Genomic DNA, 57,671 nt, shown 5'->3' on the forward strand with positions numbered 1-57,671 from the left:
CTGGGCAAGAGAATTTTTTCACTTTATTATCTCTATCAATATATTTATACGTAAACCCTCCCGTATTCAAAATGATACGCTCTTCAGGTAATATCTCTTTAACTTTTCGAGCAAACTTCTCCATATGTTCCTTCCATATTTCAAAATATAATTGATTATTGCTATGACCAATACGCTCATATGCGCCTAATTCTTTAAAATATGGGCTTTCCCTAAGAACCAAGCTCGCACTAATATAACTCTCATCATTTAATCTAATTAAATCCCTAGCTGCATCTGCATACAAATCAACAATTAAGTAATCTGGTTTAGCTTCTTTTAGTTTATCAAAAAAATCTTTCTCAAAATCACAACGAATAAATTCTTTGTTTTTATCCGTGACACCTTCTAATCTTTCCATATCAATATGAATAGGTTTTGACATGATACTTACAATAGAGGAGTGAAATTGTGTTAAGTTACAGTTGTAATTTTTTTTATACCCAGGATTAAAATATTCTCCTGAATTAAATGCGTTACGGCTAAAACAAGAACCAAGAACAGCGATTTTCAATGACTCTTCTACCACTTTCCCCGAATCTAAAAAATAAATAGAAAATGACCTTTTAGCATTTATATAGGGTTTGAATTTCCATTCGTTATTTCCTGCCATCACTTCGTACATATAAAGATTTTTTTCTAATCGTTTTTCCGGCTTTAATTCTACATCTATTATCCTACCATCCAAAGTCATTAGGCGAATAAAAATATCCCAAACATCTTTCTGACGGATTTTTTGTTTTTTTAAAAGCTCTGAAACATTTACGTCCATTTTAAATTTACCATTAAGAATATTTAAACCCTTTGCGATTTCATCAAAATAGAGTGGCTCTCCATTAGCTGTATAACGCTTTTTAAATACGACATATGTACCATTTTCATCAAAATCTAGTACATTATACTCTTTTGAAGAAATTTCTCCTTCAACATAAAGCGTATTATTTTCAAATTTAAAATCTGATGATTCAATAATAAATTCTTTTTCTCTAATAAAAAGCGCTAAATTATCTAACCCAGTAATATATGGCTTAACTCTAAACAAATCATTATGTTTGAACGTACGATATCCAAATTTCGACTTATTACTTATGGTATCAAGTAAGGGCATCTCAATTTCTACACCATTAGAGTCTTGAATTTTTACGAATGCATCCCATATCATATTTGAACTTAGTTTATAATCTTTAAACATTTGATCAATATTCATTGAAAATTTAAAAATACCTTGATTTACGTTTGTTTCTAGCACCTTAGTTTCATAGTATTCGAATAAGGATTCTTGTTCTCTCTTTTTTAATATTAAACTAACGATTTTCTCTTCTAAATTTACTTCCTGTAACTGCTCTAAATAGAAACTTACGTTTAAAGTCCCTTGATTAAATTCGGCATCTTGCATAAGTGCCTTAATATCATTCCGTATCACATAGATTGAAACACCCTTATATCCCGTAATATACGGTTTAGCTTTAAAAAGGTTATTATCTAATAAATAATATGATTTAGCTTTAAAATCTGATGAACTATCTGTTTTTAGTTTTATATATGTCCCATTGCAAATTAAAAATAGGTCCCAAATTAAATTATTTTCTACGGAAGCTTCCTTAAAAAGTAGGTCGATATTTTTTTTAAAGCTAAAAGTCTTCCCGCTAGCTTTTATTGAAAAAAAATGATTTTCCGTATACTCTATACCATGCTCACTTTCACGTCTTCTAATGGAGAAAAAGCAACTTTCCTCCTCCAAAATAAAATCCGCTTTCCCTTCAATGTATATACAACCATTATTAAAATTTATATTCGTTACAACTACATTCACACTAACATCTCCTATACTAATAACAAAACAAATCTTTTATTAATGATTAATTTGATGAGTAGCTTCATCAATAGTTCTCATCCATATTTTCCCTATCTCATCTATTTCAAACCTTTTCACATTCTTTATAGCCCTTCTAGCAAATTCGCCCCTCTTCACAGGATCATTCATTAACTCCATTAATGCCTTAGCAAGAAGCTCCACATTTCCGTCTTCTACCAAAAAGCCATCCTTATCATGATCAATAATTTCACTTGGTCCTTTTGGACAATCAAAACTAACTACTGGTACTCCACATTGCATTGCTTCTATAATTACCATTCCAAATCCCTCAAACCTTGAACTCAAAGCATATAATGATGCTTTAGAAAGTTCTACATCTATATGCTGGGTAGCCCCCATTAGAATGACATGATTGTACAATTTATTTTTTTCGATTAATTCTTCTAAATTTGCTCGCTCTCTACCAGTTCCATAGATTTTAAGTTTCCAATCAGGATATTGCTTATTTACAATTTTGAAGGCCTCAATTAATAAATCAAAACCTTTTTGTGGAACTAATCGCCCAGCAGCAGCAATTGTTTTAGATGTTAGAGAAGATACCCCCCCTCTAAGCTTTGGAATTGAATTTGTAATTTTCTTTACCTCTACTTTTCCATTTAGAAGAAGTTTTTGATAATCAACCGTATCTTCATCTGTTAAAGTAGCTAAACAATCTAAATTAGTATAGTGCTTTAATATAGATTTCTTTAACCTTTTAGGATAGATTGAGAAATTCAAATGTTCTTGTCCGATAAGATATATGCCTTTATTTGCATGCTTACTTGCAAATATATTAAAACTTGGTCTTGTTGTCACTAAAATCCCCGAATCAATACTTTTTAAATAATTATACATTTTAATATCCGTCAACAATGAAAAGAAATGATATCCTTCATCATCTGGATGAATTAACTTACTTTTCATCTTTAACATTCTATTCGCTATTCTCGTTTGAAATTGTTTATCACTTTTATTTCGATTTGCAACATCATGTAAAACGATAACTTTAATTCTTGGGTCTATTTCAAAAAATGCTATTTTGCGATGACGAAAAACACTAATAATTTCAACATCATAACCATTTTGTGCCAAATAATTTGTTACATTTAATACAGTACGTACTGTGCCACCCATTCCATAAATATCAAATACTAAAAAACGTATCTTCACAACCTTATCTCCTGTCTAAATTATTTTCCGATCATAGCTTCTATAGTTCTTTTAGAAGCGCGCCCATCTTCAAGATGACAGAATTTATCTTGGAACTTTTTATATCGTTCCGCATATTTTGCTTCTACCTTACTGATATCTTCTATTGTCTTAAATAGACGCTCCTGATTTAAAATAATCGGTCCTGGAGCTTCTTCTTGAAAATTAAAATAAAAGCCTCGAATTTGAGAACCATATCTAAATAAATCATAAGTAAAGAAAATAATTGGTCTATTTAAATTTGCATAATCAAACATTACTGAAGAATAGTCAGTAATTAATATATCTGAAATCAGATATAATTCTTGGATATCGTTATAACTGGATACATTATAAACGAACTCTTCCAAACCGTTAATTTGAATGCGAGTAGCATCTCTATAGTGTAATCTTAATAACAATACGTATTCTTCCCCAAATTTTTCCTTAAATTTATTAAGATCAAATTTAAATTCGTAAGGCTTGTGCTGATTACCATTATGAAAATCATAATCTCGCCATGTTGGTGCGTATAAAATAATTTTCTTTTTAGGGTCAATATTTAATCTCTTTTTAATTTCATCGGATTTTTTATCAATGTCTTTATTGTAAAAAATATCATTTCTTGGATAACCAACATCTAACATAATCTTTTCGAAATTAAAAGCTCTCTTTAAAATTTTTGATGTATAATTATTAGGCCCTATTAAATAATCCCATCTCTCATTGCGCCTTAACAAAGCTGGAGAAGTATTCTCGGCATATGAAGGTGAATTTGGATCAATATCAAAACCAAGCTTCTTTAAAGGTGTTCCATGCCAGGTTTGCAAATGGACAGTCTCTTTTCTTTTCTCATAAAAGTCTGGGAAATTACCATTATTAACAAAATACTTAGATTTTGCCATATAATAGTAATATTTAACCGAACCTGGTTTAACCACAATTGGTTTACCTGGTATTTCCTGCATAATATTATTAACTATCCATATAGCCTTCATATCACGCTTTTCTATTAACATTTGTTCATAAATTGCTCGCGGATTACATGAGTAACTTTTCCCATGAAAACTTTGAAAAATAATATATTTTTGATTAATAGGTAAGATCCTATTAAAAATTCGATATAAAGATTTGTCCCATTTATTAATAAATTTGCGGATTCTTATGATTTGTTTTAATCTATCTTCTAACGTTAAAATAATTTTCGAAGGATCTATGTTCATAGTAAATAAAGCTATGCCTCCATTAAGCTTAAATTCACATTCAATTAAATCAAAATTTATATCTGTTAATAACTTATCTCTTTCTTCTCCCTGTTGAATAGTAGACAAATCTAAAATGGCCCTAAATTTAAACTCTTGCTTTGTCTTTTCATTTTTCTCCAAATTCCATATAACCGGAATCTTATTTCTTTTTCCATAACTCCCTTTAATGGTCATACTTCCATTTGTTTGAACTGGGATTATTTTATTTGGAGTCTGAATATTTAATTTTCCTGATACAATCCATGCGTCTTTCTCTATTTTCACTTCCTGAATTGATTTCACATTAAGATATTCACGAACTAAAATGGAAACTTCATCGTGTAAAGTATAGTAGGGCTTTATGACAATAGCTCGCCCCTCTAAATCTGATAAAAGCTGCTGTGGTATGTTAATGACCTTTTGCTTATTTGCAACTCCATCTAGACGTGTCACTAAGCGATAAGAATGCTTATTAACTTTTAAATATATATCCCATATTCCCTTACCAAATAATCCTTTAGATACAAGATCCTCTAAATTAAACGTGTGTGCATAATTAAATCCATCTAATTCAATCTCAAATTCATATTTTTCTTCCGTGTTACGTTTTTTTATAATTAAACTCGTTGGTTCTTCAGAAAATTTCTCAACCATTTGTTGCTGTATAACTTCTCCTACAATTGTAATTTGATTATCTTCGGAGTAAATACACTTAACTTCAGCTTGTAAATCTTCTCTAGTTAATAATATATAACCTTGATTACTTTCTCGATCTGTACTAAATAATACTTTTTTAATACCTTCTAATGTATTTATAATGGCACAGTTATTAAACACCATATTAGGTGAAATAATTACTGGCAGTAAAACAACCTCTTCTTTATACTCCATTTCGATAAAAATTTGAGTAGATTTATTGTTTTCTAACCCGTATGTATTTTTTCTGAAGTCTAATTGCACACTAAATCCCGTCCAATCATAGCTTCCACCTGATTGACCGTAAAAAGCTGTTACGTCTGTTCTTTTAACATTATTAACGGGTATCTTCCAAGTATTATTTTCTGAACGCATAACTAATTTTTTTGTTATTTCAGTTTCTTCCCTAGTGTTCCATGGTAACATCAAGAAATACCCACTTAGTTCCAGAACCCCATTTTCTTTCAAATTAATTACCTCAACATCGAGATATGCACTACTCTCTTGAGATTTAAATGATAAATTCCCCTTCACTGTGGAATAACCTATAAAAATTTTATTTAATTCTTTAATATAAAAAGGAGAAAATTCAATAGCATCAGTTACGTCGTTCTTAACACGGAATTTGTTTATTTTTCCACCCACTTCAATTTGAAGATAGGCATCCCATATTCCTTTTGCAAGACTTTCAATATAATCATTCAGTTCAACTTGAGCATCCAATAAATCTGTATTATTTTGTATATTGGCACATACTTTAATTTCTTCTTTCGATTTTCGATTAACTAAAATGAAATAATATTTATCCAACCCTAGATTTCTAGTAATTCCCTCCATTCTCAATACAATGTTCAATTTTTGTTGAGAATACTTAATCTCTTGCAAAACACAATGGCCTTGTTCTTTAGGTAGCCATAAAAACCTTAAAAAATTCATTCCGCACCTCTTATATCTAAATTAGATTTATATTATATTTTGAATATTTCTCTTATAAAACTCTCACTAGAATTCCCTTTTGAATATTGGTTCCATTTCAAAGAGAAGTCTTCTACTTTTGATAAATCAAACTCATTATTATTTATTATTGAAACTAACTCCTTTGTAGAATATACAACTGGTCCCGGGACCAAAGAATCATATTCACCTATAATTCCTCTTTGTTTTTTATATTCCTCTAAATCATAAGGATAGAAAACCATGGGCTTCTTTAACAAACAAAACTCATATGGGATTGAAGAATAATCAGTAATTAAAATATCAGTTACCAAGAACAAATCATTAATATTTGGATACATTGAATAATCATATATAAATTGTGAATGCTCAATTTTATAGTATAATTCTTCCTTTATTGCTGGATGTAATCTAATAAACAATACGTATTCTTCATGAAATTCTCTATACATTTCTTCTATTTCCAATTGTAATTTAAAAGAATTTATTTCGTTATCCCTAAAAGTTGGAGCGTATAATATTACTTTTTTATTTATCAAATTTGGATTTTCCAAAAACAACTTTTTTTTAATTTCTTCTTGCCGAATTCGATTAAAAAACAAATCCGTTCTCGGTATACCTGTCCGTACCATTTGATGATGGTCTACTGAGAACGCACTCATATATATATCCGCTAATAATTCAGATCCCACAACAATTTTATGAAAGTTATTATAAACCCTTTTAAATCGTTTTTGAGCACGCTTACTTCTTTTGTTAAAATTTGGATCTAACAAACCGAATTTCTTTATAGATCCTGCTGCATGCCAAAGTTGAATGCATTCCGTTCCTTCTTTAAACTTAATAGCAGATAAAAAACCAAAATAATTGTCAATAATAACATATTTAGATGTTGTCAAATGATAAACGGCTTCAATCATATTCACTATACTTAGTGTTTCAAATTGATAAGACTTCACTTCAGGATAATCTTTTAACTTATATTTACAAGTAGGTTTATATAAGAATACGACATCTAAATCAATTTTTTTCGCTCTCATTTCTTCGTATATAGAGAGTGCATTCTCCCCATATGACATAATAAATGTCGCTTTTTTTTGAATTGGAAACACTCTGAAAAGATTAAATAGTAGTCTAAATATTGTAAGGTATATAGCAATTTGTATCTCTCTAATCATAAAAATTATCTAGCCACTAATAATAATTCCTGTTTAATCTTTGTCGTTGAAATACCTGCTGTACGTGGTAAATACTTAACTTCGCAATGAGATTTTAGGAAATCAAATTCACCTTCCCAATCATCGCCCATAACAAATAAATCAACGTCATGCTCTTGAACATCTTTTTCTTTTTGTTCCCATTCATGTTCAGGTATTACTTCATCTACGTAACGAACCGCTTCTAAAATCATTTTGCGATTTTCATAACTATGATAAGCTTTTTTCCCCTTTAGTTTATTAAATTCATCTGAAGATATAGCCACGATAAGGTAATCCCCCAAGTCTTTTGCTCTCTTTAGCAGATTGATATGTCCCCAGTGTAATAAGTCAAATGTTCCATATGTAATTACTTTTTTCATAATTTAATTGTCCTCCTGCGAATTTTTCTAAGAATAAAAAAACCAATAGGACCTTCCCCGCATCATTATTCAAATAACAAAAGCCCTATGTAAACCAATAAGATTTACAAATTATTTACATTAAGTTCACACGAAATTCACACTAGCGATTATAACATACTTTTTATTGACCAACTATTACAATTAATATGCATTTTATGTAATATATACATAAAGAAAGCGCTAACAACGCTTATTTGTAAGTGTTTTTCCAGTATATCTTATTATATAAAAAAACCAGAAAAGAATTGCTTCTTTCTGGTTTTTTATTTACAATTGAATTTATTTTTTATCGCAATGCACGACGTGGTAATTTATCAATATTTTCTAACATAATACCTGTACCAACCGCAACGCAGTGCATTGGGTTTTCAGCAATTAATACTGGTACTTTTAGTTCTTCTGCTAGAAGCATGTCGATACCGTGTAGTAAAGCTCCACCGCCTGTTAGAATAACACCGCGGTCGATGATGTCCGCCGATAATTCTGGTGGTGTGCGCTCTAGTACGCCTTTTGCAGCTTGTACAATGACAGCTGCGTCTTCTTTTAGTGCTTCTGTAATTTCTTCAGAGCATACTGTAATTGTACGTGGTAAACCAGTTACCATGTCACGTCCGCGAATTTCAAGCTCTTCGCTACGTGCACCTGGGAATACTGTACCAACTTTAATTTTAATATTTTCTGAAGTACGTTCTCCAATTAATAGCTTATACTTACGTTTAACGTAGTTTAAGATCTCCATATCAAACTTATCGCCAGCCATTTTGATAGAGGAAGAGGTAACAATATCACCCATAGATAATACAGCGATATCTGTTGTACCTCCACCAATATCAACAACCATGTTACCGCTTGGTTGGAAGATTTCCATACCAGCACCAACTGCGGCTACTTTTGGTTCTTCTTCTAAAAATACTGTTTTACCACCTGAACGTTCAGCAGCCTCACGAATTGCTTTTTGTTCTACTGATGTGATATTTGTTGGACAACAAATTAAAATGCGAGGTTTTGAAAAGAAGCTCTTTACGTCCAATTTGTTAATGAAATACTTTAACATTGCCTCTGTAATTTCGAAATCTGCGATTACACCATCTTTAAGTGGACGAATTGCTACAATATTACCAGGCGTACGTCCCACCATACTTCTTGCTTCTTCACCTACTGCTAATACTTTACCTGTGTTACGATCAATAGCAACAACAGATGGCTCATTTAATACAATACCCTTACCTTTAACATGGATTAATACGTTAGCCGTACCTAGGTCAATTCCGATATCTCGCGCAAACATTCCCGTTTTTTCCTCCTCGATATTCAAAATCAGGTTACACCCGAATTCTTTTACACCTAATTTCTGATTTTATCATAAATTTAACAGAAACGTAATATTCACAAAAAGAATTCTTCTGAAAAATATTACCGAATTGAAACGGAATGTTTGCGATCGCATGTTTATTGACGTACCGGCTTTTCTACATCTTCTTTTCTATACTTTTGTTTTGTTGCTTCTCCGCCTCTTAAATGACGAATAGACTTATGATAATCAAGAATTTCTTTCACTTCATTTGCGAGCTCTGGATTAATTTCTGGTAGACGTTCCGTTAAATCTTTATGGACTGTACTCTTTGATACCCCAAATTCCTTTGCAATGACACGCACTGTCTTTCTTGTCTCCACGATATACTTACCAATCTTGATAGTTCTCTCTTTGATGTAATCGTGCACACCACTCGCCTCCCTAAATTGGATGTGAGAAGTGTGAAATGAGCCTCGCTGCATACGACTAAGAAGTAAGTGTGAGTGCTGTTTGTAAGCGTTAAACATTCTTGGATTTATAATGAAATGATTCACGATTTCTCACCTCAAACACTCTCTTTGCTTTGGTTTATACCATTGTATTGCCCACACTACTGATATATGCTACATGTTCAATATTTTTAAGGACTAAGTACAAAAAATTTTATTTCAAGAAAAAATCCATTCTTTAAACAAAAAAGCCTATTAGAATTTAAATATAATTCTAATAGGCTTGAACTTTACTTATTTGGAACCTCATATTCACCTGAGACTATTTTCTCAAAGTTATCCATTTTAGTATCCGCTGAAATAAACCAACGTTTTATTTCTAAGGGATTATTTTCTGGTGTCGCATATCCTTGTAGACTAGTGAATGCCAACTCCATTTTTAAATCTTTTAATATTTGGAGCGTATCTTTATTGTATTTTCCAAATGGATATGACATATAATTTGATTTTAAAACATCTTTACTTTTTAATATATCATTTTTAACTACTTGATTTCCCTCAACAAGTATAGCCGCTGATCCATTCTTAAATTTATGTAAAGTATGTGTATGACTTCCAAATTCAAATACATCTTTCATTTTATCCATTTCATTCATACTTAACATTTGAAAGGCTTTAGGATTAAACTTTTCTTCCTTATTACTTATTCTAGATGTAACTGCAAATGAAGCAGCATGCATTTTATATTTTTTTAAAATTGGATATGCATATACATAATTTGATTTAGAACTGTTATCAAATGTGATTAAGACACTTTTCTTAGGAAGTTTCTTTTTATTTTTTATGAATTGATTAAATTCTTCCAAAGTAAGAGTATGATACTGATTATCTGCTAAATACTTCATTTGTTTTTCAAACATTCCTACTGATACCGCAGTTGCCTTATCTTTTAATAACGGATTTTGGTTTTTATCATTATCTTTTGTTAAATAATAATATTGCAGAACTGGCACTTTCTCCTGCTTACCTGCAGCGCTCATTTTATTAAAAATAAAAAATCCAATCCCAGCAATTAGCGCTACTACAACTGCTATTACAATAAATAATTTTTTCGAACTTTTACTTTCTCTTGCTTCCAATTTAAAACTTCCCCCTCAACCACAACAAAAAAACACAGTATTTTAGATTCCTACTGTATTCAAATATCGTTTTCTTATGTGAAAAAATCACAATTAGTATTATACGGCTTAGCCTTAAAAATTCCAATAGGTGTACAAAAGAAAAAGACACTCTTTCTTAGAGTGTCATTCTTCTCGTTCCAACTCTTCTTCTAACAATTGATGGTGGGGAACCTCTTTCTTACCGGCAATATAATAATATAAGGTGAATAAAACAAACAATAAAATAATAGCAGTCGACAGAACAAATAAAAATGACACAGTATCCCCTCCTTTTTGTAATATATATTCGAGAATCTCGTCATTTTTCCTTGTTATTGCAACTTTTTTCTCGAAATCGAGTATTTTTATATGAAAATGAAAAAAATCAGCTCTCCTAGGAGAGCTGATTTTTTTCATTTTTTTATTCTTGTGAAGAAGAACTGTTAGATGATTCTGTAGAACCATTTGTTGATTTTTCTTCTTTCTTCGGTTCTTCTTTTTTGTCATTAGTCGAACCGCTAGTTGATTTCTCTTCTTTTTGAGACTTGTCTTCTGTTTTACTTTCTGGTTTTGTGCTTGTTGACTTTTCTTCTTTTTGAGATTTGTCATCAGCTTTTTTACCAGAAGCATTCGTTGCCTTTGCAGCACCTGCATCGGCTTTAATTTCTGCTACTGATTTATTTAAGTAGCGCTCAGGGTTCACAGCCACATTGTCTTTACGTACTTCAAAGTGAACGTGAGAACCTGCTTCTTTATTCATTGCACTTAGACCGGATGTTCCTAATACTTCACCTTGTACAACTCGTGCACCTTTTTCTACTTTCACACTACCTAAGCTTTGATAAGAAGCTGCTACACCATTTCCACTATCAACTGTTACAACATAACCAAGAAGTGAATCTTTTTCAGCCTTCGTTACTGTACCGCTTAAAGCAGCAGCTACATTGAATTCTTTTCCATTCTTCGCAGCAATGTCGATTCCTTTGTTTGGGGAATATGTGTTGTTATAAAAGACAAGTGCTTTTTCTTGTTCCGCCTCAGTTGCTGCATCTTCATAGAACTTCTTCTGTACGACTACTTCCGCATTAGCGGCAGCTGGCATTTTCACTACTTCTGAAGATTTCGTTACTGGTACTGCTGGATCTTCCGATTGTGTATACGGTGTTGCTTGATCTTGGTTCGGAGTCTTCTTCGGATTAGCTCCCTGGAACCATAGCGCAACCATTAAAATTACTGCTGCACAAGCAATGTATAGTGCCGGAAACACCCATCTTTTTTGAAATAAATGTACTACCTTTTGCGACTTTTTATTATTTCTTCCTCGCATTCCATCATCACCTCAGCAATCATTTTGAACAATATTCACGTATCCTATACAACGTATAACTAATTACTTTTCGACAAAATCTGTAAAAATATGTATAAGAATTGTAAAATTTCCGAGGAAATGATAGAAAAAAGAAAAAACCGAGCATTTCAGCTCAGTTTTTAATCTAATTGTTTCTTTTTATATACGATTAAACATGCAATAAGTGAAATAATAAGCCAAGCTCCAACATTTATCATATGCCCACTAATACTACTAAACCCAGCACCCTCTACTAAGCTTTTAATTGCTTTTTCAAGATGAGATGTTGGAAGATAACTAATCATTGTCTTAATTACTTTATTTTCAACCATTGGTTCAAATTGCACAGCTAAATACATCGTCATTAATATCGGCATTCCAATTAGTGATGTTTGTGGGACAGACTCAGCTAGTAATCCAATCATTGTTCCAATTAAAGTAAATAGAATTGTTCCACATAAGAAAACAAATGCTAGCAATAAGAAATTTCCACTTAATTGATCTAAAATGAATAAGTTTACAATGGAAATACCTAACGTTAAACATGCTGTTAATATACTTTTCCCAAGAAGAACTTCAACAGAAGAAGCTGGTGATAGCATTAACACTCGTAACGTATGTTTTTCTTTCTCTTCTGCAATTACCATTGATTGAACAAATCCTGCAACAAATAGAAAGGCCATTAAAGTAATAATGCCAACCCCTGCCTGTCCTTCTCCAAATCGGCTAAATATAAATGCAAATATAATTGGTAAAGATGCCATTAACAACACTTGTGAATTTGTCTTAAAATCTTGTACTTCTTTTCTAAAAATAGCTGATACACGTCTCATTGAAAATGTCATTATAATCCCCTCCCAGTAACTTCAATAAAGATATCGCCTAACGTGGGTTCATAAGAATGAATGGATAATAGTTCTCCCTTTTTCATCCATTCTGAAATGCGTTTTGCACCTAATTCATCTTTTTGTACCGTTTCTTTCTTCTTATCCTTTAACACGACTTGTATTTGATCTTTCGCGTATTGTAAGCGAAGGTTCTCCGGTGTATCAAGCGCTACAATTTCTCCACCACATAGAAAGGCAATGCGGTTACAAAGCGTTTCTGCTTCGTCCATGTTGTGCGTCGTTAAGAAAATTGTCGTTCCTTCTTTGTTCAAGTCTTTTAAGATTTTATGAATGTTTTGCACGTTTACTGGATCGAGTGCAGATGTTGGCTCGTCTAAGAAGAGGATATCTGGTTTATGAAGGATTGCTCTTGCTAGTGTAACGCGCTGCTTCATTCCCTTTGATAATTTTTTTACTGGTGTTTTTTTATCATCTAATAGATTCACTTGTGCTAGCACTTCATCGATTCGTTCTTTTTTGCAATCGTATAAGTCACAAAATAATAGTAAGTTATCATAAATGCTAAGTCGTTCATATAAGCCACTGTTGTCTGTTAAAATACCAATTCGTTTGTAATCGATGTTGCTTGGTCCTGTAATATCTTTACCTAATACTCTTACCGTTCCAACGCTATGCAGTAATTGAGAAGTTAAAATCTTTACTGTTGTCGTTTTCCCAGATCCACTTGGTCCGAGGAATCCAAAAATTTCGCCTTGCTTCACCTCAATATTCACATTTCGAAGTGCCGTTTTTTCGTTGAAACTTTTCATTACATCTTTCATTTCAATTGCCAATGTCATCTCGTCATCCCCTTTGTTTTTCTCTTTTATAAATGAAAGTCGCTTTAGCGCTTTTCGTTTTTTGTTTTGCTTTTCTTGACTCAATCATATGAAAAACAAAGGGGTTACGCAGTAAAATACCGGTAAAAGGAGTATTTTTACCGGTGAATGAATCGTATTTCGAACTTATTGGAGCACCTTTTATAGCCCAATGACACCTTTTAATTCATCCATTCGTCCTTTTGAAAGCGGAATTGAACTTTTTCTTTCGTCATCCAAAATTAAACTAAAACTATTACGAGTCCAAGTAATCACTTCTCGAACCCTTTGTAAATTCACAAGGTAAGAACGATGACATCTAAAGAAACCAAAACCTGTTAACCTTGCTTCTAGTTCGCTTAATGTTAATGCGCATACGAAATCCCCTTCACGAACGTGAATATGTGTCACTCCATTTTGCGTTTCAATGAAATGAATTTCCATTGGATCAAGTAAAATGATTTTATCGTTCACTTTCGCTGGTATTCTTTCTAACTTCATTTGCGGAATCATTTGAACGACCTTCTCTTCATCGACTTCTTTTGCTTCCTCTTGTTCAATTTCTACTTTTTTCACACTATTATTGTTTAATATGTATACATCTTCTGTTAATGAAAGGGCGTCCGATAGAAATGATGACGTGATAAAGATTGCCTTTCCTTGCTCTTTCATTTTCATGATTGCTTTTCGAATAATAATCGTACTCTCTGTATCTACATTTTGCTCTGGCTCTTCCAAAATAACTAAATCCGGATTATGAATCATAACTCGCCCGATATGAAGACGGCGTTTCTCTGAAAATGATAGTTTTTCTATTTTAACGTTTAACTTATCTAAGAGACCGACATATTGCACTACTTCTTCTGTGCTCATATTTGATTCATACAGTCCTATTAAGAACTTGAAGTATTCCTTTACCTTCAAACGATCATATGCCTCATCTTTCAAGAAACAAAAGCCGATGCGGGAATAATGTTTCTTTCCAATCGCTTCACCTTCAAATAGCACATTGCCAGTTGAAGCTTCTTCCTCACCAATAATAATGCGGTGCAACACTTTAGCTGTATGGTTATTACACTGCAAAACAACACATTGTCCTTTCTCAACCTTTAGCTCAATTGCCGGTAACTGGTTCGTCTTCCGATACGATAAACTTAACTAAATCTATACAATTCAATCAAATTTACACAAATTAGTGCTTCATCGTGTTCTCGCAGCCCCAAAGGGACGAGGGGTATAACACTCCACACGAGGCAGTATCGTTACCTCACATTATCAAGCATTTATTTTACCCATCTTGATAAATTTATCGACGCATTTAAATCCCTATCGTGATGGCTCTTGCACCCAACACAACGCCACTCACGTATTTTTAAACTCCACTGTCCTTCTGGTTGAACTGAATGGTCGTATTTTATTCCGCAACATGAACAAATCTTGCTTGAGGCGAACCATTTATCAGCTTTTACATACTCAATGCCATACTTCTCGCACTTGTATGATAAACATTGAAAGAAGAAGTTTAATTTTTGAAATAAAAATGCTTTCGATAGTTTTTTGTTTTTTAACAGGTTTGAGATAGGTAAGTCTTCCACAACAATCCTCATTGGTTTGGTTTTCACCAATTTAGCTGTTGCTTGGTGGATATGGTTATTTCGGATATTCGTAATTTTCCTAGATAACCGCAGGTGCTCAGTTTTAGCTTTTTCATATCCGGCAGACTGAATTTTTACACCTTTTTTAAATCTCCTAGACATATCCCTTTGCGCTGACTTTTTCCTTTTCAAAAGTTTTTTAACCTTAGCATCTTTGTTTATATTTCGTTCTTTCATACCATTAGAAGCTACAAAAAGCTCTTTTAAACCAACATCCACACCAATCGACTCATCGGTTAGTTCTTGTGATTCAAAGTCTTCTTGGAACCCTACACTAATCCACCAGTGACGACCATCAAAGGTAACTCTTGGATTGGATGGTCGTTTATTTCTTGGTAGTTGTTGGCTTGTTTTCACTTCTCCAATAGACTGAATATGAACTACTTTCTTTCCTATAACCAGTCTTTCATAATTGGCATAAAATCCTTGGATTAAATCTTTTTTGGATTTATAAGAAGTGTGATAACCATTTTTGTACTTTTTGAACGAATTTTTTCTCGCCGTATCAAAATCTTTTGAAGCCTGTTTGGGAACTTGTGCATTGATGTCTTTTAACCACTCATATCTCTTTCGCTTCTTGATCTTTGTAAATCGTTTCTGTAAAGCTAACTGTGAAACAGATTTTCCAAATAGCTTATAATATCTATCACTCATTCTTTTACAATAGTTATAAGCAAATCTTGCAGCACCAGTATGGTTTCTAAGCACTTTTTCTTGTTCAGGCGTTGGAATCAGTCTGACTTTCTTCGCCAATATCATCAGAATGTAACTCCTTTACTGTGCGATTATTCGGGCACTCACCTTTCAGATAATGAAAGATTTGTTCTTCTGAATAGTAGCGTGTTCCACCAGCATTCTCCTAAGACTACTAGGATACAAACCTGTTAATTCCGATACTTGACTAACTCGTGAAAATTTCATTAATATTCTCACTTCATTGAACCTACCATAACACATACGTTCGATAGATTCATTAAAGTTTGATAGATTTAATTAAATTTATCTCGTTCAACTAAGGGCGCAATTCCTTAGCCAGTTCTCTTATGAACTTCTCATATTTTCATATGAGCGCAGACTATATGTTTATCTCTTTAGAGATAGAGGATTTTTCCACCACCATAGGCTTGTGATGTACTCTCGTCAGTTATACGAGATAGTCGTTGAACGTTCATCTTATCAATTTTGACTTAGATGATTCGAGGCGGAAGACCCATTGTTCTAGTGTTTAGGATTTAACCTTGCACGATCTGATTGATTTTTTCTGCTTTCGCGACATTCACGCTCGCTATTTCTAGCCACGTTGTAGTTCAATCAGCTTTAGGGATTGCCCGCAGTTAACCCTCACTACTAGCCAATCATTTGACTAGCAGGGCTTACTGATATATTTAATTAACTTTAGTTATAATTGGTTAAATAAATCGTAACAGTTAGTTACCCTAATCGTTTCAACTCCAGTAGTGCCATTCCGTCTCCCCCAAATACTTTTTATCCTATTATACCAAACAATTAATGGAAAATTTAGATATTTTATGAAGTACTATAAAAAGAAGGCTATCTAAATGAAAGGATAGCCTTCTTCTCTATTTTTGCTCTACCATATACGTCTTAAGCTGATCACGCAGCGCTCGTTTTAAAAACTTTCCTACAGATGTTTTCGGAATTTCATTTACAAATAAAATATCATCTGGCATCCACCATTTCGGAAATTCCGCTTCTAGTAAAGCATACAACTCTTTTCTTTCTACTGCTTGTCCCTCTTTTAGTACAACACAAGCAAACCGGACGTTCTTGCCATTTTTCATGCGGCACCGCTACAACAGATGCTTCTAACACTTTATCATGCGAAATTAAGGCATTTTCTAAATCTACGGAAGAAATCCATTTGCCTCCGCTTTTAATTAAATCTTTCGTCCGATCAGCAATTTTAATAAATCCTTCCGAATCAACCGTGACAATATCTCCTGTATGGAGCCAACCGTCTTTCATTGATTCTTCTGTACGCTCATCTTTATAATAGCTACCTGCGATCCATGGACCCCTTAAACAGAGTTCTCCCCTCTCTTCTCCATCCCACTTAATTTCACCGTCTTGTCCGATCATTTTCATTTGTTTTCTACAAATAATGACAAAAGGAGCTAATTAAAACTAGCTCCTTTTGCACACTACTTCTTCACCATCAACTTGCCTTCATAATCGTTCATCGTCTTTATTTCAACGCCTTTGTAGTAATGAGCGACAATATCTGTATATTTCTTACCTTCCGCTGCCATACCATTCGCACCGTATTGGCTCATGCCAACGCCGTGGCCGAATCCTTTAGTCGTAACAATGATTTTATCTCCCTCTTGTTTCCACGTGAAGTCAGAAGAGCGTAAATCTAACTTTTCACGAACTTGCTTTCCTGTTAATGTTTTCCCTTGAAATGCTACATCTTTTACTCGCTTTCCTTCCGTAAGATCTTTAATATTTCCAACCTTCCCATCTGCTAGCACTTTCACGCCGAGACGTTTTTGAAAGTCGGCTACGGTAAAGGTTTGCTCACTCGTAAATTTCGGAGAAGCTTGATCCCACGGACTATCTACGCTCTTTAAGTATGGATAATCATTTCCCCAGTAATCAGCCGCATTTTCTGTCCGTCCATTACTCGTTGAAAAGAAGGATGCTGAGATTGGTTTGCCAGCATACGTTAAAACTTGTCCTGCGGTTTTCGAAACGGCTTCTTCGATTTTCTTCAAATTATTTTCATAGTTATTACCCCATTGTTTCTTCAATTCTTCTTTACTTTTGTACACTTGATCTTTCACCGTATCTGTCACGTCCGCATTGTTTTTCTTTCCTCCGCTTAGCATACGCTGCACCACAAATGTTCTCGCTGCTAATGCCTGCGCCTTTAGCGCCTCTATTTCAAAACTGGCATTCATCTCAGAAGCTACTACACCGGTCACATACTCCTCCATAGGTAATGTATCTACCTTTTTCTGTTTCTCACGATATACAGCAACTTGAACCGCTGTATCCACTTTCCCTGGAGCTGGTATACTTTCTATCGCTGGAGGAGTTTTAGAAGCTGCTTCTTCCCCTACTTTTGCTTTCGCAAACGGAATAACAAGAGCAGCAGGTACAATGATAACAAGCGCTATTAGAAGCGCTACTGTGATAAAAAGTGGCTTTGAAAATTTCATCTTATTTCCCCCAATATCCAAAAGCTTTACTCCATTCATTCTTATGGAACAACTCTTTCTTTTAGAACATACTTAAGGGGAACCAGCTAAAACGAAAATTTTCTAAATATTTTTACTGGTACGTGCATAAGTATAGAATTTATTGACTATAACAGTAATAACCCAAAAAAATAGCCCCTATGTCAAAAGACATAGAGACTATCTCAATTAAGCGTGAAGATCAGAAACTTCTTGTTCTTTCACTTCTTCTACTTTTTCGTTTACACGTTCAATAGTTGCACCTAATGCAGCTAATTTCTTATGGAAGTCTACATAACCACGGTCAAGATGTTTTAACTCAGTTACACGAGTGTAACCTTCTGATACTAAACCAGCTAAGATTAATGCAGCTGCAGCACGCAAGTCAGTTGCGCCTACTTCAGCACCTTGTAAGCTGTTTGGACCGTTCATAATAACAGAACGACCTTCGATTTTAATATCAGCATTCATACGACGGAATTCTTCAACGTGCATAAAGCGGTTTTCGAATACCGTTTCTGTAATCATACTTGTTCCATCAGCTTGTAGTAATAATGCCATCATTTGTGATTGCATGTCTGTTGGGAAACCTGGGTGAGGCATAGTTTTAATATCAACCGCTTTTAACTTATCTGGGCCGATAACACGTACACCTTCATTTTCCTCAATAACTTTAACACCCATTTCTTCCATTTTCGCTGTAATTGAGCGTAAATGTTCAGGTACAGCATTTTCAATTAAGATGTCTCCACCAGTAATTGCCGCTGCAACCATGAATGTTCCCGCTTCAATACGGTCAGGAATAATAGAGTGGTTTGCACCATATAATTTATCAACGCCTTCGATACGAATCGTTCCAGTTCCAGCTCCGCGTACTTTTGCTCCCATCGCATTTAAGAAGTTAGCTAAGTCAACGATTTCTGGTTCTTTCGCTGCGTTTTCAAGGATTGTTGTCCCTTTTGCTAATGTAGCTGCAGACATAATGTTTTCTGTCGCGCCCACGCTTGGGAAGTCTAAATAAATTTTAGCTCCTTTTAGTTCTCCCTCAACGTATGCCTCAACAAAACCGTTACCAACCTGTACTTTTGCTCCCATTGCTTCGAAGCCTTTTAAATGTTGGTCAATTGGACGTGAACCAATTGCACATCCACCAGGAAGTGCAATACGAGCACGACCGTTACGTGCTAATAATGGTCCCATTACTTGAACAGATGCACGCATTTTACGTACATATTCAAATGGTGCTTCAATGTTTAGTTCTTTAGAAGCATCGATTGTTACTTGGTTATTTTCAAATACGACTTCAGCATTTAAATGACGTAATACCTCATTAATTGTGTATACATCAGACAAAACTGGTACTTCAGATAGTACATTCTTTCCATCACTCGCTAATAGGGCTGCAGCGATTATAGGTAATACAGCATTTTTTGCGCCCTCAACACGCACTGTGCCGTTTAACCGCTTTCCGCCACGGACGATGATCTTTTCCAAATTATTCCCCTCCGTGTCCTTTTTTCAGTATCTATTCACTCAATACTCAGAAGTTATGATCGGTGTGCCAACCACAATTGTATCTTTGTTGTCTGTAGAACGTATTGCTATTTGCACATTTATTTTCTCTCTATTTGTTGAAAGAGCGTCATCCCACTTTTTATTGTATGCGGAGACTGACACAAATGCTCTTTCTTCTATCTGTTCGATCGCTCTTGCTGAAAGATCTTTCAAAACCTGATTGGTTTTATTTTGCAAAACACCTTCAATCTTATCATTCAGTACACCTTGAACACAAGTGTAAATTATAGGTTTTTCATTAAAAATTTTATTCATGTTCTTAACATACTTCGGGTCCCATTTCGCCCCACTTACTTCAAAAATAATGAAAGTGTTTTCTTTAGTATTTTCCTTACTCCAAGTTACTACTACTCGTTCTTCATAAGACGAAAACTTTTTATAGGATGTAGCTTTATATCCATCTGGAGATTGTTCTAATTCCCACTTTTGAATATTCGCCTTGTCCTTCACATCGTTTAACAATTTTTGAAACGTATGTATATTAGAAATTGTTTTTGTTTCTCGCGCTAACCATGACCATTTCTCTACTTTAGCATCATTTTTCGCTAAAGCTGCGATCATGCTCTCCATTTTCTTTTCATCGCTGATCGGTTTCATCTCTCTATATCCAACCAAAAATAAAACAACACTAAGTGCAACAATAAGAATGGCTTTAAGCTTCAATTTCATCCCCTCCTATCCCCATTGTTAACGGAGATATGAGGTTCTATACACTTACTTTACTAAATACGTTAAACTCTTTGAATAGCCTAAATAATCAAGGAAAAAGTTACTTACGGATGTCCCAATTGCAATTGTAATTAGGATGAGTAATACTCGCGTCTGCATCACCTTTCCAGGCTTCATTAGACGCTCAATGTGAATACCTTGTAAGGCCCACCACGTAATGGTAATAAACAATAAATGCGAAACAATGGCAATCAGTGCTTGTTGCCCTAAAAGATGTGCCAAAAAATCGACCCCTTTTTACCTAGCTACTACTTACGAAATACTATAAAAACGATACCATAATAAGTAGGCGCCACACTTTTTCAAATACAAATAAGCATCTTACATTTTCAATTGTAAATTTCTCTTTAAAAACGTATACCTATATGCATTTTCAATTGTAGTTCACACAAAATAAAAAGCGCAGAGTAACGACTCCACACCTTTTATTTTCACTATTGTACCACGTTCCCTAGGAAGAAGAAATCCTTCATTAATGGAAAATATTCATAAAAGAAATTGTATCCAATCATCGGCATAATCCCTAGTATTACAATCGAAATTGCACAAAGGCTCATAACAACCTTTATATTTAGTGGCAAACGAATTTTCTCTTCTACTTCTCCCGTACGGAAAAACATTTGCTGTAAAATACGGAAATAATATACGAATGAAACGACTGTCGTCCCCATCATGATAGAAGCTAGTACGTAATGAGCTGGCTCTACATGAAGTGCACCTAAAAAGATGTTAATTTTCCCGATGAAACCAGCTGTTCCTGGTATCCCTGCCAACGATAAAATAAAAATCGTCATCACGATCGCTGTAAATGGCGACCTTTTATATAATCCGGTGAAAATGGTGATATTTTCTTTGTCGCTTTGTAAGATTAAGCCGTGGATAATTGCAAACGCGCCTATATTCATAAGCATATATGCAAGCATGTAGAACCACATGCTATCCATCGTAAATGGTGATAACGCTACGAGCGGAACGAGTAAATACCCCGCATGCGCGATTCCTGAATAGGCGAATAGACGTTTTACGTTATATTGCTTTAACGCGACTACGTTTCCGATAATCATCGTAATACTAGCTATCACCGCGATGTATATGCTCATACGTCCGTATAAAGATTGCATGTCTCCTTGCACCAATACACTTGCAAAAACCATGAGAAACAGACGAATAATGAGTAAGAACCCCGCAATTTTAGAAATCGTTCCAAGAAAAGCAGTAACAGGTGTAGCAGCCCCTTCATATACATCAGGTGCCCACATATGAAACGGCACCGTTGCAATTTTGAATGAGAGCCCAACGAGCAATAGTAGAAATGCGAGAGCTAACAATAACTGGATACCACCAGCCAGTTCCCCGGCAAATACTTTTTGCATATCCACGATATTGGTCGACCCCGTAATGCCGTATAAATAACTCATTCCAAAGAGTGTGATTGCCGTTCCAATTCCTCCATTAATGACATATTTCATCGCCGCCTCATTTGATGCACGGTTCTTTTTTCGTATTCCTACTAAAATATACGAAGAAAGTGAAAGCAACTCTAAACCGACGAAAAGTGTAATAAAGTCGACACTAGAAGCCATAAACATAGCCCCAAGAAGCGCCATTAAAAATAAGTAATAATATTCTCCCTTATCCTCAATTGGATTCTTCTTATCATCGCTCATTGCGATACATAAAATGAGGGCTACTCCGCCTAATAACAACGTTTTAAATCCTTTTGAAAACCCATCTAACACAAACGATCCGTTCAAAATATCTCCCGCTGGTTCACCGTATAGCGTAATTAATGAAAAGATTGCTAATATGACGGCTGCGATTGCACTAAGCGCTACATATCTATGGTTCAGCTTAAAAAACAAATCACATACGGAAAGAAGGATGGCAGCTCCGAGAATAATGAATTCTGGCACCATGAGATGCCACGATAAGCTAAGCAGCGTATTCATATCCATCCTACTTCACCCCCAATGTTTTCAATGTATTTTGCAGCGGATCCCCTAGTATTTCTGGCATTAGTCCAATTACAATAATGCAGAAGATAAGTAACAAGATAGGGACATACTCCCATCCGTGTATATCAGCTTTCGCTTCCCACTCTTTCTTACCGAACGTTACTTGAAGTGTTGCTCTTAATACGTATACAGCGGTTAAAATGATGCCAAGTACACCAACTACAGCAATGACTGGCTCTCCTTGGAATAAACCGAGAAAGGCAAGAAACTCGCTAACAAATCCAGACATCCCCGGCAATCCAAGCGATGCCATTCCTCCTGCTAAGAAGAATCCGCTAAGTACCGGAACACTTTTTGCGAGTCCGCCAAGCGCTGTAATATCCGACGTTCCAAAACGCTCTTCAATAATGCCAAGCAAGAAGAAAAGTAAGGCTGCAATTAAACCATGCGACACAACTTGGAATAGTGCCCCTTGTGTACCTGGTGCATTTAACGCCGCAAGGCCCATTAATACAATACCCATATGCGAAATACTAGAGTAAGCAAGCACCTTCCGAAAGTCCGTTTGGATGAGCGCTAAGAAGGCCCCGTACAATAAATTAATGACACCTAAAATCGCAATTAGCGTTGCAAACTCACGAAAGTATTCCGGGAACAACCCCTTTCCAAAGCGAATCATACCGTATGCTCCAATCTTCAGTAAAACGCCCGCATGAAGCATAACTACAGCCGGATGCGCTTCAATATGCACATTAACCATCCAGCGATGTAATGGAAAAACAGGGAGTTTAATTGCAAAAGCAATCATTATAGCAATGAATATACCAAGCTGTAAGCTACTCGGGATGATTTGTCCTCCCCCCGCATTTACTCCTGCTAATATCTCTTTCAGTTCTGCAATATTTGTCGTGCCTGTTTTCGCAAATAAAACCGAGAAAACGATGAGCAAAATAGCGGAGCCAATGCCGTTATATATTAAATAACTATAAGCAGCCTTTTCACTCGACAATTTCCCCCACTTCCCAATTAATAAAAACATTGGCGGCAATGTAATTTCAAAGAAGATAAAGAACAACATTAAATTTTGAGCTGCAAAGACGCCGAGCATCCCTATTTCTAACATAAGTAACAGCATATAAAAGGCTTTCAAATTCCTTTTAATAGTAAATGCTGCAATTGCTGCAAGCATCGCTAGAAGGGCCGTTAGCACCATCATAACGAGCGATAAACCATCAATACCAAGCTCGTAATAAATGGAAAACCATCTTTTATCTACCGCGGCAAAATCCCCAAATTTAATCCATTTCACTTTTTCATCAAATAGCGACAAACTCTTTCCAGAAGCATATGTACAAGCGAGGACGATAGCGATTCCAAATGGAAGCGCCGTTCCAAATAAACCAAGCGCTCGCACTGTACGCGACTCTTTTTTCGGTGTTAATACAAGTAAGAGAATTCCTAAAAGCGGGGAAAAAATGAAGAACGTTAATAACAAATCATTCATCGTAAATCCCCTCCTGTATAGAGCAAAATAATAACGAGCACTGCAAGCGAAACAGCTGTTACAGTCCCGTACACTTGTACATTTCCGTTTTGAAGTCTAGACCCCATTCCGCTCATCCCTTTAACTAGACTCCCTATTAAAACGGCAATTCCTTCGACTACATAAACTTCAAATAAGCGAAGCACATGAGAGATTCCTTTCGTAATAGGGATCACCGTTATATTGTATAGTTCATCCACATAATATTTTTCTTTCAAAAGGTTATAAAGGGGTGTTCCCTCATCCCTAGCCCAATCTCTAGAAATAGATTTCTTGCCATATATGAAATATGCAAGAGCAATCCCAGCCAAGGAAACAAGCGTCGCAACAATCATAATCCAAACTGGTCCGTGTGCCTCTTCCACTTTAAATGCTACATCTTTCGTAAGCCAATCCCCGAGAAACGTTCCAAACCACGGTGTATTTATATAACCGGCTACGACTGCAAGGACGCCAAGGACAATCATCGGATATGTCATAATGCGGGGCGATTCCTGCACATCTTCCTTCGTCTTCGCTTCCCCAGTAAAGACGAGGAAATATAGCCGGAACATGTAGAACGCTGTTAAAAATGCTGCAATTACTGCTAATATGAATAAAATGTAATTTCCGTTCATCCAAGCCGCCGCTAAAATTTCATCTTTACTAAAGAAACCGGAAAGGAGTGGTACACCACTAATTGCAAGGGTACCGATTAAAAATAGTGCACTCGTTACTTTCATTTTCTTCTGTAAACCGCCCATTTTATTAATGTTTTGCGTATGCACGGCGTGAATGACACTTCCTGCCGCCAAAAATAGTAGCGCTTTAAAGAAGGCGTGTGTCGTTAAGTGGAAAACACCGGCTACATAACCGGCAGACCCTAGCGCAAGCATCATATACCCGAGCTGACTAACTGTAGAATAAGCAAGCACTCTCTTTATATCCGTTTGTACAAGACCGATAGAAGCCGCAAAGATTGCGGTAAAGGCTCCAACGATTGCCACCGTCTGCATCGCCACCGTACTTGCTGAAAATAACGGAAACATCGTCGCCACTAAATATACGCCAGCTGCGACCATCGTCGCCGCATGGATAAGTGCCGAAACAGGCGTCGGCCCTTCCATTGCATCCGGTAACCATGTATGCAATGGGAACTGACCTGATTTCCCCATCGCCCCGATAAAAATTAATATCGCCGTTATTGTAATCATCGTAGGGGTAAGATCCCCCGTTTGAATCGCTCTAAAAATTGCGTCATATTCAAAACTACCTGCATGCCAGAAAATTAAGATCATCCCAATAAATAAACCAACATCTCCAATACGGGTCATAATAAAAGCCTTTTTCGCAGCAGCCTTCGCTTCTTCTTTAAAGAAATAAAAACCGATGAGTAAAAATGAACCGAGGCCCACTAACTCCCAAAATATATAAAGCTGTAATAAATTCGGGGATATAACAAGCCCGAGCATCGCAAATGTAAAGAGACCTAAATAGGCATAAAAGGTTGGTAGTCTTTCCTCACCTTTCATATAACCTTTCGAATACACATGTACAAGTAAACTCACAAGTGTGACGATAAACAACATTAAAGCCCCTAATGCAGTCACTTCAAAACCGAATGATATATCAATATCTCCAGCTCTAAGCCATCCCCACTTATGCTTCACTCCTACTTTAGAAAACCGTTCTATTAATACGAGTACCGCAAATATAAAGGAGAGAAAGACGAAAAAAATACTAAGTACACTGCTTCCTTCTCTAATTTTCTTCCCGAATATAATTAATAACAAAAACGAAACAAGCGGGAAAAGCGGTATGAGCCATGCATAATCGATCATTGTTTCCTTCCCCCTTTTCGGTCACAATGCTATCCTTTGAGCGTATCCATTTCATCTACATGAACCGTCGTGCGATTACGATACAAAGCAATCAAAATGGCGAGCCCTACCGCCGCCTCCGCTGCTGCTACAGCCATCGTAAACAGAGAGAAAATTTGCCCTGTTAAATTTGGGAACAAACCTAATTTACTAAACGCGACTAAATTTAAATTGGCCGCGTTAAGCATTAATTCAATACAAACTAATACAATCACTGTGTTTCGCTTCGTTAAAGCGCCAAACAAACCAATGCAAAACAAAATAATCGCAAGCGTTAAATACGCAGAAGCTGGGACGCTACTCATTGGAATCCTCCTCTTTCTCATCCTTCTTCGCAAGTATAATCGCGCCAACAAGTGCCACAAGTAAAATAACTGAGGTTAATTCAAATGGAATAATATATTTTGAATAGAGAAGTGTACCGATTTGAAGTGTGTTTTTTTCATGGAGAGGTAAACTTCCTTGTGTGCTTTCATTTGCAAAATCAATATTGTTAACAGCAAAATACATAACTGCCCCAAATGCTACAACCGCAAAGAAGATAATCCATTTTCGAAGAGTAAGACGCGATTCATTTTCTGCGTTATGTTTCGTTAACATAATGCCAAAAATCATAATAATTGTGATCGCACCCGAGTAAAGTAAAATTTGTGCAACCCCGATAAATTCAGCTGATAAAAGAAAGTACAAACCTGCAATGCTAAGGAATGTCAGAACGAGAGCTAGCATCATATGCATGACTTTCGTTAAGTTCAACATAAGAACGCCGCCGATAATTGCAGACAAGGATAGGATAAAGAATGCTACAAACTCGCCATTCATGCTTTATTCTCCTTCCTGACGTTTTCATCGTTTTCGTCAAGCCACTGCAAATTTTTAAATAAATCATCACGTGAATATTCCGCGAGTTCAAAGTTATTTGTCATGACAATTGCCTCTGTCGGACAAACTTCTGTACATAAATCACAAAGAATACAAATTTCAAAATTAATATCGTACGTGTCGATAATTTTTCCTTTTTTCGTAGGATCCGGATGTTTCTTTCCCGTTAATTGAATACAGTCTGTCGGACAAATATTGGAGCACTGATTACAAACAATACACTTTTCTGGATAAAACTTTTGAATCCCTCGAAAACGGTCTGGCAGCGGCAACGGTTGATTCGGATAATCATAAGTCACCTTCTTCTTGCTCAAATTGCTTAGTGTATATTTTAATCCTTTAAATAGACCTTTCATCTCTTACTGGCACCCCCCTCATAGATTAGAAGAATAACTCCTTAATCAATGCCGTTAAGAAAATATTTGCAAGTGCAATTGGCAATAATACTTTCCAACCAAACTCCATTAACTGGTCACCTCTTATACGCGGAAACGTAACGCGGAACCAAATTAATAGAAAGACTACACTGCTAAACTTTAAAGCAAACCATACGGCTCCTGGGATAAATCCAAGGAACATAACTGGATTCCATCCACCTAAAAAGAGAACTGTAATTAAAGATGCCATCCCGAAGAAATATACGTACTCTGAAAGCATGAAAAACGCCCAGCGAAACCCTGAGTATTCCGTATGATATCCGGAAACAAGCTCCGACTCAGCTTCTGGTAAATCAAACGGCGTCCTATTTAACTCTGCTACCGCCGCGATTAAGAACACGACGAAACCGATTGGTTGCACGAAAATGTACCAAACATTCTCCTGCGCCGCTACGATTTCATTTAAATTTAAGCTACCAGCTAATAAAACGATGCCAATTACACTCATTACGAGCGGAATTTCATAAGAAATCATTTGCGCCGCCGCACGCATCCCTCCTAAAAGGGAATATTTATTATTGGATGCCCATCCTCCGGTTACGACGCCAATCGTCGTAATGCCAGAAACAGCAATGTAATACAGTAAGCCTACGCCAATATCTGCGAACTGAAATTTATCAGTAAACGGGATGACTGCAAGCACCATAAATGCTGGCGCGAATGCAATGACAGGCGCTAATATAAACAACGGTTTATCTGCCGCCTTCGGAATACTATCTTCTTTTAGTAGTAGTTTCAAAACATCAGCTACCGTTTGCAGCAGACCGAACCGGCCTCCAACTTGGTTTGGCCCAATCCGCCCTTGCATAAAACCCATCACTTTCCGTTCTGCCAAAATACCATATGTAACGAAACCAAGGACTGCAAATAATAGGAGCACCGCTAATCCGAAAAAAATGAAGAAATTCGTCCAGCTTGAAGGTGATTGTAAGAGTGTTTCAATCATCAGCCATCAACCTCCCCAAGTACAATATCAACTCCACCTAAAATCGTAATTAAATTGGCGATGTTTTCACCCTTTAATAACTTCGGTAAAATTTGCAAATTGTAAAAAGACGGCCTGCGAAACTTCAAACGGTACGGCTCTTTCTTTCCGTCACTAGCAATATAGCAACCAATCTCTCCGCGCGGCGATTCTATACGGACGAACGCTTCTCCTTTAGGCGCCTTAATAATTTTCGGCACTTTCGCCAGCACAGCTCCTTCTTTTGGGAACTGCTGGACTGCTTGCTCAACAATCTTTAAAGACTCCTCAATTTCCTGCATGCGGCAAACGTAGCGATCCCAAGCATCCCCCACGCTCCCAACAGGAATATCAAAATCGAAGCGATCATAAATGGAGTATGGTTCATCCTTGCGAAGATCCCAGTTCACTCCGGTACATCGCAAATTCGCTCCGCTTAAAGAATACGAAATCGCTTCTTCCGCGCTATATGTACCAACGCCTTTCACACGATTTAAGAAAATCTCATTACCGCTAACAAGATCATGATAACCTGCCAATTGCTCTCTCATATACGGAACAAACTCTTCCACTTTTTCAATCCAACCGTCCGGCGCATCCCATTTCACACCGCCGACTCTCATATAGTTAAAAGTAAGCCGTGCACCGCATAATTCGTTTAATAAATTAATAATCATCTCTCGCTCACGAAACGCGTACAAAAACGGGCTGACCGCTCCTATATCAAGAAGATTTGTCCCCCACCAAACGAGGTGGCTCGCAATCCTTCCAAGCTCCATCGCAAGCACTCGCAAGTATTCAGCCCGCTCCGGGATTTCAAGCCCCATCATCGTCTCTACAGCATGGCAAATGACGTAATTATTCGTCATGGCCGATAAATAGTCCATTCGATCTGTATAAGGGATAATTTGCGTATACTGTAAGCTCTCTGCAATCTTTTCGGTCCCGCGATGCAAATATCCAATAACCGGTGTAGCTTCTTTAATAATTTCCCCATCAATCTTAATAACAAGCCTGAACACACCATGCGTACTCGGATGCTGAGGACCTACATTCAAAAGCATTTCTTCCGTACGGATCATTTAGCTACACCTCCACATCATACGGTTCATAATCTTTCCTAAGCGGGTGCCCTATCCAATCATCAGGCATTAAAATACGTGATAAATTCGGATGCCCCTTAAATACAATACCAAGCAAATCATACGTTTCCCGCTCTGGCCAATCCGCTCCTTTCCAAAGCGCCGTCACCGATTCTACTTGTGGTGCTTCCCTATCCAGCTTTACTTTCACCGCTACTGACTGTTTCTTTCCATATGAAAATAAATGAACATATACTTCCATATGTGTCACAAAATCCGTCGCATGTAGCTCTGACATGTAATCAAAAGCAAGTCCCTCATGGAATCGCAATGACTCCATCACTTCATAATACTTCGCGGAATCCACCACAAGAGTTGGCACATCCTTTGAAAGTTTATTAATGTAGGAATCTACTAATGCATCCTCTCCTATTTTCCCTTTAATAACTTCAACATACTGATTTAAATACGGTTGATTCACAGATGGCTCTTCCGACTTCGGCTCCTCTTCCTTCTTACCTTCAGCACCCTTTGTCTTTGCCCTTGCAGTCGCGGCCGCTTTTGCCTTCGCTGCTGCAATTGCCTTCGCCTTTTCATCTCCCGAATCCCCATCACCTTGCGAGGCTTTCTGCTTTGCTAACGCCGCTTCTTTTGCTTTTGTGGCTGCTACTGCCTTCGCTTTGGCCTTTTCTTCTTCCGTTACCTCCTCTGTTCCTTCTCTTTTTTGCTTCGCTAGCGCTGCCGCTTTTGCTTTTGCGGCTGCTGCTGCCCTCGCCTTCGCTTTGGCCTTTTCTTCTTCCGTTACCTCCTCTGTTCCTTCTCTTTTTTGCTTCGCTAGCGCTGCCGCTTTTGCTTTTGCGGCTGCTGCTGCCTTCGCCTTCGCTTTGGCCTTTTCTTCTTCCGTCACCTCTTCTGTTCCTTCTCTTTTTTGCTTCGCTAGCGCTGCCGCTTTTGCTTTTGCGGCTGCTGCTGCACGTCGTTTTGCTTCTTCTACAGTCATATCGTTATTTTTTGGTAGCGCTTTCTCTTTTTCGCGGTTTTCTTCCTCAAGTTTACTTATTTCCGCATCATGTTTCGCAACAAGACGTTTTCTCGCTTCTTCCTTCGCCCGTCTAGCCGCTTCTTTTTTTAAATCCTCTAAATCTTTATCTGGATTGCTCATTTATTCGTCACCTGCTTCCCTGTCTTTGCCTCGTAACGAATTTTTTCCTTCAATTTATTAATCCCATAAATTAAAGCAGCAGGATTTGGTGGGCAACCAGGGATATACACGTCAACAGGTACAATTTGATCTACACCTTTCACAACAGCGTACGAATTTACATATGGACCACCTGCAGTCGCACAAGATCCCATTGCAATAACCCATTTTGGTTCAGGCATTTGATCATATAAGCGCCGAACAATAGGAGCCATCTTCTTCGTTACCGTTCCCGATACAATCATAACGTCCGATTGCCTTGGTGAAGTCCGAAAAAATGACCCAAATCGGTCTAAATCATAATGTGATGAACCTACTCCCATCATTTCAATGGCACAGCATGCCAGTCCAAATGTCATCGGCCATAAAGAATTGCTCCGTGCCCATCCTTTCAACTGTTCCAATGTAGAAAAAAAGATATTTCGTTCTAATTCCGCTCGCTCATTTGGATGTAATTCCTCAAAATTTATAACCATTGTAACACCTTCTTTTTCCAAGCATACGCTAATCCAACTAGCAACATTACAACAAAGATGAGCATTTCAATCAGTGCAAATAAACCGAGCTTGTCATATGCAACAGCCCATGGATATAAAAATAAAGTTTCTACATCAAAGATGACAAACAATAAAGCAAAAATATAATAACGAGCATGAAACCGAATATTTGCACCATGAAAAGGCTCAATCCCACTCTCATACGTCGTCGCTTTCGCTGCACTTGGTTTGTTTGGACGCAGCATTCTTCCTAATGTAAGAGCCACTACCGGCAGCAATATGCCTAATAGCAAGAAAATCAAAACGATCATATAACTATTTTCATATACACTTGCCATTGTGAAACCCTCCCCCCTGAATTAAGAACAAGTTCACTTAGTAAACAATATGTCCTAGTTGCAGTAATTATTATTTTTAAATTTTTCTAAATAATGCAACTATTTAATTCATTATAGCAAACTTCAAATTCCTATGTCGATATGTTGAGGACAGAAACGAGAATTATTAAAATCTGTTTTTATAACTCGCTATACCTGTGTAAAATAAGTATAGAAATTATATATGTATTTCAAGAAACTACAGAAAATAAAAAGAGGACTTTATATGTATATACCGTGGGTGAAATAAATGAAAAAACAAACACATGTAAGTATTCTTATAAGCATTATATTGTTATCTATATCGATTCATTACGTGGCAATGCCTTTTCTATATGAATACTCATTTCCTTTTCAAATATTGATTGGAATGAGTACCCTATTCATTGATATTATCGCTTGTAGTTATATACTTTATTTTTCAAACATGAAAGAAGGGTTACCTCGTTTATTTTGGACTATTTTATCTGTTGGAACCCTCTCTTATTTCATTGGTGATCTTGTCGTTGCCTATCAACGTTTAATTTTAAAGGACTACTATACATTCGTTGATCTGTCCGACTTTTTTTACCTACTTTTTTTAATTAGCTTTGCGTTGGCTTTTCTATATGAGATCATTTATAACCGAGATTTATTAGAAAAGCTTTTTATGATATGCGATATTTGTATTATTGTTACAGCACAATTCACTTTAAGTTACTACTTACTTATTGAACGCACTATTCACGTTTCTTCAACATCCTATATCGACATATTTGTTCAACTTACCTATCCAATGGCCGATTTGCTCTTTTTTCTCATAGGAATCAATTTGTTATTCAAGCCATTATCCTTATTATCCAAAAGAGTTGGCGCGCTTCTTGGCAGTGCTTTACTTTTATATGCTACTACAGATGCGATTTATGCTTATATTAAATACTTCACACCCGAGTATTCCATGTTTACAGTTACTCCTCTCTATCAAGTAACTTTAGTATTAGTAGCAATCGCCTGTATTCTGCATACAAAAGAACCTGAAAGACAAGAGCAAGTACTATTAACACCTAAACTTGGTGAATCGATCAGATTGTCATTACCTTATATTTCTGTCGTAATGCTTATTGTTTTTATATTAGTTGAATACGTTTTTGCACCTATTGTAGTAATCGGGCTTATGATAACTTTCTCCTTCGTTCTCATACGCCACAGTTTAGTTCGAAAACAAAATAAAATATTATTGCTAGCCCAAATGCAATTCAACTCAGAACTCGAAAAACAAATTGAACTACGTACAGAAGATTTAGTAGAACAAAAAAATGAACTATACCATAACCAACAAATGTTTAAATCTTTATATGAGCATCATCCAGATCCAATCTTCACCTTAGATTTGTACGGTAATTTTCTCAAAGTGAATAACGCGGGTACTACTTTACTCGGTTATCAAACGAATGAATTATTAAATCAACCTTACTATTCACTTATGTATGAAGAAGATTTGGAAGAAATCATTAATGCCTTTCATCGCGTAAAAAAGGGAAAATCTATTTCTTTAGAAATACGGGCATATCATAAAAATAGAGATATTTACTACTTGCACGTTACAGCTGTTCCTATCTTTTTAAAGAATCATATTTCTGGGGTTTATTTAATGATTAAAGATATTACGGAAAGCAAACAACAACAAGAACAAATTAATTTCCTAGCATATCATGATACTTTAACAGAGCTTGCAAATCGCCGTGCATTTCATCAATATGTAGAACAGGCAATTGCTCGATCCGAAATATCAAAAAGGCCTTTTGCTGTTATGTTTCTCGACCTAGACCGCTTTAAGGTTATTAATGATACCCTCGGTCATAGGGTAGGAGACCTTCTATTAATTGCAGTAGCAAAAAGACTCGAAAGAATATCGACACCAAATATGAAGCTTGCCCGGCTAGCTGGGGATGAATTCACAATCCTTATCGAGAATTATAAAAAAAGGCCGGATGTAAAAAAAATAGCTGATGCGATTGTAGCAGCTATGAACGAACCATTCGAAATTGAAAATCAACATTTACAAATCTCACCGAGCATCGGGATTGCAATATATCCTGAAGCAGGTGAAGATCCATTATCAATCTTGCAGCATGCTGATATGGCCATGTACGAAGCAAAAAATAAAGGAAAAAATGGTAGCTCTCTGTACACGAAAGAATTGTATAAAAAAATGGAACGAAAAGCTCGAATTGAAAAAGATTTACCACTCGCTTTAGTAAACGAAGAGTTTTATCTGGTCTATCAACCACAAATTGATATTACGACGAAAAAGATTATTGGTGCTGAAGCATTAATACGCTGGAAACACCCACTCCTAGGTGACATTCCGCCATGTGAGTTCATCCCCATTGTAGAAGAGACTCCACAAGTCATTCCACTCGGTCATTGGGTATTAAAAGAATCTTGTCGCCAGTTAAAAATATGGCATACTTTCGGCTACACAGATTTAAAAATAAGTGTAAACTTATCCGCAAAAGAGTTCCAGCAAGAGAATTTAATCGATAACATTTCACAAATAATAACAGACATTAAAGTCAATCCAAAGCATGTAATACTTGAGTTAACAGAACGAATTGCAATGATTGATGAGAAAGAAACATTATCAAGACTAAAACAATTAAAGGAATATGGTATTCAAACGTCCATTGATGACTTCGGTACCGGCTATTCTTCTCTCGCTTATTTGTCCATTTTCCCTATTGATACGTTAAAAGTACCGAGAGAATTTACACAACTAGCCGATCATCGGCCTGAGGAAAGAGCCATCGTTTCCACTATCCTTTCCCTTGCAAATACTTTAAACCTTTCTGTCGTTGCTGAAGGAATTGAAACAGAAAAACAACTTAAGTTTCTACAAAAGAACAACTGTAAATATATGCAAGGTTACTATTTCAGCAAACCACTTACTAGCCATCAATTTATAAAATTTCTACAAAAAACACCCAGTATGAACCAATAGCTCATACTGGGTGTTTTTATCATGCTATTTGCTGATAGTAAAACGAGTCATCAACGTGAGATGCCCCACTTTATAGTGTCGGAGTTGTTTTCTCGTAATATTCCTCCGCAATCTCTTCATAAAAAGCTGCTGACGTCGTATAAAAATATGGAATTAGCCATAGGAATCCAATCCCTAATGTAATACAACTTAATATAAACCAACCAATAAAGCTTAAACATAAAATGAAATACTCCATCTTATGTCCATCCATCATACGACGGCTTTCTGTAATAGCTTGGTTTATAGAATACTCAGGATGATCATTTATAATAAAGTACGTCATCGCATAAGAAAATGATTTAATAATGCCTGGAATAATAAATAGTAAAAACCATAAGAAAATATAAATGTTTACTACTATATATAATAAAAATGACTTTATAAACTTACTTCCTTCTGTAAACCATCTGAATATATGCCCAATACGCGCTTCCTTTTCACGAATGATATGCAGTGCTAAACAATAACCACCTAGCGTTAATGGACCTACCACCAATATTGTAATAATGTCTACTGAAAGTGAGCCATTTACTTCTTTCCAATCCCAAACCTGAGAGAAAACGAAATCAATACTAAAACTAAACACTGAAATAAGAATCGAAATAAGTAATGTTGCCCCGACAGCTAATCCCCATTTCCCTTCTAATGAATCTAGTGCTTCTCCTTTTAAATCACTAATCATACTCTTCCTCCTATACGTAATAACTCTATTAGTATAGCATGTTCCGACTACAATTCATCTTTTGAAATATAGCGATAAAAATGCGCTGTCGTTGTACTCACATACGGGCTAAGCCAAAGAAAACCTATTCCAAGAGTTAAAATCGCTAAAATACCCCATCCTATAAAACTAAGCCATAAAAGAAACAAATCTAACTTATGTCCCTTCATAAGATGCTTACTTTCTTTCATCGCTTGTGACACACTATACTCTGGATTTTCAACCATTACATAATACGTCATCGCATATGCAAAATAAAGAATGACCATTACAACAAACGAAATAGCTAATAAAATAAAGAAAACAATTATAAATGATGGATTTGCATTCTCATCAAGAAAACCTAATATCCCAAATACAATCGTTCCTAGCATCGGAACCCATGTACCTGTATATAACAAAATTGCGAGCATAGCCCACATCGTTTTCATCATTCTTTTAAAGCCACGAAATCCTTCAAATAAATAATCCACTCTAGCGTCTTCCCGTTTACTTATTTGTAGAAACACATTCGTATAACCATATGTGGTAATGCCATAAGCCGCATAACTTAAAATTATCATAAGACAGTAAAAAAACCCAAACGTAATAGCAGCTCCAATTGACATCACGTCTTCTTCAATTGAACCAGTTGAAATAGACGCTAAAAGAAATATTATAACTCCTGGAATTAATAGTATAAGCATTACAGCCATTGAAACGACGTAACTTAAAATATGATATAAAATCGTTGATCCAACACCTAGCCCCCATTTTCCTTTTAAAGAGTGCAATGCTTCTCGTTTCATTTCACCGATCATTTCTTCATCCCCTTTATAAATTGTTGTCTATTCTCTACTTATACAAGCATCAATATAATTATACCATTTTTGTAAAATTATCCATAAACTACATAAAAAAATCCGTAAAGGCAAAGCCTTTACGGATTTTTTATTTCATATCAGAAACGTTTAAACGGTTCACGGCACGTTGTAATGCCATTTCTGCACGTTTAAAGTCAACATGTGCTTGTTTATCTTGCATACGTTGCTCAGCGCGACGCTTCGCTTCATTTGCACGATGGATATCGATATGGTTTGCTTCTTCAGCAGATGATGATAATACAGTTACTTTATCTGGACGAACTTCGATAAAGCCACCGCTTACTGCTACATAATCAGTGTGTCCACCATGTTTCAGACGAACTGCACTAATTTTTAACGGTGCAACAGTTGGAATGTGACCTGGTAAGATCCCCATTTCCCCACTCTCTGCTTTTACACTTACCATTTCTACTTCTTTTTCGTAAACCGGTCCATCAGGAGTTACAATACTGACTGGAAATGTCTTCATACTTCGTCCCTCCTAAGGCCTTACGCCATCATTTTCTTCGCGTTTTCAATAACTTCTTCAATGCCACCAACTAAACGGAATGCATCTTCTGGAAGGTCATCATATTTTCCTTCTAGAATTTCTTTGAAACCACTAACTGTATTTTTTACAGGTACATAAGAACCCTTTTGACCTGTAAACTGCTCAGCTACGTGGAAGTTTTGAGATAAGAAGAATTGAATACGACGAGCACGATGTACAACTAACTTATCTTCTTCAGATAACTCATCCATACCTAAGATAGCGATGATATCTTGAAGCTCTTTGTAACGTTGTAAAGTTTGCTGTACTTGACGAGCCACTTCATAATGCTCTTCTCCTACGATTTCTGGCGAAAGTGCACGAGATGTAGATGCTAATGGATCTACGGCTGGGTAAATACCCATTTGTGTTAAACGACGCTCTAAGTTTGTTGTTGCATCTAAGTGAGCGAACGTTGTAGCTGGTGCTGGGTCAGTATAGTCATCGGCTGGTACATATACTGCTTGGATAGACGTGATAGACCCTTTATTTGTAGATGTAATACGCTCTTGTAATTGACCCATTTCTGTTGCAAGTGTTGGTTGGTAACCTACCGCAGATGGCATACGACCAAGAAGGGCAGATACTTCAGAACCCGCTTGCGTGAAACGGAAGATGTTATCGATGAACAATAGTACGTCTTGTCCTTGCTCATCACGGAAATGCTCAGCCATTGTTAAACCTGTTAATGCAACACGTTGACGTGCTCCAGGTGGCTCGTTCATTTGTCCGAATACCATCGCAGTTTTCTTGATTACGCCAGAATCGCTCATTTCGTGGTATAAGTCATTACCCTCACGAGTACGCTCACCTACACCAGCGAATACAGAGATACCACCGTGCTCTTGTGCGATGTTGTTAATTAATTCCTGAATTAATACTGTTTTACCTACACCGGCACCACCGAATAGACCGATTTTACCACCCTTAATGTAAGGAGCAAGTAAGTCTACTACTTTAATACCAGTTTCAAGAATTTCTACTTTAGTAGATAATTCTTCGAATGCAGGTGCTTGACGGTGAATTGGATCACGGTGTACATCCGCAGGAAGTTCACCATCTAAGTCAATTGCATCACCTAATACGTTGAATACACGACCAAGTGTTACATCACCAACTGGTACAGAGATTGCTTTACCAGTATCTTCTACTTCTGTGCCACGAACAAGTCCATCTGTGGAAGACATCGCAACTGTACGAACTGTGTCATCACCTAAATGAAGTGCAACTTCAAATGTTAAGTTAATGCTTGCTCCGTTTTCGTTGCTTTGTTTTACCGTAAGGGCGTTGTAGATTTCTGGTAGCTTTCCGCCATCAAACTTAACGTCTACAACCGGACCCATGATTTGCGTAACGCGCCCTTTATTCATCGGGTTCCCTCCTAGCTTTCTTTTAATTAGCCAGCTTTCTAAGAGAAGTCGGCTTTTAATTTTTTATTAGTTTAGCTTATGCGACTCTTTTGACAGAGCCGCTTCCACTTTTTATTGAATCTAGCTCCGGTGGCTAGAAGGGTCGGTCATTTCACCCCTTCCTACGAGGCAAAGAACGCCTCTTTGTCAGGAGTTCCAATGCCCTCCCCTTCTGAGCAAGCCACCTACGCTTTTTAATACTATTCTAACGCTGCCGCTCCACCAACGATTTCCGTAATTTCTTGCGTAATCGCTGCTTGACGTGCACGGTTGAATGAAAGTGTAAGTGAATCGATAACTTCCATTGCGTTGTCTGTAGCACTCTTCATTGCTGTCATACGCGCCGCGTGCTCACTTGCTTTACCGTCTAGTAATGCACCGTACACTAAGCTTTCTGCGTATTGTGGCAATAGTACTTTTAAAATTTCTTCTTCAGAAGGTTCGAATTCATAAGCTGTCGTCGGTTTGTCAGACGCCACATCAGTAAGCGGTAAAATTTTATTTTCTGTTACTTCTTGTGAAATTTTACTTACGTAATGGTTGTAGTAAATGTACAGCTCATCATAAGCACCATCTGCGAACATCGCAATTGCTCGAGAAGCAAGATCTTTAATATCAGTAAATGATGGGTGGTCAGATAATCCAACTACTTCATCAATGATGTTAAAGCCGCGACGTTTTAAATAATCACGTCCTAGTCGTCCAAGCACAATAATTGAATATTGGTTTGAATCCATATTATGACGTTCACGAACTACGTTACTTACCGTACGTAATACGTTACTGTTATAACCACCTGCTAGTCCGCGATCAGATGTAATAACGATGTATCCTGTACGCTTTACAGGACGCGCATTTAGCATTGGATGATTAATTCCTTTACTTCCTTGCGCAATGCTCGCTACTACTTCTTGAATCTTTTCCATATACGGAACGAAAGATTTAGCATTTTGCTCTGCACGGTTTAACTTAGATGCAGATACCATCTCCATCGCTTTCGTAATTTGACTCGTTTTCTTTGTCGAGGTAATCTTCGCTTTTATATCGCGTAAAGATGCCACAGGTTTTCACCACCTTTTTTCCGGAAGTTGGCACGATTAGTAAGAATCCTCTTCCTAATCTACGTTGCAAGATATTCTTGCTCATGATTGAAGGAAAAGAATAGGTGCACCTACTCTTTTCCTTTACATAACCGTCAGCAATCTCAAAGCCTGAGATGCCTTTTATATATTATCTAGCTTCGGCGGCTTGTACGAGCCGCTTACGCTTTTATTATTCAGAAGCTACGAATACTTTTTTAAATCCGTTAATTGCTGCTGCAAATTTGTCGTCATCCGCAAGTTTCTTAGTTGTGCGGATTTCTTCTAATAAGTCAGTCGCATTAGAATCTAACCAAGCATGGAATTCTTCTTCGAAACGAGTGATATCTACTACTGGGATATCATCTAGGAATCCACGTGTTAAAGCGTAAAGAATGATAACTTGTTTCTCTACACGTAACGGTTTGTGTAATCCTTGTTTTAATACCTCAACTGTACGAGCACCACGGTTTAGTTTCGCTTGAGTTGCTTTATCAAGGTCAGAACCGAACTGAGCGAACGCTTCTAACTCACGGTAAGATGCAAGGTCAAGACGAAGTGTACCTGATACTTTACTCATTGCTTTAATCTGAGCAGATCCACCTACACGAGATACAGAAGTACCCGCATCGATCGCTGGACGTACGCCAGAGAAGAATAGGTCAGATTGTAAGAAGATTTGTCCATCCGTAATAGAGATTACGTTTGTTGGGATGTATGCTGATACGTCCCCTGCTTGTGTTTCGATGAAAGGTAGTGCAGTTAAAGAACCGCCGCCTCTTGCATCACTTAATTTTGCTGCACGCTCTAATAAGCGAGAATGTAAGTAGAATACATCCCCTGGATAAGCTTCACGACCTGGAGGACGACGTAATAGTAATGACAGCTCACGGTAAGCCGCTGCTTGTTTTGATAAGTCATCATATACTACTAATACGTGTTTACCATTGTACATGAACTCTTCACCCATTGTTACACCAGCATAAGGAGCTAAGTATAATAATGGAGCTGGTTGAGAAGCAGATGCAGTTACAACGATTGTGTAATCTAATGCACCGTGCTTACGTAGTGTTTCTACTACGTTACGTACAGTTGATTCTTTTTGTCCGATAGCTACATAGATACAAATCATATCTTCATCTTTTTGGTTAATGATTGTATCAAGTGCAACTGCTGTTTTACCTGTTTGGCGGTCACCGATGATTAACTCACGTTGTCCACGGCCAATTGGTACAAGAGCATCGATCGCTTTAATACCTGTTTGAAGTGGCTCATGAACAGATTTACGATCCATTACACCTGGTGCTGGACTTTCGATTGGACGAGTGTTTGTTGTATTGATTGGGCCTAAACCATCAACTGGTTGACCTAATGGGTTTACAACACGACCGATTAGTTCTTTTCCTACTGGTACTTGCATGATGCGACCAGTACGACGAACTTCATCACCTTCACGGATTTCTGTGTAAGGTCCTAAAATGATAATACCTACGTTGTTTTCCTCTAAGTTTTGTGCTAGCCCCATAACGCCGTTAGAGAACTCTACAAGTTCACCAGCCATAACGTTATCAAGACCATGAGCACGCGCGATACCGTCACCAACTTGGATAACTGTACCAACATCACTAACTTCGATTTCAGACTGATAGTTCTCGATTTGTTGCTTTATCAGTGCGCTAATTTCTTCAGCTCTGATGCTCATGTGCTTCACCCCTATCTATTCTTCATTAATTCACGCTGAATACGTGCTAATTTTCCTTGTAAACTTCCATCATAAATGCGATTTCCAATACGTACTTTAATGCCGCCTAGTAAATCTTCATCTACAACATTTTTTACGCGAATTGCATCTTTTCCCGTTCTCTTTGCAAATGCTTCTGCAATGTTAAGCTTCTCTTCTTCTGATAGAAGACGAGTAGAATATACAGTTGCGTCCGCTACGTTACGTTCTTCATTAGCAAGAACAACATATTCATCTGCAATTTCAGGTAAGATATCAATACGTTTGTTATCAATTAAAATATATAACGTATTTAAAATAGATTCAGAAACAGATCCGAATACGTTTGCAAGAAACGTTTTCTTCTGCTCTTTTGAAATGTTCGGTTGCGTTAAAAAGCTATGTAGTTCTCCGTTCTTTACATAAACGTTTTGTACAAGGCGTAATTCCTCTTCAAACATTTCTAATACGTGTTTTTCTTTAGCAATTTTAAAAAGAGCGACAGCATAACGTTTTGCTACAATCCCATTGCTCATCGCGCTTCTCCTACTTCTTTAATATAATCGCGAATTAACTTCACTTGATCTTCTTCTTTTAATTCTTTTTCAATTACTTTAGAAGCAATTTGAACAGATAAAGAAGCAACTTGTTCTTGTAAAGCAGCAATCGCTTGCTCTTTTTCGCGTTGAATTTCTTGTACAGCAGATGCTTTAATTGATTCTGCTTCTTCTTTCGCAGCAGCAACAATAACATCTTTTTGATCTACAGCTTGTTTTTTCGCTCTTTCGATTAACTCTTGTGCTTCAACACGTGATTGTTTTAACATTTCACGTTGTTCTTCTACTAACTTCTTCGCTTCAGCGTTACTTCTTTCTGCAGCGTCGATTTCATTAGTAACATGCTCTTCACGTTCTTTCATAATTCCCATTAAAGGACCCCACGCAAATTTGCGTAGCATTACTAATAGAAGTAAGAAAATGAACAATGTATAAGCAATCGTTCCAAATGGAATGGCAGCCCCTAATAATAAAGTTGGCACAAGGATTCACTCCCTTCAAAATATCTAAATTGATCATATGAAAAAAAAAGACATACGTTTCGTCATAAAGCAATGGCGAAGAAAGTTCAAAAAACACTCTTCGCCATCTATGTAAGGGGAGTCTCCCTTATTTGTTCATTACGATGAAAGCAATAACTACACCGATGATTGGAAGTGCCTCAACTAAAGCAACCCCGATGAACATAATTGTTTGAAGTGCGCCTTTTAATTCTGGTTGACGAGCAACACCTTCGATTGTACGTGATACGATAAGACCGTTACCAATACCTGCACCTAATGCTGATAAACCAATTGCAATTGCAGCTGCGATTACACCTAAACTCATTTAATTTGTCCTCCTTTGTATTATAAAAAAATAAATTTTTTCTTACTTAAATTATATTAATGGTCATGGCTTACTTTATGAGCCATATAAACCATCGTTAACATTACGAAAATAAACGACTGGATTGAACCAACGAATACGCTGAATCCCATCCATGCTAACATCGGTACAAGCGCACCTAATGCTCCAAGGACTGTCGTCCCGCCTAACTTAGCAAGTAATCCTAATAAGATTTCACCTGCATAAATGTTACCGAATAAACGGAGACCTAACGTTAATGTGTTAGCAAACTCCTCAATAACCTTTAATGGGAATAAGAATTTCATAGGTTGGAAATAACCTTTAACGTATTCTTTCGTACCCTTCATCTTAATTCCATAATAATGGGTGAGGGTAACTACCATCACGGCTAATGTTAATGTAACTGCTGGATCAGACGTTGGTGATCTCCACCATGCAATATGTTCGCCAGCCTCAACTGTTGAATACATGAATGGTAAACCAAGGAAGTTCGATACGATGATAAACATGATAAGCGTAACGCCAAGCGTTAAGAATCGTCCACCTGTTTTCCAGTCCATCGTACTATTGATAATCCCTTTCACGAAGTCAAACACCCATTCCATGAAATTTTGCATTCCTGTTGGGCGAAGAGCTAAACTGCGAGTTCCAATAACAGCGATTACGAAAACAATAACTGCTGCTACAGTAACCATCATCACTGATGACAAATCGAACGTTAAACCTAGAAATTCAACTAATTTACCGTGTTCCACTAGTAATTCACCTCTCTTCCCTGCTCTTATACTCTAAATAAAGAAAATCTATGATCATGACAAGGTATCCTGTCAGCAATCCTACACCTAGGCCCCACATCGCAATTAACTCTTGATATTTGGCTGCAAATAAAATTAATAATCCAATCGTCGCGAACCTTGAATATGTACTTACCGCTGTTGCTTTAAACTTCACGTTTTCTCCATTTGTCACGCGATCTAATAGCTTGTCTGTTCTACGTGCAATGATGCGCAAACTAAGAAAACTGAAAATCGTTCCGATAATCAGCCCAAGAAATACATCCTTGTAAGAGGTGAATCCCCATCCTAGCACTAGAAGCGCAAGCAAGTAGTACATATATTTCTTTTGTCTTTGGACAAGTCCATGTACGTCTATCATCATTGCTCTCCCGAATAGTAATGTCGAATGAGTCGAATCATTGCGTATACCCCTGTTCCTAACCCGAGTAATAACCCTATAATAAGAAACAATGGAAACGTTCCAACCTTATTATCAATCCACTGCCCACCAAAGATTCCAACAAGAATAGAACCGACTAACTGAGCAAGAATACCTGACATTAAAGCATAAGCTTTTATATGGCTGCGATCGTTTTTTTGCAAGGATTCATCCCTCCAATATGTAACCCTCATTCACGATGTGTTAATAATAACTCATTTTTTTGCATAAATCCTATACAAAATAAAAAGTTTACATTTTCGTCACGGAATGGATGTATTTTTGTCACTGAAAGCCCTACCATCTATCCCCGTTGTTAGCATACAATAGGGTATTAACAGTGTCAACGAGAAATCGTAAAAAATCAAAAAATTTGAGTATTAGTCATTTCCTCCCAAAAATGAAAACGTTCCCCTTCTAAATACTGGTTAGAGATATGCAATTTCTAACAGTTTTCTCTTTATAATAGAAGGGAATGTTCACAAGTTTGTCACTATTATATTTTTAAGATATAACGCTTTCCTTCCATAATATAGTGCTCTTTAGACGTAAGACTTCTATATTATATGTGATGTGTATGCAACTTATGTTGTATATACTATGTATATTTATCCCCCTCCCCTACCTCAACGAGGCGCAAAAAAACGAGAGGGGAATCCCCTCTCTCGTCAGTTGTCTTACTTCGTTCCGAATAAACGGTCACCAGCATCACCAAGACCTGGTACTACATATCCGTGGTCATTTAATTTCTCATCTAATGCTGCTACATAAATATCAACATCAGGATGTTCTTCTTGTACTACTTTTACTCCTTCTGGAGCTGCAACGATACACATTAATTTAATTTGTTTTGCACCGCGCTTTTTCAGAGAGTTAATTGCTTCAGCCGCAGAACCACCTGTTGCTAGCATCGGATCTAGTACGATAAAGTCACGCTCTTCTACATCCGTTGGAAGTTTCACATAGTATTCTACCGGTTGCAATGTTTTAGGGTCACGGTATAAACCAACGTGCCCTACTTTTGCTGCTGGAATTAATTTCAGAATTCCATCAACCATGCCTAAACCTGCACGTAAAATCGGAATTAAACCAAGTTTTTTACCAGCGATCACTTTTGTTGTCGCTTTGCTTACAGGTGTTTCAATTTCAATGTCTTTAAGTGGAAGATCGCGAGTAATTTCGAAAGCCATTAAGCTTGCTACTTCGTCCACTAATTCACGAAAATCTTTCGTACCTGTATTCTTATCGCGAATATATGTAATCTTATGTTGAATTAACGGGTGATCAAATACATACAGTTTTCCCATGTGAATCTCTCCTTTAGATGATATTCATGCGTTTGCACGCTTTTTTACACTATTTACGATTGTAAAGAAAACGCTACTAATATTCAAGGGCAAATTTGGCAAAATCATGATTTTACAATGAATCTATCTAGTATCTTTACCAATTATGGGAGCTGTATCCTTCATTATATCGCCAAAATTTATTCATCATTTGTATACATACTTAAAGAACAATATATGTCCAAAAAAAAAGACTGCCAAAACAATTACGTCTCAGCAGTCTTCTTTAATCTATTATAGATCTGTGTACATTGGGAATTTGCTCGTTAGCGCTTCTACACGCTTACGTGCTTCTTCTAATGCAGCTTCATTTTCATGATTTTTTAATGTATAAGCAATAAGTGACGCAATTTCATCCATTTCTTCTAAACCGAAACCACGAGATGTTACAGCTGCCGTACCGATACGTACACCGCTTGTTACAAATGGGCTTGCTGTTTCAAATGGAATTGTATTTTTGTTCACTGTAATACCAACTTCATCTAATACGTGCTCTGCTACTTTACCTGTGATTTCTAAGTTACGAACATCAATTAAAATTAAATGATTATCTGTTCCTCCAGAAACAAGTGTAAGTCCTTCTTTTTGAAGGCCTTCAGCTAAGCGATTCGCATTATTAATGATATTTTGTGCATATGTTTTAAACTCATCTTGTAGTGTCTCACCAAATGCAACAGCTTTTGCAGCAATTACGTGCATAAGTGGACCACCTTGAATACCAGGGAAGATTGATTTATCAATTTGTTTTGCAAATTGCTCTTCACATAAAATCATACCACCACGTGGACCACGTAATGTTTTATGTGTTGTCGTTGTAACGAAATGTGCATGTGGTACTGGGTTTGGATGTAAACCAGCAGCTACTAAACCAGCGATATGTGCCATATCAACCATAAAGTATGCACCTACTTCATCTGCAATCTCACGGAATCGTTTGAAATCGATAACACGAGGATATGCACTTGCACCTGCAACGATTAATTTTGGTTTATGTTCTTTCGCTTTTGCTAATACATCATCGTAATTAATACGGTGAGATTCAGCATCCACGCCATATTCTACGAAATTATATTGTACTCCACTGAAGTTAACAGGGCTTCCGTGTGTTAAGTGACCACCATGAGATAAATTCATACCAAGTACTGTATCGCCTTGCTCTAAAATCGTGAAGTATACTGCCATGTTCGCTTGCGCACCAGAATGTGGTTGAACATTTACATGCTCTGCACCAAAAATTTCTTTCGCGCGATCACGTGCGATATCTTCTACTACGTCTACGTGCTCGCAGCCACCATAGTAACGTTTTCCAGGATATCCTTCAGCATACTTATTCGTTAAAACAGAACCTTGCGCCTCCATTATTGCTTCACTTACGAAGTTTTCCGAAGCAATTAACTCAATCTTTGAACGCTGTCTTCCTAGTTCTGCCTCAATTGCAGCAAATACCTTTTCATCTTGACGTTTTAAATGATCCACCAAAATCCCCCTTTTCTGAACGAATTACATCGATTCCCAATAGTTTTTTCTCATTTATTCAGAAAAAACGAAAATTCAGGTTGTAATTCTTTCGAACCTTCATGTTTTCAACTACATTCTAACATGACTTTCTATATCATAAAAGAAAAAAAAGACCGAAAATCGGTCTTTTCTTTCTTCTATGATAAAGTCAGACAACATACCTCGTTCGTAGGATAAAGTGCAACTTTAACGGCAAATGCTAGTCTCTTCAGCCGCCGCATAAACAGCACGTGCTCCACCAATTAATTTCCCACGTGTTGTTGCCATCGTTACATGCGCACTTCCAATTTCCTTCACACTTGTACGAACCGGAACAGCTACATGCTTTAAATGCATACCGATAAATGTATCACCAATATCCATTCCCGCATCCGCTTTAATAAACTCAATTACTACCGGATCTTTCAAATTATGATAAGCATATGTTGCTAATGCACCACCCGCTGATCTAACAGGCGTAACTGTTACAATTTCAAATTGATATTTCATTGCCAACTCTCTCTCAACTACTAAAGCACGGTTTAAATGCTCACAACATTGAAACGCCAACTCAATACCTGTTTGCTCTTGAAATTGTTTTAACTCAGAAAAAATCGCCTCTGCTACTTCCATCGTTCCTGATGTTCCAATTCTCTCTCCTAGCACTTCGCTCGTACTACACCCAACTACAAAAATTTGACCACTTTGTAATGAAGCTTGTTCTTGGAAATCAGAAAGCGAAATTTGTAGCTGTTCTCTTACCTTTACGATTTCTGTCATTACGCCTCTTCCTTTCACAGGTTGGTTCACCAAATTATATTTCATACTACTTCTAGTTAGAATCTATTACTTTGCTTCGTATGTTTTAATTTTTCCTACGCGGTTTTCGTGACGGCCACCTTCATAGTCAGTTGTTAACCAAATTTTTGCGATATCACGAGCTAGACCAGCACCAATTACACGCTCGCCCATTGCTAACATGTTAGTGTCATTATGCTCTCTCGTTGCTCTCGCGCTGAAAGTATCATGAACTAACGCACAACGAATACCATTTACTTTGTTTGCAGCAATAGACATACCGATGCCTGTCCCACAAACTAAAATACCACGATCTACTTCGCCATTCGCTACCATTTCCGCTGCTGGAAACGCAAAATCAGGGTAATCAACAGAACCAGCTTCACATTCACAACCTAAATCAATATATTCAATATTTAACTCTTCTAATAAACTTACAAGTTCTTTACGGATATTCATACCGCCGTGATCAGATGCTACTACTACTTTCATTTTTACCCCTCCAAAGTTTCAATCCATTATCTTCATTTCTCACTCGATACCTTAAGGGTACGAAGTGATCTCCAATATCGTATTATACACGAAACATCAACCTTCTGAATGTTTTTTCAGTAAAGTTTGTACAAGTTTTTCCATCTCTTCTAACGTTTCTTTATAAGTAGAAAGTGAACCGCCAAATGGATCTGAAATATCTTTACTTATCCCCTCAGTTACTCCATATAATGTATCCACTTTCTTTTCAACGCTCGGATAATGTCCAAGGACAATTTGCCTATGATTTTCCGTCATTGTTACTACAATATCAGCCCAATCAAGCAAAGCTTCATTTACTTGCTGCGCGGCATGATCGATTGCAATTCCCTTTTCAGCTAAAGCTTCCTTTGCATATACCGACGCATCAATTCCAGGATAGGCGAAAACACCAGCAGATTGCACTTCAAACTTACCTTCTCCATGATGACGAAGTAACGCTTCAGCCATCGGGCTACGGCATGTATTTCCAGTACAAATAAATAACACTCGTTTCATCCAAACCCACCCCTTTTCTTCTTTTCCTACCTTTTATCATAACGTACATAAGAATAGAACAAAAGAAATGTGAATATACAAAAAGCGCATTTCTCTTATATTTTTTCTAAGAAAAATGCGCCTTATCCACATATATGTGAAACCCTATTTCCAAGTGCCTAGAGTATTTTAACATACATAGTAATCGTACTACAAAATAAAACAAAATAAGGAATCCATTTCATACGAAACGGATCCCTCTTATACAATAATTATTTCATTGTAACTTTCATTACTTCTGTTGAACCTTTTGTAGCTGTTACGCCTACAGTTGTCTTAATAGAATCAGCTGCATCTGTGTTTGTAATAACGATTGGAGTAATTGTACTTTTCGCTTTTTCACGAATTAATTCTAAGTCGAATGAGATTAATTTATCTCCAGCTTTTACAGCTTGGCCTTCAGAAACGTGAGCTTCGAAACCTTCGCCTTCCATTTTTACAGTTTCTAATCCAACGTGGATTAAAATTTCTGTACCGTTTTTCGCTTTAATTCCGATAGCATGTTTTGTGTGGAATAATTGTACGATTTCACCATCAACTGGAGATACAACTACACCTTCAGTAGGATCGATTGCAACACCGTCACCCATCATACGACCTGCGAATACTGGATCTGGTACTTCTTCAATATTTTTCACTGCTCCAGTTAATGGAGCTACGATTGTTTCTTCATTTGTTTTTGAACCAAGACCGAATAATTTTTTAAACATAGGATAGTCCTCCTTATAATTTACCTAAAAGTTTATAGGGCAATCCCTAGTAAAGATCGGGATACATGTAAGACTTCATACTTCGAATATTATACTATAAAAACGCTTTCGAAATAAATTACGTCATTACTAATAGACTCTTATTGTAGCTCTTTGCAAAATTCCAGTCAATTCTGATTGTCTGAATAACAATAAGAAAATTAACTTCTACTTATATTTTCTCTGTTTTTATCCGACTTGTCTAGAGGTCTTTACTACATTTTGTTTTTTGTTGTTAATTTGTAAAATTAATTTCAAACTTTTTTCGAAATCTACTTGACTAAAGTAAGTAACTATTTTATTATTACTTACATAAGGTAAGTTAATAACTTTTAGGAGGTTTTCAAAAATGATGGATTTCGGTCTTCTTATTATTCGTCTTATTATAGGTATTACATTCATGGGTCATGGTGCTCAAAAATTATTTGGTTGGTTCGGCGGTTACGGTTTAAAAGGAACAGGCGGCTGGATGGAATCAATCGGTTTACGCCCTGGTGTATTCATGGCATTTATGGCTGGCGCAACTGAATTATTAGGTGGTTTCTTATTCGCATCAGGTATTTTCACTGCAATTGGTTCATTATTTATCGTTGGAACAATGTTAATGGCAATCTTCACTGTTCACGGAAAAAATGGTTACTGGGTAACCCAAAACGGATATGAATACAACTTAATGTTAATCGCCGTTGCTATCGGGGTAGCTTTAATCGGACCTGGTGCATACGTTTTATTATAATTTTTATCTTGAACTCGAGATTATTTAGACGGAACTTACTTCATTGTGGTTGAAGTAAGTTCTTTTTATGTAATAAAAATATTATTTTCAGCAGGAGTTTTCCACTAACATCTTGTAAACAAACAATAAGTCGTCATATTTAGAAAGGGGATTTCAAGCATGTTATCCATTAATCCAAATGAACAATCGGAAAAAGAGAATTACAAATTATTAACGGGAAGTATCATTCCACGCCCTGTCGCATTCGTTACTTCTGTAACAAAAGACGGCGTATTAAACGGAGCACCATATAGTTATTTCAATATTGTCGCTGCTAATCCACCACTTATCTCAGTTTCTGTACAACGAAAAGCTGGAGAAAGAAAGGATACTTCCCGAAACGCAATTGAAAAAGGGGAATTTGTCGTACATATCTCTGATGAATCATATGTAGCGGCAATTAACGAAACAGCAGCTAATCTCCCGCCAAATGAAAGTGAAATTGAACTAGCAAAACTAACACCAATTGAAAGTGATGTCATCTCCGTTCCAGGTGTAAAAGAAGCAAATATTCGAATGGAATGCGTACTAGAACGCGCAATTCCTCTTGGCGGAACAGAAGACTCACCGGCTTGCGATCTATTAATCGGACGCGTCGTTCGTTTCCACGTCGCAGAACACCTATACGAAAATGGACGCATTCATGCAGAAGGACTAAAACCAGTAAGCCGCCTAGCAGGACACAACTACGCAAAACTAGGCGAACAATTTGAATTGGTGAGGCCAGTTTAAAAGTGGACGCGGCTCGTTCAGAAATCGCAGGGCACTTTAAGCTCTCGACCTTGAAGCGATTTTTACTTCGAGCGAGAGAGCGAAATGACCGGAGATTCTAGCCGCTGGAGCTGGATACTATCTAAAAGCGAAGACAACTCAATTACTTCCTTCACTTAAACATAAAAATCCCCTGCTAAATAGCAGGGGATTTTTTTCATTGTAATTCTTCCTTCTTCTCTTCTAAAGTAGGCACTTTCTCTTTTTTCGGTTTCCCAAGCTTAATAACTAAGAAATATAGGGCAAGCAATGTAATCAGAAAAACAATTAAAAACGGGTATGGAGAATAAAAAGCACGCGCTGCCTCCGTTTTTCCCGCCACAAACTTCAATGACTCAATATCTAAAAACTCAGCAAACATTTGTACACCGAGCATACTAAACCAAAAGACAAAGAAACTAATAATAATACCAAAAACTTGCTTCAATCTCGTCATTCATCTCATCCTTTCTATATGTGTAATTTTTTAGCGCAATCATTATAGTACAAACAAAACTATGCACAGAAAGGAACTATTTTACTATTCGCGAATTAACTTAATCCAACCTAAAATTGAAATTTGCAAAATAACACCCCAAATAATAAGCAGTCGTAACCATCTAGGAAAAAAAGTTACAAATTGAATGTACCATTCCAATAACTTTTTCATAGCGCCCTCCCCCTTAAAATTATATAGGAAAAAGGAGATATAATCCAAATCCAACCAGAATGATACCACCTACTATCTCACCGTATGTACCGAGCATATCTTTCGCATGCCTACCAATGAATAAACCAATCCACGCTAATAACATACTAACAAATCCAAAAAGTAATATCGTAATAATTGTCTGTGCTCCGTAGATACCAAGACTAAGCCCTACTGAAAAACTATCTATACTAACGCCAAATGCAAATACGAATAAGCTAATTCCAATAGGGGCCGTTCTAGTCTCTTCATTCTCCAATATAGAGGAATATACAATATAAAATCCTAGTCCAATTAATAAAATAGCACCTGCAAAATGTGCAATGTCTCCATACTTCTCTGATAAAAAACGACCTAATACCATCCCTATAAATGGCATGATAATATGAAATATCCCTATCGTCATACCGATATACAGGATTTGTCTTACCTTTAAGGTCATCATTCCCATACCAAGACTCACCGAGAATGCATCCATTCCTAAGGCGAATGCCATAATTATTAAAGGTATTAGCTGTTCAAACGTCATTCATGTCCCTCCTCGGACGTGCTACTTCAAAATATGCTTATCCGAGGAGAAATATTCTGTTTGCTAATCGTACCTTATGATTCAGTAATAATCTGATGTCCTGCCGCTTTTGTTAAGCGATTCATAATCGCATTTCCTATTCCTTCATCCGGGAATGATTCACTAAAAATAACATCCACATCACTTGCATCAAACGTTCTAAGTACATCATATAATTTAGTCGCAACGCTAGCTAAATCGCTTCGAACACCACAAGATAATACAACATCCGCGCTATATATATGCTGATACTCTTCTGTCGTTAATACGCCCACCTTGAATCCTTCTTCCTTCTTCTCATCCACAAGGTGCTGAATAAACTCACGTGACCCTTCAACAATACTAAGTGGCGCTTTCGGTGCATAATGTGTATATTTCATTCCGGGTGATTTCGGTTTTTCTTTCTCGTCCTTTAAAGCCGGATCTAAAGAAACCGTACCGATCACCGCTTCCAATTGTTCTTTCGTAATTCCACCTGGGCGTAGTATCGTCGGAATAGCGCTAGTACAATCAATTACAGTCGATTCGACGCCAACTCCTGTTGCACCACCATCTACAATACCTGCGATTTTTTCATTTAAATCTTCATATACGTGAGACGCTAGCGTCGGACTTGGACGCCCAGAGCGATTCGCACTTGGTGCCGCAACAGGTACATTTGCCTCTTCAATAAGAGCAAGCGCTACTGGATGATCAGGCATTCTTACTCCAACCGTATTAAGTCCTGCCGTCACCTTCTCTGAAATCCCTTCTTTTCTAGGTAAAATAATTGTTAACGGTCCTGGCCAAAAATGTTCCATTAACTTCTCTGCAACTGGCGGAATTTCCGTCACAATTCCATCTAATTGCGATTTTGTACCGATGTGGACAATAAGTGGATTATCACTCGGTCTTCCTTTCGCTTCAAAAATTTTCGCGATTGCTTCATCATTCATTGCGTTCGCACCTAGTCCATATACCGTTTCTGTAGGGAAGGCAATCGCTTCATTTTCCCTTAATAATTTTGCTGCTTCTTGTAATTGTGGATAATATTTTTTTCTTTCCACAACATTATCCACAACCCACATATTTGTATGCATTTTTTCCCACGTCCTTTTCTGCCATGAAATACTTGTCTATTTTTAGTTTACTATGAGATTTATCCAAAAGACAAACAAGGTTTATCCACAAAATGTGGATAAACCTAATTAATCCGTGGATAACTTTGTGAATAGCTGACAATTTAGTATTATTGCATTTGGCTCTTTTATATTTTTACAAAAGTGTTCCAACTGTCGAATTCCCTCTGGTACATTTTCTTTCTCTATAGTGAAAAAGTCAAAAAACTGAAAGATTGTTATAGATTGTGGATGATTTGTTAGTAAGTACAATTGTCGAATATTTTTTTCTTTCATATACTGCAAAAACATTTCAAAAAAATATAAGAAAGTCTGTTTATCCACATTAGGTGTGAATAAACAAGAACGAATAAGTGCATTTTCTTCACTTTGTTCATATCCAATGACAGCCCGTATTTCTTCCGCCTCTTCCAAAATCATAAATTGCGCGTACAACTCATTTATTTTATCATCTTTTTTATTAGCTTGTCCGAAAAAAGAATGCAATCTTTCCACATCTGCTTTCGTAGCAAAATATACCTTCTTCATAGTAAATCCCTCCTCTTTTTTATATATGAGAAGGGATCTACTAATAGTACTATTTAGAGAATAAAGATGTAAAAGCCTCTACAATAAACAACTTAACTTCCGGCTTTTCTTCTTCCTCCTCTACTTTTACATACTTATTTTGCTTTTCTTGTTTTTGTTCCACAGGTTTCTCCACTTTTTCCACAGTTTTTGTTTCCTCTTTACTTACAGATTGTTCTTCTACTTTCGTTTCATTTTTTACTACTTTCTTTTCAGAAGCTGTTACTTTTTTTGCAACTTCCTGCTTTACAACTTTCTTTTCTTTCACCTCATCCTCTTTTTTCTCTTCTGTATCTACTACTTCCTCATCTATTTGTTTTACCTGCTCCTCTTCAGAAGATTCAGCCTTGACAACATGTTCTTCTTTCCTTACAGCTGTACCACTTGAAAAATCTAGGAAACACATCGGTGGAAACAATACACACCACCAGTTTGCCCCTTCACCTTCTCCAATTGTAATCAATACCGCCTCATATTCCCCTGCTGGATAAATAAAATTCCCATATACCTTTGTAGGAAACTTTACATTCTTACTGAATTTCACTTGAAATGAATCTTTACTTCCTTCTTTTTTCAACGTATTGGCCACTGTTTTTTCGATTTCTGGAATATGACTTTGAATGACTTTACGCGCCTCTTCAAATGAAGTTAAATCCGCTACCCAACCATCAATTTGCGTTTTTACTTCATCACGCACTTTGCGCTTTAACGCCTGATCTTTATCTGAATCACTATTTGCTAAAATTCGTAATCGAACGGCCTCTTTCGGAATAACTGAAGGCCCTTTCGCATCAGCTTTCATATATCCAAACTGCACAAGCAACTGTGCACCAATTAATAATAGAAGAAGATAAGCAATAACTTGTTTTTTCATTTCCTCCACCGTCCCTTCTACAAACAGTGTGGACAGACTTTCATCTTTCTAAACTATTAAATTCAAAATCTATATGAATTTTTCCACAAAAAAATAGAGTAAGGTGTGAACCTTACTCCATCTCTGCAAATACCATACGGTCTTTTCCGTTAATATCAAAAACAACCTCAACACGAGCATGTGGAAAAGCTTGTTGTAACAATGCCTTTACATCTTCACCTTGCCCTACTCCGATTTCAAACGCCACAATTGCTTTCTTCTGCAGCACATTCGGCAATTCTTCCATAAAACGGCGATAAAAATCTAATCCATCTTCACCGCCAACAAGCGCTCTCTTTGGCTCATGCTCTTTCACAACAGGAGATAGACCACGCCAATCCTCTTCCGGTATATATGGAGGATTGGAAACGACAACATCTAACTTTTGACCTGTTTTATAAAACGGCGATAATAAATCACCGTGATAGAACGTTACTTCTGCACCCAAAGTTTTTGCATTTTCTTTTGCAACTTCAATCGACTCCTGCGCAATATCTACCGTATACACATGAAGATTTTTATTTTCTAAAGCAAGTGTAATCGAAATCGCTCCGCTACCTGTACCGATATCTGCTACATGTAGTTTCTCATCACCAAAATGGCGCTCGATTCTTTCTAATACTCCCACTATAAGCTCTTCTGTTTCCGGTCTTGGTATTAATACTTCTTCATTCACAAAGAACGATCGTCCATAAAACATTTCATAACCAATCATATATTGAATCGGAATACCTTCTACATGCTTGTGGATAAACTCTGTAAAACTCGTTTCTTGTTCCACAGTTATTTCTTCACGCATATTCATCAATAATCCTGTTCTGTTCACTTTTAATACATGACAAAGGACAATTTCTCCCGCATTTTCATCTCGTCCATTTTCCTGTAAAAAAGAAGAAGCCCATTTCAGGGCTTCATAGACACGCATTACTCAGCTGCCTCCATCTTTTGAGCCTGATCTTCCATCACTAAGGCATTGATGAAATCATCTAACTTACCTTGTAAGATTTGATCTAGCTTTTGAATCGTTAAACCGATTCGATGGTCTGTAACACGGTTTTGCGGGAAGTTATACGTACGAATACGCTCTGAACGATCACCCGTACCAACAGCTTGTTTACGGTTTTGATCATACTCAGCTTGTGCTTCTTGTCTAAACTTATCATAAACACGTGCGCGTAATACTTTCATCGCTTTTTCTTTATTCTTAATCTGTGATTTCTCATCCTGACATGATACAACTACACCAGTCGGTAAATGCGTTAAACGTACCGCTGACATCGTTGTATTAACGCTCTGTCCACCAGGTCCACTAGAAGCGAATGTATCAACACGAACGTCTTTCTCATGAATGTCAATTTCTACTTCTTCTGCCTCTGGTAATACAGCTACAGTTGCTGTAGATGTATGAATACGTCCACCAGATTCCGTTTCAGGAACACGTTGTACACGGTGAGCACCATTCTCGAATTTCAGCTTCGCGAAAGCACCTTTACCGTTAATCATAAAGATAATCTCTTTATATCCACCTAATTCTGTATAGCTAGCCTCGATAATCTCCGTTTTCCAACCTTGCACCTCAGCATAGCGGCTATACATACGGTATAAGTCACCAGCAAATAAAGCGGCCTCGTCGCCACCAGCAGCTCCACGAACCTCAACGATAACGTTCTTATCATCATTAGGGTCTTTTGGAACAAGTAAAATTTTCAGACGCTCTGATAATGTTTTTTCTTGTGCTTCTAACTCAGAAACCTCTTCTTTTACCATGTCACGCATTTCTGCGTCTAACTTATCCTCTAACATTGCTTTTGCATCTTTTAATTGCTCACGAACATCTTTATACTCACGATACACCTCTACCGTATCTTGTATATCAGATTGTTCCTTTGAATACTCACGAAGCTTATTTGTATCGCTAATAATCTCTGGATCACTTAACAATTCATTTAACTTCTCATAACGATCTTCTACAGCTTGCAAACGATCTAACACATCATTCACCTCTACATCCTAGTATCTAATACAAATAGTATATGGTACTTACTCAAAAAAACGCAAATTATATTTAAAAGCGCAAGCGGCTTGACCACTCATTCTCTCTATTTTGAAAAAAACCCGCCCTACACAGCGAGTTTTACTTATCTTTGTTTGCAGGAACTGCATGACAATGACGACAACGTGGTTCATATGATTCTGAAGCCCCAACTAAAATAATCGGATCATCGAATGCCGCTGGCTCTCCATCAATTAGTCGTTGTGTACGACTTGCTGGAGATCCACATACAGAACATACTGCTTGTAGTTTTGTTACATGTTCAGCAATCGCCATCAGCTGAGGAACTTGTCCAAATGGTAGACCACGGAAATCTTGGTCTAAACCAGCTACAATGACACGATAGCCACGATTTGCTAATACTTGCACCACTTCCACAATGTCCCCATCAAAAAATTGCACCTCATCGATTGCAATAACATCCAGCTCTTCTGTAATATGTTCAAATATATCCTTTGAAGCTGAAACAGGAACTGCTCTTACCTTTAATCCGTTATGTGATACAACATCTTCTTCACTATAACGATTATCAATACATGGTTTAAATACAATTGCATGTTGTTTTGCAAATTGCGTACGGCGCACACGACGGATTAGCTCTTCTGATTTGCCAGAAAACATACTACCGCAAATCACTTCAATCCAGCCATTTTGATTTATTAAGTACATGAAGCTCTCCTTTCATCTACTTTTTAGTTAAAAGTAGGGTAAAGGTATAATATTTTCGCAAAAAAAACAGACAAGCGAATACATACACTTGCCTGTTTTATGTTTTTATTACTTAATACCGTATTTCTTATTGAAGCGGTCAACGCGTCCATCTGCAGTAGCAAATTTCTGACGTCCAGTGTAGAATGGGTGAGAATCAGAACTGATCTCAACTTTTAGTAATGGATAAGTGTTACCATCTTCCCACTCAACAGTCTCGTTAGATCCTTTAGTAGATCCGCTTAAGAATTTGAAGCCTGTGTTTGTGTCCATGAATACAACTTTCTTGTAATCTGGGTGAATTCCTGCTTTCATTCTTTTCATCTCCTTCCGCCCTGAATCATTTTCGAAACAGAGTTTTTCATCTTCAGCTGCATACACAACTATATTGATGAAACACATATGATGAAATTATAACAAGGCTAACTTCATTTTGCAACTACCTGTTTTTGTCTTTTTAATTTTAAAAGCGCAAGCGGCTCGTTCAGAATGGGAGGGGGATGGAGCTTCTGACGTAGAGGCGCTTTTTGCCTCGTAGGAAGACGCGAAGCCACCGACCATTCTAGCCGCTGGAGCTGG

The 57,671-nt window shown here is 36.9% G+C and carries 63 protein-coding genes (1 of these 63 running past the window's edge); 3 read left to right on the forward strand and 60 right to left on the reverse strand.

The window, feature by feature from the left end; genetic code table 11:
- From ACYVEC_RS01800 to nuoA, 31 genes are all read right to left on the reverse strand, one after another.
- Positions 1–1,852, reverse strand: partial view of a DUF6270 domain-containing protein gene (locus ACYVEC_RS01800; RefSeq protein WP_460505465.1) — the 5' portion only. It extends 242 nt beyond the left edge of the window; 1,852 of the gene's 2,094 nt are visible here — the first part of the coding sequence; its start codon is at positions 1,850–1,852; its stop codon lies off the left edge, out of view.
- A gap of 39 nt (positions 1,853–1,891) precedes the next feature.
- On the reverse strand, positions 1,892–3,064 hold the full coding sequence (locus tag ACYVEC_RS01805; protein WP_460505467.1) for a glycosyltransferase family 4 protein: 1,173 nt from the start codon (positions 3,062–3,064) through the stop codon (positions 1,892–1,894).
- Positions 3,065–3,084: 20 nt separating this feature from the next.
- Complete coding sequence (locus ACYVEC_RS01810) at positions 3,085–5,958, reverse strand: CDP-glycerol glycerophosphotransferase family protein (protein WP_460505469.1); 2,874 nt, start codon at positions 5,956–5,958, stop codon at positions 3,085–3,087.
- Between the two features lie 32 nt (positions 5,959–5,990).
- Positions 5,991–7,154, reverse strand: a complete 1,164-nt coding sequence (locus ACYVEC_RS01815) for a CDP-glycerol glycerophosphotransferase family protein (RefSeq protein ID WP_460505472.1) — start codon at positions 7,152–7,154, stop codon at positions 5,991–5,993.
- A 5-nt stretch (positions 7,155–7,159) separates the two neighbouring features.
- Positions 7,160–7,555 carry a glycerol-3-phosphate cytidylyltransferase gene (gene tagD / locus ACYVEC_RS01820; protein WP_064460119.1) on the reverse strand — a complete coding sequence of 132 codons (396 nt, stop codon included), beginning with the start codon at positions 7,553–7,555 and terminating at the stop codon, positions 7,160–7,162.
- Between the two features lie 328 nt (positions 7,556–7,883).
- A complete protein-coding gene (gene mreB / locus ACYVEC_RS01825; protein ID WP_016085501.1) occupies positions 7,884–8,885 on the reverse strand; it encodes a rod shape-determining protein in 1,002 nt (333 codons plus the stop codon).
- Positions 8,886–9,046: 161 nt separating this feature from the next.
- On the reverse strand, positions 9,047–9,319 hold the full coding sequence (gene spoIIID, locus ACYVEC_RS01830) for a sporulation transcriptional regulator SpoIIID (RefSeq protein WP_000544012.1): 273 nt from the start codon (positions 9,317–9,319) through the stop codon (positions 9,047–9,049).
- A 311-nt stretch (positions 9,320–9,630) separates the two neighbouring features.
- On the reverse strand, positions 9,631–10,479 hold the full coding sequence (locus tag ACYVEC_RS01835; protein WP_460505475.1) for a polysaccharide deacetylase family protein: 849 nt from the start codon (positions 10,477–10,479) through the stop codon (positions 9,631–9,633).
- 165 nt (positions 10,480–10,644) lie between these two features.
- The gene (locus ACYVEC_RS01840; RefSeq protein ID WP_000008903.1) at positions 10,645–10,779 is read right to left on the reverse strand and encodes a hypothetical protein; all 135 of its coding nucleotides are present in this window, start codon (positions 10,777–10,779) and stop codon (positions 10,645–10,647) included.
- A 142-nt stretch (positions 10,780–10,921) separates the two neighbouring features.
- A complete protein-coding gene (locus ACYVEC_RS01845) occupies positions 10,922–11,827 on the reverse strand; it encodes a peptidoglycan DD-metalloendopeptidase family protein (RefSeq protein ID WP_460505478.1) in 906 nt (301 codons plus the stop codon).
- Between the two features lie 161 nt (positions 11,828–11,988).
- On the reverse strand, positions 11,989–12,693 hold the full coding sequence (locus tag ACYVEC_RS01850) for an ABC transporter permease (RefSeq protein WP_044791940.1): 705 nt from the start codon (positions 12,691–12,693) through the stop codon (positions 11,989–11,991).
- The gene (locus tag ACYVEC_RS01855; protein WP_063221871.1) at positions 12,693–13,535 is read right to left on the reverse strand and encodes an ABC transporter ATP-binding protein; all 843 of its coding nucleotides are present in this window, start codon (positions 13,533–13,535) and stop codon (positions 12,693–12,695) included. Before ACYVEC_RS01855 ends, ACYVEC_RS01850 begins: the two co-directional genes overlap by 1 nt.
- Before the next feature lie 180 nt (positions 13,536–13,715).
- Positions 13,716–14,672: a LytTR family transcriptional regulator DNA-binding domain-containing protein gene (locus ACYVEC_RS01860; RefSeq protein WP_063221872.1), complete on the reverse strand. Its 957-nt coding sequence runs from the start codon at positions 14,670–14,672 to the stop codon at positions 13,716–13,718.
- 164 nt (positions 14,673–14,836) lie between these two features.
- Positions 14,837–15,967, reverse strand: a complete 1,131-nt coding sequence (locus ACYVEC_RS01865; RefSeq protein WP_460505481.1) for an RNA-guided endonuclease InsQ/TnpB family protein — start codon at positions 15,965–15,967, stop codon at positions 14,837–14,839.
- 821 nt (positions 15,968–16,788) lie between these two features.
- Complete coding sequence (locus tag ACYVEC_RS01870) at positions 16,789–16,899, reverse strand: hypothetical protein (protein WP_420480820.1); 111 nt, start codon at positions 16,897–16,899, stop codon at positions 16,789–16,791.
- Positions 16,889–17,314: an AMP-binding enzyme gene (locus ACYVEC_RS01875; protein ID WP_235613023.1), complete on the reverse strand. Its 426-nt coding sequence runs from the start codon at positions 17,312–17,314 to the stop codon at positions 16,889–16,891. The genes ACYVEC_RS01870 and ACYVEC_RS01875 overlap by 11 nt, the downstream gene beginning before the upstream one ends.
- Positions 17,315–17,370: 56 nt before the next feature.
- Positions 17,371–18,390 (reverse strand): stage II sporulation protein D, encoded by a 1,020-nt coding sequence (gene spoIID, locus ACYVEC_RS01880; protein ID WP_063222501.1) that lies wholly within the window; start codon positions 18,388–18,390, stop codon positions 17,371–17,373.
- Between the two features lie 207 nt (positions 18,391–18,597).
- Positions 18,598–19,902 carry a UDP-N-acetylglucosamine 1-carboxyvinyltransferase gene (gene murA / locus ACYVEC_RS01885; protein WP_060632944.1) on the reverse strand — a complete coding sequence of 435 codons (1,305 nt, stop codon included), beginning with the start codon at positions 19,900–19,902 and terminating at the stop codon, positions 18,598–18,600.
- A gap of 39 nt (positions 19,903–19,941) precedes the next feature.
- Positions 19,942–20,646 (reverse strand): YwmB family TATA-box binding protein, encoded by a 705-nt coding sequence (locus tag ACYVEC_RS01890; protein ID WP_420480821.1) that lies wholly within the window; start codon positions 20,644–20,646, stop codon positions 19,942–19,944.
- A gap of 51 nt (positions 20,647–20,697) precedes the next feature.
- Entirely contained in the window at positions 20,698–20,934 is a 237-nt protein-coding gene (locus tag ACYVEC_RS01895; RefSeq protein ID WP_000940742.1) for a DUF1146 family protein, read from the reverse strand.
- A 212-nt stretch (positions 20,935–21,146) separates the two neighbouring features.
- On the reverse strand, positions 21,147–22,661 hold the full coding sequence (nuoN, locus tag ACYVEC_RS01900) for an NADH-quinone oxidoreductase subunit NuoN (protein ID WP_460505519.1): 1,515 nt from the start codon (positions 22,659–22,661) through the stop codon (positions 21,147–21,149).
- A gap of 7 nt (positions 22,662–22,668) precedes the next feature.
- Positions 22,669–24,171 (reverse strand): NADH-quinone oxidoreductase subunit M, encoded by a 1,503-nt coding sequence (locus ACYVEC_RS01905; RefSeq protein ID WP_063222504.1) that lies wholly within the window; start codon positions 24,169–24,171, stop codon positions 22,669–22,671.
- Positions 24,168–26,030: an NADH-quinone oxidoreductase subunit L gene (gene nuoL / locus ACYVEC_RS01910; protein ID WP_098556899.1), complete on the reverse strand. Its 1,863-nt coding sequence runs from the start codon at positions 26,028–26,030 to the stop codon at positions 24,168–24,170. Before nuoL ends, ACYVEC_RS01905 begins: the two co-directional genes overlap by 4 nt.
- Positions 26,031–26,059: 29 nt before the next feature.
- Positions 26,060–26,374: an NADH-quinone oxidoreductase subunit NuoK gene (gene nuoK / locus ACYVEC_RS01915; protein WP_000100078.1), complete on the reverse strand. Its 315-nt coding sequence runs from the start codon at positions 26,372–26,374 to the stop codon at positions 26,060–26,062.
- On the reverse strand, positions 26,367–26,891 hold the full coding sequence (locus ACYVEC_RS01920) for an NADH-quinone oxidoreductase subunit J (RefSeq protein WP_063222506.1): 525 nt from the start codon (positions 26,889–26,891) through the stop codon (positions 26,367–26,369). Before ACYVEC_RS01920 ends, nuoK begins: the two co-directional genes overlap by 8 nt.
- Entirely contained in the window at positions 26,888–27,307 is a 420-nt protein-coding gene (nuoI, locus tag ACYVEC_RS01925; protein ID WP_000677191.1) for an NADH-quinone oxidoreductase subunit NuoI, read from the reverse strand. Before nuoI ends, ACYVEC_RS01920 begins: the two co-directional genes overlap by 4 nt.
- A 25-nt stretch (positions 27,308–27,332) precedes the next feature.
- Positions 27,333–28,334, reverse strand: a complete 1,002-nt coding sequence (gene nuoH / locus ACYVEC_RS01930) for an NADH-quinone oxidoreductase subunit NuoH (protein ID WP_000573430.1) — start codon at positions 28,332–28,334, stop codon at positions 27,333–27,335.
- Positions 28,334–29,434 carry an NADH-quinone oxidoreductase subunit NuoD gene (gene nuoD, locus ACYVEC_RS01935; RefSeq protein WP_060632949.1) on the reverse strand — a complete coding sequence of 367 codons (1,101 nt, stop codon included), beginning with the start codon at positions 29,432–29,434 and terminating at the stop codon, positions 28,334–28,336. The genes nuoH and nuoD overlap by 1 nt, the downstream gene beginning before the upstream one ends.
- Positions 29,435–29,438: 4 nt before the next feature.
- Positions 29,439–30,596: an NADH-quinone oxidoreductase subunit C gene (locus ACYVEC_RS01940; RefSeq protein ID WP_460505487.1), complete on the reverse strand. Its 1,158-nt coding sequence runs from the start codon at positions 30,594–30,596 to the stop codon at positions 29,439–29,441.
- Positions 30,593–31,111, reverse strand: a complete 519-nt coding sequence (gene nuoB, locus ACYVEC_RS01945) for an NADH-quinone oxidoreductase subunit NuoB (RefSeq protein ID WP_000236331.1) — start codon at positions 31,109–31,111, stop codon at positions 30,593–30,595. Before nuoB ends, ACYVEC_RS01940 begins: the two co-directional genes overlap by 4 nt.
- Positions 31,102–31,470: an NADH-quinone oxidoreductase subunit NuoA gene (gene nuoA / locus ACYVEC_RS01950; RefSeq protein WP_063222508.1), complete on the reverse strand. Its 369-nt coding sequence runs from the start codon at positions 31,468–31,470 to the stop codon at positions 31,102–31,104. Before nuoA ends, nuoB begins: the two co-directional genes overlap by 10 nt.
- A gap of 289 nt (positions 31,471–31,759) precedes the next feature.
- On the opposite strand from nuoA, the gene ACYVEC_RS01955 reads away from it, so the two are divergent.
- Positions 31,760–34,489 (forward strand): putative bifunctional diguanylate cyclase/phosphodiesterase, encoded by a 2,730-nt coding sequence (locus ACYVEC_RS01955; RefSeq protein ID WP_098556776.1) that lies wholly within the window; start codon positions 31,760–31,762, stop codon positions 34,487–34,489.
- A 70-nt stretch (positions 34,490–34,559) separates the two neighbouring features.
- On the opposite strand, the gene ACYVEC_RS01960 is transcribed toward ACYVEC_RS01955, so the two are convergent.
- From ACYVEC_RS01960 to ACYVEC_RS02050, 19 genes are all read right to left on the reverse strand, one after another.
- Positions 34,560–35,213 (reverse strand): DUF975 family protein, encoded by a 654-nt coding sequence (locus ACYVEC_RS01960; RefSeq protein ID WP_063222510.1) that lies wholly within the window; start codon positions 35,211–35,213, stop codon positions 34,560–34,562.
- Between the two features lie 47 nt (positions 35,214–35,260).
- Entirely contained in the window at positions 35,261–36,052 is a 792-nt protein-coding gene (locus ACYVEC_RS01965) for a DUF975 family protein (protein ID WP_063222511.1), read from the reverse strand.
- 130 nt (positions 36,053–36,182) lie between these two features.
- The gene (gene atpC, locus ACYVEC_RS01970) at positions 36,183–36,584 is read right to left on the reverse strand and encodes a F0F1 ATP synthase subunit epsilon (RefSeq protein ID WP_060487972.1); all 402 of its coding nucleotides are present in this window, start codon (positions 36,582–36,584) and stop codon (positions 36,183–36,185) included.
- Positions 36,585–36,604: 20 nt separating this feature from the next.
- Complete coding sequence (atpD, locus tag ACYVEC_RS01975) at positions 36,605–38,014, reverse strand: F0F1 ATP synthase subunit beta (protein ID WP_063222512.1); 1,410 nt, start codon at positions 38,012–38,014, stop codon at positions 36,605–36,607.
- A gap of 239 nt (positions 38,015–38,253) precedes the next feature.
- Positions 38,254–39,114 (reverse strand): F0F1 ATP synthase subunit gamma, encoded by an 861-nt coding sequence (gene atpG, locus ACYVEC_RS01980; protein ID WP_063222513.1) that lies wholly within the window; start codon positions 39,112–39,114, stop codon positions 38,254–38,256.
- Positions 39,115–39,325: 211 nt separating this feature from the next.
- Complete coding sequence (gene atpA, locus ACYVEC_RS01985; protein WP_063222514.1) at positions 39,326–40,834, reverse strand: F0F1 ATP synthase subunit alpha; 1,509 nt, start codon at positions 40,832–40,834, stop codon at positions 39,326–39,328.
- A gap of 11 nt (positions 40,835–40,845) precedes the next feature.
- On the reverse strand, positions 40,846–41,388 hold the full coding sequence (gene atpH / locus ACYVEC_RS01990) for a F0F1 ATP synthase subunit delta (RefSeq protein ID WP_000064683.1): 543 nt from the start codon (positions 41,386–41,388) through the stop codon (positions 40,846–40,848).
- Entirely contained in the window at positions 41,385–41,891 is a 507-nt protein-coding gene (atpF, locus tag ACYVEC_RS01995; RefSeq protein WP_001142618.1) for a F0F1 ATP synthase subunit B, read from the reverse strand. The genes atpH and atpF overlap by 4 nt, the downstream gene beginning before the upstream one ends.
- 127 nt (positions 41,892–42,018) lie before the next feature.
- The gene (atpE, locus tag ACYVEC_RS02000) at positions 42,019–42,237 is read right to left on the reverse strand and encodes a F0F1 ATP synthase subunit C (protein ID WP_000052064.1); all 219 of its coding nucleotides are present in this window, start codon (positions 42,235–42,237) and stop codon (positions 42,019–42,021) included.
- 56 nt (positions 42,238–42,293) lie between these two features.
- Positions 42,294–43,013, reverse strand: coding sequence for a F0F1 ATP synthase subunit A (gene atpB, locus ACYVEC_RS02005; protein WP_060632954.1), 720 nt, complete (start codon positions 43,011–43,013; stop codon positions 42,294–42,296).
- A gap of 7 nt (positions 43,014–43,020) precedes the next feature.
- Positions 43,021–43,413: an ATP synthase subunit I gene (locus ACYVEC_RS02010; RefSeq protein ID WP_000567600.1), complete on the reverse strand. Its 393-nt coding sequence runs from the start codon at positions 43,411–43,413 to the stop codon at positions 43,021–43,023.
- Positions 43,413–43,637: an AtpZ/AtpI family protein gene (locus ACYVEC_RS02015; RefSeq protein ID WP_001171223.1), complete on the reverse strand. Its 225-nt coding sequence runs from the start codon at positions 43,635–43,637 to the stop codon at positions 43,413–43,415. The genes ACYVEC_RS02010 and ACYVEC_RS02015 overlap by 1 nt, the downstream gene beginning before the upstream one ends.
- 26 nt (positions 43,638–43,663) lie before the next feature.
- Positions 43,664–43,777 (reverse strand): DUF4024 domain-containing protein, encoded by a 114-nt coding sequence (locus tag ACYVEC_RS02020; RefSeq protein WP_060632955.1) that lies wholly within the window; start codon positions 43,775–43,777, stop codon positions 43,664–43,666.
- A 373-nt stretch (positions 43,778–44,150) separates the two neighbouring features.
- A complete protein-coding gene (gene upp, locus ACYVEC_RS02025; protein ID WP_000517539.1) occupies positions 44,151–44,780 on the reverse strand; it encodes a uracil phosphoribosyltransferase in 630 nt (209 codons plus the stop codon).
- Positions 44,781–45,053: 273 nt separating this feature from the next.
- The gene (gene glyA / locus ACYVEC_RS02030; protein WP_275719169.1) at positions 45,054–46,295 is read right to left on the reverse strand and encodes a serine hydroxymethyltransferase; all 1,242 of its coding nucleotides are present in this window, start codon (positions 46,293–46,295) and stop codon (positions 45,054–45,056) included.
- A gap of 228 nt (positions 46,296–46,523) precedes the next feature.
- Entirely contained in the window at positions 46,524–47,141 is a 618-nt protein-coding gene (locus ACYVEC_RS02035) for a TIGR01440 family protein (protein ID WP_153039367.1), read from the reverse strand.
- 21 nt (positions 47,142–47,162) lie between these two features.
- Complete coding sequence (rpiB, locus tag ACYVEC_RS02040) at positions 47,163–47,606, reverse strand: ribose 5-phosphate isomerase B (protein ID WP_060632958.1); 444 nt, start codon at positions 47,604–47,606, stop codon at positions 47,163–47,165.
- A 96-nt stretch (positions 47,607–47,702) separates the two neighbouring features.
- The gene (locus ACYVEC_RS02045) at positions 47,703–48,143 is read right to left on the reverse strand and encodes a low molecular weight protein arginine phosphatase (protein ID WP_063222517.1); all 441 of its coding nucleotides are present in this window, start codon (positions 48,141–48,143) and stop codon (positions 47,703–47,705) included.
- 251 nt (positions 48,144–48,394) lie between these two features.
- A complete protein-coding gene (locus ACYVEC_RS02050; RefSeq protein ID WP_063222518.1) occupies positions 48,395–48,892 on the reverse strand; it encodes a PTS sugar transporter subunit IIA in 498 nt (165 codons plus the stop codon).
- 388 nt (positions 48,893–49,280) lie between these two features.
- Between ACYVEC_RS02050 and ACYVEC_RS02055 the strand changes: the two genes are divergently transcribed.
- Both ACYVEC_RS02055 and ACYVEC_RS02060 read left to right on the forward strand, forming a co-directional pair.
- Entirely contained in the window at positions 49,281–49,667 is a 387-nt protein-coding gene (locus ACYVEC_RS02055) for a DoxX family protein (RefSeq protein ID WP_000968618.1), read from the forward strand.
- A gap of 159 nt (positions 49,668–49,826) precedes the next feature.
- On the forward strand, positions 49,827–50,438 hold the full coding sequence (locus tag ACYVEC_RS02060; protein ID WP_000949041.1) for a flavin reductase family protein: 612 nt from the start codon (positions 49,827–49,829) through the stop codon (positions 50,436–50,438).
- A 196-nt stretch (positions 50,439–50,634) separates the two neighbouring features.
- Here ACYVEC_RS02060 and ACYVEC_RS02065 read toward each other — a convergent pair whose 3' ends face one another.
- The 10 genes from ACYVEC_RS02065 to ACYVEC_RS02110 form a co-directional block, all read right to left on the reverse strand.
- On the reverse strand, positions 50,635–50,913 hold the full coding sequence (locus ACYVEC_RS02065) for a DUF3935 domain-containing protein (protein WP_063222519.1): 279 nt from the start codon (positions 50,911–50,913) through the stop codon (positions 50,635–50,637).
- 84 nt (positions 50,914–50,997) lie between these two features.
- Positions 50,998–51,126: a hypothetical protein gene (locus tag ACYVEC_RS02070; RefSeq protein ID WP_257148962.1), complete on the reverse strand. Its 129-nt coding sequence runs from the start codon at positions 51,124–51,126 to the stop codon at positions 50,998–51,000.
- Between the two features lie 19 nt (positions 51,127–51,145).
- Positions 51,146–51,694: a manganese efflux pump MntP gene (locus ACYVEC_RS02075; RefSeq protein ID WP_063222520.1), complete on the reverse strand. Its 549-nt coding sequence runs from the start codon at positions 51,692–51,694 to the stop codon at positions 51,146–51,148.
- Between the two features lie 74 nt (positions 51,695–51,768).
- Positions 51,769–52,812, reverse strand: coding sequence for an L-threonylcarbamoyladenylate synthase (locus ACYVEC_RS02080; RefSeq protein ID WP_063222521.1), 1,044 nt, complete (start codon positions 52,810–52,812; stop codon positions 51,769–51,771).
- A gap of 108 nt (positions 52,813–52,920) precedes the next feature.
- On the reverse strand, positions 52,921–53,379 hold the full coding sequence (locus tag ACYVEC_RS02085) for a GNAT family N-acetyltransferase (RefSeq protein ID WP_063222522.1): 459 nt from the start codon (positions 53,377–53,379) through the stop codon (positions 52,921–52,923).
- A gap of 49 nt (positions 53,380–53,428) precedes the next feature.
- Entirely contained in the window at positions 53,429–54,292 is an 864-nt protein-coding gene (gene spoIIR, locus ACYVEC_RS02090) for a stage II sporulation protein R (protein ID WP_063222547.1), read from the reverse strand.
- 112 nt (positions 54,293–54,404) lie between these two features.
- Positions 54,405–55,256, reverse strand: coding sequence for a peptide chain release factor N(5)-glutamine methyltransferase (prmC, locus tag ACYVEC_RS02095; RefSeq protein WP_063222523.1), 852 nt, complete (start codon positions 55,254–55,256; stop codon positions 54,405–54,407).
- Entirely contained in the window at positions 55,256–56,323 is a 1,068-nt protein-coding gene (gene prfA / locus ACYVEC_RS02100) for a peptide chain release factor 1 (RefSeq protein ID WP_063222548.1), read from the reverse strand. The genes prmC and prfA overlap by 1 nt, the downstream gene beginning before the upstream one ends.
- Positions 56,324–56,465: 142 nt before the next feature.
- A complete protein-coding gene (locus ACYVEC_RS02105) occupies positions 56,466–57,053 on the reverse strand; it encodes a thymidine kinase (RefSeq protein WP_063222524.1) in 588 nt (195 codons plus the stop codon).
- Positions 57,054–57,161: 108 nt separating this feature from the next.
- Positions 57,162–57,407 carry a type B 50S ribosomal protein L31 gene (locus tag ACYVEC_RS02110; RefSeq protein ID WP_060632964.1) on the reverse strand — a complete coding sequence of 82 codons (246 nt, stop codon included), beginning with the start codon at positions 57,405–57,407 and terminating at the stop codon, positions 57,162–57,164.
- Positions 57,408–57,671 lie beyond the last annotated feature (264 nt).

This window comes from Bacillus sp. MN7755, assembly GCF_054771475.1.

Excerpts from the sequence above, each read along its gene's own strand:
- ACYVEC_RS01810 (WP_460505469.1), bottom strand. The coding sequence starts at position 5,958 with ATGAATTTTTTAAGGTTTTTATGGCTACCTAAAGAACAAGGCCATTGT.
- ACYVEC_RS01815 (WP_460505472.1), bottom strand. The coding sequence starts at position 7,154 with ATGATTAGAGAGATACAAATTGCTATATACCTTACAATATTTAGACTA.
- tagD (WP_064460119.1), bottom strand. The coding sequence starts at position 7,555 with ATGAAAAAAGTAATTACATATGGAACATTTGACTTATTACACTGGGGA.
- mreB (WP_016085501.1), bottom strand. The coding sequence starts at position 8,885 with ATGTTTGCGCGAGATATCGGAATTGACCTAGGTACGGCTAACGTATTA.
- ACYVEC_RS01845 (WP_460505478.1), bottom strand. The coding sequence starts at position 11,827 with ATGCGAGGAAGAAATAATAAAAAGTCGCAAAAGGTAGTACATTTATTT.
- ACYVEC_RS01850 (WP_044791940.1), bottom strand. The coding sequence starts at position 12,693 with ATGACATTTTCAATGAGACGTGTATCAGCTATTTTTAGAAAAGAAGTA.
- ACYVEC_RS01855 (WP_063221871.1), bottom strand. The coding sequence starts at position 13,535 with ATGACATTGGCAATTGAAATGAAAGATGTAATGAAAAGTTTCAACGAA.
- ACYVEC_RS01865 (WP_460505481.1), bottom strand. The coding sequence starts at position 15,967 with ATGATATTGGCGAAGAAAGTCAGACTGATTCCAACGCCTGAACAAGAA.
- ACYVEC_RS01870 (WP_420480820.1), bottom strand. The coding sequence starts at position 16,899 with ATGCCAGATGATATTTTATTTGTAAATGAAATTCCGAAAACATCTGTA.
- ACYVEC_RS01875 (WP_235613023.1), bottom strand. The coding sequence starts at position 17,314 with ATGAAAATGATCGGACAAGACGGTGAAATTAAGTGGGATGGAGAAGAG.
- spoIID (WP_063222501.1), bottom strand. The coding sequence starts at position 18,390 with ATGAAATTTTCAAAGCCACTTTTTATCACAGTAGCGCTTCTAATAGCG.
- nuoN (WP_460505519.1), bottom strand. The coding sequence starts at position 22,661 with ATGAATACGCTGCTTAGCTTATCGTGGCATCTCATGGTGCCAGAATTC.
- ACYVEC_RS01905 (WP_063222504.1), bottom strand. The coding sequence starts at position 24,171 with ATGAATGATTTGTTATTAACGTTCTTCATTTTTTCCCCGCTTTTAGGA.
- nuoL (WP_098556899.1), bottom strand. The coding sequence starts at position 26,030 with ATGATCGATTATGCATGGCTCATACCGCTTTTCCCGCTTGTTTCGTTT.
- nuoK (WP_000100078.1), bottom strand. The coding sequence starts at position 26,374 with ATGAGTAGCGTCCCAGCTTCTGCGTATTTAACGCTTGCGATTATTTTG.
- ACYVEC_RS01920 (WP_063222506.1), bottom strand. The coding sequence starts at position 26,891 with ATGAATGGCGAGTTTGTAGCATTCTTTATCCTATCCTTGTCTGCAATT.
- nuoI (WP_000677191.1), bottom strand. The coding sequence starts at position 27,307 with ATGAAAGGTCTATTTAAAGGATTAAAATATACACTAAGCAATTTGAGC.
- nuoH (WP_000573430.1), bottom strand. The coding sequence starts at position 28,334 with ATGATTGAAACACTCTTACAATCACCTTCAAGCTGGACGAATTTCTTC.
- nuoD (WP_060632949.1), bottom strand. The coding sequence starts at position 29,434 with ATGATCCGTACGGAAGAAATGCTTTTGAATGTAGGTCCTCAGCATCCG.
- ACYVEC_RS01940 (WP_460505487.1), bottom strand. The coding sequence starts at position 30,596 with ATGAGCAATCCAGATAAAGATTTAGAGGATTTAAAAAAAGAAGCGGCT.
- nuoB (WP_000236331.1), bottom strand. The coding sequence starts at position 31,111 with ATGGTTATAAATTTTGAGGAATTACATCCAAATGAGCGAGCGGAATTA.
- nuoA (WP_063222508.1), bottom strand. The coding sequence starts at position 31,470 with ATGGCAAGTGTATATGAAAATAGTTATATGATCGTTTTGATTTTCTTG.
- ACYVEC_RS01955 (WP_098556776.1), top strand. The coding sequence starts at position 31,760 with ATGAAAAAACAAACACATGTAAGTATTCTTATAAGCATTATATTGTTA.
- ACYVEC_RS01960 (WP_063222510.1), bottom strand. The coding sequence starts at position 35,213 with ATGATTAGTGATTTAAAAGGAGAAGCACTAGATTCATTAGAAGGGAAA.
- ACYVEC_RS01965 (WP_063222511.1), bottom strand. The coding sequence starts at position 36,052 with ATGATCGGTGAAATGAAACGAGAAGCATTGCACTCTTTAAAAGGAAAA.
- atpC (WP_060487972.1), bottom strand. The coding sequence starts at position 36,584 with ATGAAGACATTTCCAGTCAGTATTGTAACTCCTGATGGACCGGTTTAC.
- atpD (WP_063222512.1), bottom strand. The coding sequence starts at position 38,014 with ATGAATAAAGGGCGCGTTACGCAAATCATGGGTCCGGTTGTAGACGTT.
- atpA (WP_063222514.1), bottom strand. The coding sequence starts at position 40,834 with ATGAGCATCAGAGCTGAAGAAATTAGCGCACTGATAAAGCAACAAATC.
- atpH (WP_000064683.1), bottom strand. The coding sequence starts at position 41,388 with ATGAGCAATGGGATTGTAGCAAAACGTTATGCTGTCGCTCTTTTTAAA.
- atpE (WP_000052064.1), bottom strand. The coding sequence starts at position 42,237 with ATGAGTTTAGGTGTAATCGCAGCTGCAATTGCAATTGGTTTATCAGCA.
- ACYVEC_RS02010 (WP_000567600.1), bottom strand. The coding sequence starts at position 43,413 with ATGATAGACGTACATGGACTTGTCCAAAGACAAAAGAAATATATGTAC.
- ACYVEC_RS02020 (WP_060632955.1), bottom strand. The coding sequence starts at position 43,777 with ATGGTAGGGCTTTCAGTGACAAAAATACATCCATTCCGTGACGAAAAT.
- upp (WP_000517539.1), bottom strand. The coding sequence starts at position 44,780 with ATGGGAAAACTGTATGTATTTGATCACCCGTTAATTCAACATAAGATT.
- ACYVEC_RS02035 (WP_153039367.1), bottom strand. The coding sequence starts at position 47,141 with ATGAAATATAATTTGGTGAACCAACCTGTGAAAGGAAGAGGCGTAATG.
- rpiB (WP_060632958.1), bottom strand. The coding sequence starts at position 47,606 with ATGAAAGTAGTAGTAGCATCTGATCACGGCGGTATGAATATCCGTAAA.
- ACYVEC_RS02045 (WP_063222517.1), bottom strand. The coding sequence starts at position 48,143 with ATGAAACGAGTGTTATTTATTTGTACTGGAAATACATGCCGTAGCCCG.
- ACYVEC_RS02050 (WP_063222518.1), bottom strand. The coding sequence starts at position 48,892 with ATGTTTAAAAAATTATTCGGTCTTGGTTCAAAAACAAATGAAGAAACA.
- ACYVEC_RS02055 (WP_000968618.1), top strand. The coding sequence starts at position 49,281 with ATGATGGATTTCGGTCTTCTTATTATTCGTCTTATTATAGGTATTACA.
- ACYVEC_RS02060 (WP_000949041.1), top strand. The coding sequence starts at position 49,827 with ATGTTATCCATTAATCCAAATGAACAATCGGAAAAAGAGAATTACAAA.
- ACYVEC_RS02065 (WP_063222519.1), bottom strand. The coding sequence starts at position 50,913 with ATGACGAGATTGAAGCAAGTTTTTGGTATTATTATTAGTTTCTTTGTC.
- ACYVEC_RS02070 (WP_257148962.1), bottom strand. The coding sequence starts at position 51,126 with ATGAAAAAGTTATTGGAATGGTACATTCAATTTGTAACTTTTTTTCCT.
- ACYVEC_RS02075 (WP_063222520.1), bottom strand. The coding sequence starts at position 51,694 with ATGACGTTTGAACAGCTAATACCTTTAATAATTATGGCATTCGCCTTA.
- ACYVEC_RS02080 (WP_063222521.1), bottom strand. The coding sequence starts at position 52,812 with ATGCATACAAATATGTGGGTTGTGGATAATGTTGTGGAAAGAAAAAAA.
- ACYVEC_RS02085 (WP_063222522.1), bottom strand. The coding sequence starts at position 53,379 with ATGAAGAAGGTATATTTTGCTACGAAAGCAGATGTGGAAAGATTGCAT.
- spoIIR (WP_063222547.1), bottom strand. The coding sequence starts at position 54,292 with ATGAAAAAACAAGTTATTGCTTATCTTCTTCTATTATTAATTGGTGCA.
- prmC (WP_063222523.1), bottom strand. The coding sequence starts at position 55,256 with ATGCGTGTCTATGAAGCCCTGAAATGGGCTTCTTCTTTTTTACAGGAA.
- ACYVEC_RS02105 (WP_063222524.1), bottom strand. The coding sequence starts at position 57,053 with ATGTACTTAATAAATCAAAATGGCTGGATTGAAGTGATTTGCGGTAGT.
- ACYVEC_RS02110 (WP_060632964.1), bottom strand. The coding sequence starts at position 57,407 with ATGAAAGCAGGAATTCACCCAGATTACAAGAAAGTTGTATTCATGGAC.